49 protein-coding genes and 1 pseudogene (1 of these 50 cut by a window edge) are annotated in these 56347 nt (G+C 72.0%); 18 read left to right on the forward strand and 32 right to left on the reverse strand.

The features are described from left to right. Together WQ56_RS13045 and WQ56_RS13050 are read right to left on the reverse strand one after the other, a co-directional pair. Positions 1-661, reverse strand: a 661-nt coding sequence (locus WQ56_RS13045; RefSeq protein WP_047137568.1) for a hypothetical protein, incomplete at its 3' end; no start/stop codon positions are given. A 90-nt stretch (positions 662-751) separates the two neighbouring features. Then, the gene (locus WQ56_RS13050; protein ID WP_047136131.1) at positions 752-1270 is read right to left on the reverse strand and encodes an MgtC/SapB family protein; all 519 of its coding nucleotides are present in this window, start codon (positions 1268-1270) and stop codon (positions 752-754) included. Between the two features lie 243 nt (positions 1271-1513). Here WQ56_RS13050 and WQ56_RS13055 point away from each other — a divergent pair, with 243 nt between their 5' ends. Further along, complete coding sequence (locus tag WQ56_RS13055; RefSeq protein ID WP_047137569.1) at positions 1514-2629, forward strand: alkene reductase; 1116 nt, start codon at positions 1514-1516, stop codon at positions 2627-2629. 96 nt (positions 2630-2725) lie between these two features. On the opposite strand, the gene WQ56_RS13060 is transcribed toward WQ56_RS13055, so the two are convergent. The 6 genes from WQ56_RS13060 to hutU form a co-directional block, all read right to left on the reverse strand. After that, positions 2726-3094 (reverse strand): hypothetical protein, encoded by a 369-nt coding sequence (locus WQ56_RS13060; protein ID WP_047137570.1) that lies wholly within the window; start codon positions 3092-3094, stop codon positions 2726-2728. 71 nt (positions 3095-3165) lie between these two features. Further along, positions 3166-4539 (reverse strand): MFS transporter, encoded by a 1374-nt coding sequence (locus tag WQ56_RS13065; protein WP_047137571.1) that lies wholly within the window; start codon positions 4537-4539, stop codon positions 3166-3168. Between the two features lie 102 nt (positions 4540-4641). Continuing rightward, the gene (locus WQ56_RS13070; protein ID WP_047137572.1) at positions 4642-5619 is read right to left on the reverse strand and encodes a hypothetical protein; all 978 of its coding nucleotides are present in this window, start codon (positions 5617-5619) and stop codon (positions 4642-4644) included. 160 nt (positions 5620-5779) lie between these two features. Beyond that, complete coding sequence (msrB, locus tag WQ56_RS13075) at positions 5780-6244, reverse strand: peptide-methionine (R)-S-oxide reductase MsrB (protein ID WP_047137573.1); 465 nt, start codon at positions 6242-6244, stop codon at positions 5780-5782. A gap of 111 nt (positions 6245-6355) precedes the next feature. Continuing rightward, positions 6356-8068: a leucine-rich repeat domain-containing protein gene (locus WQ56_RS13080; protein ID WP_197076490.1), complete on the reverse strand. Its 1713-nt coding sequence runs from the start codon at positions 8066-8068 to the stop codon at positions 6356-6358. Positions 8069-8150: 82 nt separating this feature from the next. After that, positions 8151-9824: a urocanate hydratase gene (gene hutU / locus WQ56_RS13085; protein ID WP_047137575.1), complete on the reverse strand. Its 1674-nt coding sequence runs from the start codon at positions 9822-9824 to the stop codon at positions 8151-8153. A gap of 107 nt (positions 9825-9931) precedes the next feature. Between hutU and WQ56_RS13090 the strand changes: the two genes are divergently transcribed. Beyond that, a complete protein-coding gene (locus WQ56_RS13090; RefSeq protein WP_082132406.1) occupies positions 9932-10693 on the forward strand; it encodes a ThuA domain-containing protein in 762 nt (253 codons plus the stop codon). Between the two features lie 61 nt (positions 10694-10754). Here WQ56_RS13090 and WQ56_RS13095 read toward each other — a convergent pair whose 3' ends face one another. Next, entirely contained in the window at positions 10755-11072 is a 318-nt protein-coding gene (locus WQ56_RS13095; RefSeq protein WP_156170540.1) for a hypothetical protein, read from the reverse strand. 208 nt (positions 11073-11280) lie between these two features. Between WQ56_RS13095 and WQ56_RS13100 the strand changes: the two genes are divergently transcribed. The 3 genes from WQ56_RS13100 to WQ56_RS18170 all read left to right on the forward strand — a co-directional run bounded on the left by WQ56_RS13100 (position 11281) and on the right by WQ56_RS18170 (position 14688). Next, on the forward strand, positions 11281-12558 hold the full coding sequence (locus WQ56_RS13100) for an ectonucleotide pyrophosphatase/phosphodiesterase (RefSeq protein ID WP_082132407.1): 1278 nt from the start codon (positions 11281-11283) through the stop codon (positions 12556-12558). Positions 12559-12634: 76 nt separating this feature from the next. Then, complete coding sequence (locus tag WQ56_RS13105) at positions 12635-14155, forward strand: AlkA N-terminal domain-containing protein (RefSeq protein ID WP_047137577.1); 1521 nt, start codon at positions 12635-12637, stop codon at positions 14153-14155. After that, a complete protein-coding gene (locus WQ56_RS18170; protein WP_082132408.1) occupies positions 14152-14688 on the forward strand; it encodes a methylated-DNA--[protein]-cysteine S-methyltransferase in 537 nt (178 codons plus the stop codon). The genes WQ56_RS13105 and WQ56_RS18170 overlap by 4 nt, the downstream gene beginning before the upstream one ends. A gap of 45 nt (positions 14689-14733) precedes the next feature. Here the strand turns inward: WQ56_RS18170 and ubiM are convergent. Both ubiM and WQ56_RS13115 read right to left on the reverse strand, forming a co-directional pair. Then, positions 14734-15909: pseudogene (gene ubiM, locus WQ56_RS13110) on the reverse strand (5-demethoxyubiquinol-8 5-hydroxylase UbiM); the annotation flags it as partial. 98 nt (positions 15910-16007) lie between these two features. Then, positions 16008-17255 (reverse strand): formimidoylglutamate deiminase, encoded by a 1248-nt coding sequence (locus WQ56_RS13115; protein ID WP_047137578.1) that lies wholly within the window; start codon positions 17253-17255, stop codon positions 16008-16010. A 59-nt stretch (positions 17256-17314) separates the two neighbouring features. Here WQ56_RS13115 and WQ56_RS13120 point away from each other — a divergent pair, with 59 nt between their 5' ends. From WQ56_RS13120 to WQ56_RS13130, 3 genes are read left to right on the forward strand one after another with little or no spacing between them, the layout of a single operon-like run. Further along, positions 17315-17545: a hypothetical protein gene (locus tag WQ56_RS13120; protein WP_047137579.1), complete on the forward strand. Its 231-nt coding sequence runs from the start codon at positions 17315-17317 to the stop codon at positions 17543-17545. Continuing rightward, the gene (gene hutI, locus WQ56_RS13125) at positions 17532-18755 is read left to right on the forward strand and encodes an imidazolonepropionase (protein WP_047137580.1); all 1224 of its coding nucleotides are present in this window, start codon (positions 17532-17534) and stop codon (positions 18753-18755) included. The genes WQ56_RS13120 and hutI overlap by 14 nt, the downstream gene beginning before the upstream one ends. Before the next feature lie 23 nt (positions 18756-18778). Next, positions 18779-20002 (forward strand): dipeptidase, encoded by a 1224-nt coding sequence (locus WQ56_RS13130; RefSeq protein WP_047137581.1) that lies wholly within the window; start codon positions 18779-18781, stop codon positions 20000-20002. Between the two features lie 131 nt (positions 20003-20133). On the opposite strand, the gene WQ56_RS13135 is transcribed toward WQ56_RS13130, so the two are convergent. The 6 genes from WQ56_RS13135 to gltX form a co-directional block, all read right to left on the reverse strand. Further along, positions 20134-20316, reverse strand: a complete 183-nt coding sequence (locus WQ56_RS13135; protein ID WP_047137582.1) for a 30S ribosomal protein THX — start codon at positions 20314-20316, stop codon at positions 20134-20136. Positions 20317-20428: 112 nt separating this feature from the next. Continuing rightward, the gene (locus WQ56_RS13140) at positions 20429-20842 is read right to left on the reverse strand and encodes a MerC domain-containing protein (protein ID WP_047137583.1); all 414 of its coding nucleotides are present in this window, start codon (positions 20840-20842) and stop codon (positions 20429-20431) included. Positions 20843-20939: 97 nt separating this feature from the next. Next, the gene (locus tag WQ56_RS13145) at positions 20940-21683 is read right to left on the reverse strand and encodes a hypothetical protein (RefSeq protein ID WP_197076491.1); all 744 of its coding nucleotides are present in this window, start codon (positions 21681-21683) and stop codon (positions 20940-20942) included. Between the two features lie 13 nt (positions 21684-21696). Beyond that, the gene (locus tag WQ56_RS13150; RefSeq protein ID WP_047137585.1) at positions 21697-23817 is read right to left on the reverse strand and encodes a TonB-dependent receptor; all 2121 of its coding nucleotides are present in this window, start codon (positions 23815-23817) and stop codon (positions 21697-21699) included. 173 nt (positions 23818-23990) lie between these two features. After that, positions 23991-24488, reverse strand: coding sequence for a transcriptional repressor (locus WQ56_RS13155; protein WP_047137586.1), 498 nt, complete (start codon positions 24486-24488; stop codon positions 23991-23993). A 165-nt stretch (positions 24489-24653) separates the two neighbouring features. Then, positions 24654-26057, reverse strand: a complete 1404-nt coding sequence (gene gltX / locus WQ56_RS13160) for a glutamate--tRNA ligase (RefSeq protein WP_047137587.1) — start codon at positions 26055-26057, stop codon at positions 24654-24656. 94 nt (positions 26058-26151) lie between these two features. Here gltX and lpxH point away from each other — a divergent pair, with 94 nt between their 5' ends. Continuing rightward, entirely contained in the window at positions 26152-26892 is a 741-nt protein-coding gene (lpxH, locus tag WQ56_RS13165) for a UDP-2,3-diacylglucosamine diphosphatase (RefSeq protein WP_047137588.1), read from the forward strand. A gap of 116 nt (positions 26893-27008) precedes the next feature. Here lpxH and WQ56_RS13170 read toward each other — a convergent pair whose 3' ends face one another. The 6 genes from WQ56_RS13170 to WQ56_RS13195 all read right to left on the reverse strand — a co-directional run bounded on the left by WQ56_RS13170 (position 27009) and on the right by WQ56_RS13195 (position 34678). Further along, positions 27009-27836, reverse strand: a complete 828-nt coding sequence (locus WQ56_RS13170; RefSeq protein WP_156170541.1) for a ferritin-like domain-containing protein — start codon at positions 27834-27836, stop codon at positions 27009-27011. Further along, positions 27833-29299: an amidophosphoribosyltransferase gene (gene purF / locus WQ56_RS13175; RefSeq protein WP_047137589.1), complete on the reverse strand. Its 1467-nt coding sequence runs from the start codon at positions 29297-29299 to the stop codon at positions 27833-27835. Before purF ends, WQ56_RS13170 begins: the two co-directional genes overlap by 4 nt. A 75-nt stretch (positions 29300-29374) precedes the next feature. Next, entirely contained in the window at positions 29375-30352 is a 978-nt protein-coding gene (locus tag WQ56_RS13180; protein WP_047137590.1) for an SPOR domain-containing protein, read from the reverse strand. A gap of 58 nt (positions 30353-30410) precedes the next feature. Further along, on the reverse strand, positions 30411-31679 hold the full coding sequence (gene folC / locus WQ56_RS13185) for a bifunctional tetrahydrofolate synthase/dihydrofolate synthase (protein WP_047137591.1): 1269 nt from the start codon (positions 31677-31679) through the stop codon (positions 30411-30413). A gap of 101 nt (positions 31680-31780) precedes the next feature. Further along, positions 31781-32425 carry a histidine phosphatase family protein gene (locus WQ56_RS13190; protein ID WP_047137592.1) on the reverse strand — a complete coding sequence of 215 codons (645 nt, stop codon included), beginning with the start codon at positions 32423-32425 and terminating at the stop codon, positions 31781-31783. 162 nt (positions 32426-32587) lie between these two features. Continuing rightward, on the reverse strand, positions 32588-34678 hold the full coding sequence (locus tag WQ56_RS13195) for a S46 family peptidase (protein WP_156170543.1): 2091 nt from the start codon (positions 34676-34678) through the stop codon (positions 32588-32590). Between the two features lie 246 nt (positions 34679-34924). On the opposite strand from WQ56_RS13195, the gene tdh reads away from it, so the two are divergent. The 3 genes from tdh to kbl all read left to right on the forward strand — a co-directional run bounded on the left by tdh (position 34925) and on the right by kbl (position 38313). Beyond that, positions 34925-35959 (forward strand): L-threonine 3-dehydrogenase, encoded by a 1035-nt coding sequence (tdh, locus tag WQ56_RS13200; protein WP_197076492.1) that lies wholly within the window; start codon positions 34925-34927, stop codon positions 35957-35959. Positions 35960-36068: 109 nt separating this feature from the next. Further along, the gene (locus WQ56_RS13205) at positions 36069-37085 is read left to right on the forward strand and encodes a hypothetical protein (RefSeq protein ID WP_156170542.1); all 1017 of its coding nucleotides are present in this window, start codon (positions 36069-36071) and stop codon (positions 37083-37085) included. 34 nt (positions 37086-37119) lie between these two features. Beyond that, positions 37120-38313 (forward strand): glycine C-acetyltransferase, encoded by a 1194-nt coding sequence (gene kbl, locus WQ56_RS13210; RefSeq protein ID WP_047137595.1) that lies wholly within the window; start codon positions 37120-37122, stop codon positions 38311-38313. 61 nt (positions 38314-38374) lie between these two features. On the opposite strand, the gene WQ56_RS13215 is transcribed toward kbl, so the two are convergent. The 4 genes from WQ56_RS13215 to WQ56_RS13230 all read right to left on the reverse strand — a co-directional run bounded on the left by WQ56_RS13215 (position 38375) and on the right by WQ56_RS13230 (position 42527). Continuing rightward, the gene (locus WQ56_RS13215) at positions 38375-39133 is read right to left on the reverse strand and encodes a pseudouridine synthase (RefSeq protein WP_047137596.1); all 759 of its coding nucleotides are present in this window, start codon (positions 39131-39133) and stop codon (positions 38375-38377) included. 76 nt (positions 39134-39209) lie between these two features. Beyond that, positions 39210-39695, reverse strand: a complete 486-nt coding sequence (locus WQ56_RS13220) for a hypothetical protein (protein WP_047137597.1) — start codon at positions 39693-39695, stop codon at positions 39210-39212. Positions 39696-40268: 573 nt separating this feature from the next. Then, positions 40269-41342, reverse strand: coding sequence for an OmpA family protein (locus tag WQ56_RS13225; RefSeq protein WP_047137598.1), 1074 nt, complete (start codon positions 41340-41342; stop codon positions 40269-40271). Positions 41343-41591: 249 nt separating this feature from the next. Then, entirely contained in the window at positions 41592-42527 is a 936-nt protein-coding gene (locus WQ56_RS13230) for a LysR family transcriptional regulator (RefSeq protein ID WP_047137599.1), read from the reverse strand. 100 nt (positions 42528-42627) lie between these two features. On the opposite strand from WQ56_RS13230, the gene WQ56_RS13235 reads away from it, so the two are divergent. From WQ56_RS13235 to WQ56_RS13260, 6 genes are all read left to right on the forward strand, one after another. Next, positions 42628-43821, forward strand: coding sequence for an MFS transporter (locus WQ56_RS13235; protein WP_047137600.1), 1194 nt, complete (start codon positions 42628-42630; stop codon positions 43819-43821). Positions 43822-43871: 50 nt separating this feature from the next. Beyond that, positions 43872-44930 (forward strand): aldo/keto reductase, encoded by a 1059-nt coding sequence (locus WQ56_RS13240; RefSeq protein WP_047137601.1) that lies wholly within the window; start codon positions 43872-43874, stop codon positions 44928-44930. After that, entirely contained in the window at positions 44927-45964 is a 1038-nt protein-coding gene (locus WQ56_RS13245; protein WP_047137602.1) for a zinc-binding alcohol dehydrogenase family protein, read from the forward strand. Before WQ56_RS13240 ends, WQ56_RS13245 begins: the two co-directional genes overlap by 4 nt. A 288-nt stretch (positions 45965-46252) precedes the next feature. Beyond that, positions 46253-48298 (forward strand): NADPH-dependent 2,4-dienoyl-CoA reductase, encoded by a 2046-nt coding sequence (locus WQ56_RS13250; RefSeq protein ID WP_047137603.1) that lies wholly within the window; start codon positions 46253-46255, stop codon positions 48296-48298. A gap of 404 nt (positions 48299-48702) precedes the next feature. Beyond that, entirely contained in the window at positions 48703-49188 is a 486-nt protein-coding gene (locus WQ56_RS13255) for a cell wall hydrolase (protein WP_047137604.1), read from the forward strand. Between the two features lie 61 nt (positions 49189-49249). Next, a complete protein-coding gene (locus tag WQ56_RS13260; protein ID WP_047137652.1) occupies positions 49250-49861 on the forward strand; it encodes a glutathione S-transferase N-terminal domain-containing protein in 612 nt (203 codons plus the stop codon). A 42-nt stretch (positions 49862-49903) separates the two neighbouring features. On the opposite strand, the gene prpF is transcribed toward WQ56_RS13260, so the two are convergent. The 5 genes from prpF to prpB form a co-directional block, all read right to left on the reverse strand. Continuing rightward, positions 49904-51103: a 2-methylaconitate cis-trans isomerase PrpF gene (gene prpF / locus WQ56_RS13265; RefSeq protein ID WP_047137653.1), complete on the reverse strand. Its 1200-nt coding sequence runs from the start codon at positions 51101-51103 to the stop codon at positions 49904-49906. Positions 51104-51232: 129 nt separating this feature from the next. Then, positions 51233-51601, reverse strand: coding sequence for an endonuclease domain-containing protein (locus tag WQ56_RS13270; protein WP_047137605.1), 369 nt, complete (start codon positions 51599-51601; stop codon positions 51233-51235). Between the two features lie 39 nt (positions 51602-51640). Next, entirely contained in the window at positions 51641-54265 is a 2625-nt protein-coding gene (gene acnD, locus WQ56_RS13275; RefSeq protein ID WP_047137606.1) for a Fe/S-dependent 2-methylisocitrate dehydratase AcnD, read from the reverse strand. Between the two features lie 106 nt (positions 54266-54371). Beyond that, on the reverse strand, positions 54372-55523 hold the full coding sequence (gene prpC / locus WQ56_RS13280; RefSeq protein WP_047137607.1) for a 2-methylcitrate synthase: 1152 nt from the start codon (positions 55521-55523) through the stop codon (positions 54372-54374). A gap of 179 nt (positions 55524-55702) precedes the next feature. Continuing rightward, a protein-coding gene (prpB, locus tag WQ56_RS13285; protein WP_047137608.1) for a methylisocitrate lyase crosses the window boundary here: on the reverse strand, positions 55703-56347 show its 3' portion. The gene runs 240 nt beyond the window's last position; only the last 645 of its 885 coding nucleotides appear in the window; its start codon lies off the right edge, out of view; it ends in the stop codon at positions 55703-55705.

The raw sequence follows: 56347 nt of genomic DNA on the forward strand, positions 1-56347 counted from the left end.
CCAGTTCGCCGGCGAGCGTGTCGTCCCAGGCCCGGTCGGCGTGGCGCGAGCGGGCGTAGGCGCCGTAGCGGTAGGCCGGCTGATAGTCCTCGTAGGTGTCGTCCGCACTGCGGTACGGCGCGTTCTCGAAGGCCTCGGCATGGTAGGCGTCGCTGCGTCCGTAGAGGTCGTAGGTGCGATCGGTGCGCTCCCACGCGTCGCGGACGGCCGGCTGCGCATCCTCCCATTCCAGCTTGGACTCGGCCTTGGCCGATTCCCAGTCGCGGCGCAGCTGCGCTTCCGACTCGTCCCAGCCGCGGGTCCGGTCGGCCTCGCGCGCCTGCAGGCCGAAGCCATAGGCCGGCGCATAGTCGCGATCGTAGTCGTGCTCGGGCTTGACGTACGGCCGGTCGCGGTGCGCCTCGCGCCAGTACTCGACCTCGCCGGTCGGGTCGATCCGCTCGGCCACGCCCTTGCCGATCGCCGCACCGGCGACCACGCCCACGGCCGCGCCGATCAGCGTGCCCACCGGGCCGAAGATCGTGCCCGCCGCCGCGCCGGCCGCCACGCCGCCCGCAGTGCCGCCCACGCCGACGCCGACCGGGTGTGCGCCCGGAGCCTTGGTGATCGGGTCGCGGTTGAGGTCGCGGCCGCCGTCGCGGATCTCGTCTTGCTTGGTCATCTGCCTGCTCCGTTGGTGGAAGGTGCCGCCACCGTGCGGGGACCGGCATGAAGCCGCCGTGGGGGAATCGGGAATGCGCGGTCGCGGCGTTCAGGTGTCGCCGCCGGACAGGTCCCTGGCCTGCCCGGCCGCCGGGCGCGGGCGCGGGCGCTGCAGCTTCGGCAGTGCACCGACGACCAGCAGCGCGACGATCGTGGTGACGAGCGCCACCATCTCCTGTCCCATGCCGGCCGCCATGCCGATCGCGGCGGTCATCCACACGCCGGCCGCGGTGGTGAGCCCTTCGATGCGCTCGTCCTTGTCCAGCTTGAGGATCGCGCCGGCCCCCAGGAAACCGATGCCCGAAACGATGCCCTGCATCACGCGGGTCACGTCGGCGCCCTCGATCTCGGCCAGCAGCGGCGCGAGCACGAACAGCGCCGACCCGATCGACACCAGGATGTGGGTCTTCAGACCCGCGGCGCGGCCCTTGTGCTCGCGCTCCCAGCCGACCATGCCGCCCAGCAGCGCCGCGACCAGCACACGGACCACGATCGTGGTCAGCGTGTCGGGATCGGGCAGCGCCAGTTCGCGCGCGACCGCATCGGCGATCTGGTCGAACGCGCTCATCGCGCTCCCCCGGCGTCTGCGGACGGGCTGACGTGGACGGGCGGGATCGGCATCGGGCAACTCCATGGTTGGACGTGCGCAGGACGCTAGCGCGCCGCGGGTCTGGCCTCGGTGACGGCGCGCGGCGAGGCCTGCGCATGGACCGGGCGGAACGATGCGTCCCGGCCGGCGGCGCGGCGCGCGCCTTGAAAGCCCGCGTCGCGCGCGTCAGATCGGGACCTCGTTCCCGTCCGGAGATCCGCGATGCCCACCCTGTTCGATCCGCTGACCGTCGGCGCCCTCGCCCTGCCCAACCGGGTCGTGATGGCACCGCTGACCCGTAACCGCGCCCCCCGGGCGATCCCGCAGCCGCGCACCGCGCTGTACTACGCGCAGCGCGCGAGCGCCGGCCTGCTGATCTCCGAGGCCACCGCGATCAGCCACCAGGGCCAGGGCTACGCCGACGTGCCGGGGCTGTATGCGCCCGAGCAGCTCGAGGGCTGGCGCCGGGTCACCGAGGCCGTGCATGCGGCCGGCGGCCGGATCGTCGTGCAGCTGTGGCACGTGGGCCGGATCTCGCATACCGACCTGCAGCCCGACGGCCAGGCGCCGGTGGCACCGTCGGCGATCCGCGCCGCGAGCAAGACCTACCTCGTCGACGCGTCCGGCGAGGGCCGCTTCGTCGAGACCTCCGAGCCGCGCGCGCTCGATGCCGCTGAACTGCCGGGCATCGTCGACGACTACCGGCGCGCCGCACGCGCGGCGATCGACGCCGGGTTCGACGGCGTCGAGGTGCACGCCGCCAACGGCTACCTGATCGACCAGTTCCTGCGCAGCGGCAGCAACCACCGCGACGACGCGTACGGCGGCGCCATCGCGCACCGCGCCCGCTTCCTCGAGGAAGTGATGGCGGCCGTCGTCGAGGAGATCGGCGGCGACCGCACCGGCATCCGCATCTCGCCGGTCACCCCGGCCAACGATGCGCACGATCCCGAGCCCCAGCCGCTGTTCGAGCACGTCGCCCGCCGCCTCGGACCGATGGGCCTGGCGTTCGTGCACGTCGTCGAGGGCGCCACCGGCGGCGACCGCGACCACCGCCAGGGCGAGGCGGCGTTCGACTACGCGGCGCTGCGACAGGCCTACGCCGAGGCCGGCGGCCGTGGCGCGTGGATCGTCAACAACGGCTACGACCGCGCGATGGCGCAGGCCGCGATCAAGAGCGGCCGCGCCGACGCGGTCGCGTTCGGCCGCGCCTTCATCGCCAACCCCGACCTGGTGCGGCGCCTGCGCGAAGACGCCCCGCTCAATCCGCCCGACCAGGCCACGTTCTACGGCGGCGGCGACCACGGCTATACCGACTATCCCGCGCTCGCCGGCTGACCGCCGCGCGCGGTCACGATCCCCATGATGCAGGACGGGGACGGCCATCGCCGTCCCCGTCGTCGTTTGCCGCGTGGCCGGATCGGCCGACCCGGCTCAGTCCACGCAGATCGTCGATGCCACGCCGTCGCGCACCCGCTGCTGGCAGCCGAACGGGTTGGTGTCGACGCTGCACTGGCCGCCGACCTGCGCACCGTCGACCGTGCCTTCCGGCGCCAGGCACTGGCCTTGGCACTGCTGGCTGTCGGTACAGGCCTTGCCGGCATCGGCGGTCTGCAGCAGGCATTGCGGGACCGGCGTCCGGCCCAGCTGCGTCCACTGCCCGCCGCGCTGCAGGCATTCGGCCTCGTTGGTCACCGAGGCCACGCCCGGGCCCGCCTTGGGCTGGACGGTCTCGCGCTCGGCCGGGGCGCTGCAGGCGGCCAGCAGGGCGATGAGCAGGACGGGAGCGATACGCTTGAACATGGGCGGACTCTCGCGAAGCGAAGGGACTGCGAGTCTAGGACCGGCGATGTGAATCCGGCTGCAGGGCGTCTTCAGCGCGGGCGCTGCCCGCGGTTGCGCATGGCCTCGGCGTCGTCGAGCCAGTTCTCGCCGCGGTTCTTGAGGAAGAACACATAGACCACCAGCGACACCGCGGTCACCGAAGTCGCGTAGATCACGAACGTGGCGACCTGGTCGGCCTTGAGCGCGGCCTGGTAGAGCACCGGCGCGGTGCCGCCGAAGGCCGAGTTGGCCAGCGCGTAGCCCAGGCCCACGCCCAGCGCGCGCACGTGCGTGGGGAACAGCTCGGCCTTCACCACCGCGTTGATCGACGTGTAGCCGGTCAGGATCACGAAGCCGATGCCCAGGATCACGAACGCCGACAGCGCGTCGGTCTGCTGCGGCAGCGCGGTCACCAGGTACCAGGTGTAGAGCACGCCGCCGATGCCGAAGAACACCAGCAGGGTCTTGCGGCCGATGATGTCCGACAGCCAGCCGCCGACCGGCTGCAGCAGCATCAGGAACGTCAGCAGCGCCAAGTTGATCCAGGTCCCGGTGATCGCGTCGCCGCCGGCGAATGCGGTCTGGATCATCTTCGGCCCGTTGACCGAGTAGGTGTAGAACGCGATCGTGCCGCCCGCGGTCACCAGGAAGCACAGCAGCAGCGGGCGCCACTGGTTGACGAACAGCTCGCGCAGCGAGCCCGACGCGCGCGCGCCGCCGGTCTTCGCCGCCTCGATCGACTCGGTCTCCAGCGATTCGTCCATCGTGCGCCGCAGCCAGAACACCACGATCGCCGCGACGCCGCCCAGGCCGAACGCCAGGCGCCAGCCCCACTCGGAGATCTGCGCGGTGTCGAGCGTGAGCAGCATCGCCAGCAGCGTCGCCTGCGCCAGCACGTGGCCGCCGACCAGCGTCACGTAGTGGAACGACGACAGGAAGCCGCGGCGGCCGGGAATCGCGGCCTCGGACATGTAGGTCGCGCTGGCGCCGTACTCGCCGCCGGTCGCGAAGCCCTGCACCAGGCGGGCGAGCAGCAGGATGATCGGCGCGGCGATGCCGATGGTCGCCACGGTCGGGGTCACCGCGATGACGAACGAGCAGCCGGCCATCATCGACACCGAGACCGTCAGCGCCAGGCGCCGGCCGTAGCGGTCGGCGAAGCGACCGAAGTACCAGGCGCCGATCGGGCGCATCAGGAAGGTCATCGCGAAGATGCCCCACACGTACAACGTGGCGTTCTTGTCCTCGGGCGAGAAGAACTGCGACTCGAAGTACGCGGCGAACACCGAGTAGACGTAGACGTCGAACCATTCGACGAGGTTGCCGGCCGATCCCTTCAGGGTGTTCGACACCGACCGGCGCAGGCTGGCGGGACGGGTCGCACTGGGTCCGACGGGGGAAGCGGCGTGGCTCGAAGCACTCATACAGGCGGCCTGCGGGGGCGGGGGTTCGCGAGTATAGGTCCCGGGCCCCCGGTCGGCGTCGTCAATAGCGAAGACGTGTTAGTCGGCGGCGACCGCAGGCGCTCAGGCGAGCGGCAGGGGCGCGTGGGCCCGCGCGAGCGCATCGTGCAGGTCCATCACCCGGCCGGCCTTCGGATCGATCGCGGCATCGCCGAGCGTGCGCAGGTAGCGGCAGGCGGCGAAGCCCTGCGACCGGCGTGCGTAGGCGTCGATCCACGCCAGCCGCTCGGGCAACCGCGCGTGCTCGCGCGACCAGGCCGCGCTGCGCGGCCGGATGTGCTCGACGATGCCGATGCGCCACGGCTTGGGACTGACGCGCGCGCGGAAGCAGTGCTGCAGCCGGCACAGCGACGAGTACAGCCGGTCGGCCTGCAGCGCCTGGAACAGCAGGGCGACGTCGGGCTCGCACGGCGAGAACGTCCGGTGCAGCACCAGCACGCGCAGGCCGGCCGGGGTCCGGTAGACGCGCAGGTGCCAGTCGGGATGCGCCTGGGCGAACGCCTCGATGCGGGCCAGCGCGCCGCCCTCCGGGCCGCCGCCACGCGCGAATGCGCGTCGCCTGACCGCCAGCGAGACCGCATTCGCCAGAAACAGCGCAACGAACGCCGCGAGCGCGGCCGGCAGCGGGTCGACGAACGCGATGCCGACCACGAACGCCGCGCCCCAGACCGCCGCGCCGGCGACCAGCGACAGCGCGCAGCCCGACGGCCGCGGCTCGAAGTCGACGTCGGCGAACAGCACGTCCGGCGTGTTGAGGCACAGTGCGCCGTAGCTGTTGCGGGTGATCACCGCATCGCCGACGCGCTCGACGATCTCCTCGCGGATCGGCACGCCATTGAAGCCGTAGTTGGTCAGGCGTTCGCGCAGTGGCCGCGACTCGCCGGCGAGTACGGCGTCGAACGCCTCCTGCACGCGCGCCTCGGCATGTGCCTGCGCCTGTGCCTGGCCCTCGTCCGACCAGCCGAAGCGGCGGACGGTGACGCGGTGTCCTGCATGCCGGCCGTGCCGGCGGGCCTCCGCCCAGTACTCGGGAACGATCACCGAGGCGCCCCTTGTCCTCCCCTGACGAGCGCCGATTGTGACGCACGTCGCAGCGGCCGGCCACGGGTCCGCCGAACGCGGCGACGAACGGTCGCGCGCCCCCAGGAACGACCGCATTCAGCCTGCGCGTGGCGTCCGCCCCGGTCCGGGGCGTCCGGCCTCAGGCCGGTGCGGCCTCCGCACCACCGCGCGCCAGCGGGTCGGGCAGCGGCTGGCCGGCGTCGACGAACGCCAGCGACACCGAATTGAGGCAGTGCCGCTCGTACGTCGGCGGCGGCCCGTCCGGGAACACGTGGCCCAGATGGCTGCCGCAGCGCGCGCAGACCTCCTCGACGCGGATCATGCCGTGGCTGGTGTCGCGGATACGGCCGATGTGCGATTCGTCGAACGGCGCGAAGAAGCTCGGCCAGCCGGTGCCCGAATCGAACTTGGCGCTGGAGCGGAACAACGGCAGGCCGCACAGCCGGCAGCAGTACGTGCCCTCGCGCTTGTTGTCGAGGAACACGCCGCAGAACGGGGCCTCTGTGCCGTGCTGCAGCAGCACGCGGCGCTCGTCGGCGGACAGGCCGGCCTCCAGCGCGGCACGCGCCTCGGGACTGGGCGGGCGAAGATCGAACGAGGACACGGCATGCTCCGGGGGGCGACCGACAACAAGCTGGCGATGCCCGGACCGCATTGCAAGGCCCGACGGTCTGCCGCGTGCGTCCCGCGCGTGAACGCGCCGCGGCTGCGCTGGCTACCTGGTGCGCAGGTCGAGCCCGCCGTCCACCAGCGCCGACAGCACCTCCACGTTCTCGACCGGCGACTTCGCCAGCCGCAACGTCCGCAGGCCATGCATCCCGCGCAGCGGCGCCACGTCGCGCACGCGCGTCTCCTCCATCGTCAACCAGCGCAGCCGCGGCAGCCCCGCGAGAACGGAGACGTCGTCGACGGGGGTGCGCGACAGGTCGAGCGTCTCCAGCCTGCGCAACGGGGCGAGCGTGGCCATGTCGTCGAACGCGGTGCTGGTCAGGTCCAGCGTCTCGAGCGCCGTCAGTTCCGCGATGACCGAGAAATCGGTCGCCGACGTTCCACGCAGGCCCAGGTCGAACAGCCGGGCGTGACCGGCCAGCGCCGAGAGATCGGCGACCGGCGCGTTGGTCAGCGACAGCCGCTCGAGCCTGCGCAGGCCGGCCACCGGCGCGAGCGCGGCGACCCGGGTGTCGTGCAGGTGCAGCACGCGCAGGGCCGGCATCCGCGCAACCGCGTCGATGCGCTCCACCCGGGTCGACCCGAGCCCCAGTTCCTCGAGCCGCCGCATGCCCGCCAGCGGCGCCAGGTCGACGATCGTGCTGCCGCCGAGCCTGAGCTCGGTCAGGCCGGTCAGCCCGGCCAAGGGCCGATAGTCCGCGGCCTGGCTGCTGGTCAGCACCAGGGACCGGAGCGTCGTTAGCCCGGCCAGCGGCGCGATGTCGGTGAACGGATTGCCGTTGAGGACGAGGCTTTCGAGCGCGGGCAGCCCTGCGATCGGCGACAGGTCGTCGATCGCGTTGTTGCCCAGATCCAGCGTCGCGAGCGCGGGCTTGTCGCGCAGGAAGCCGAGGTCGCGCACGCCCGCGCTGGCGAAGTGGAGCAGGCGCAGCTCACGAAGCGTCGCCAGCGGCGACAGATCGCCGATCTCGGTCTCCGACAGCGTCAGCACGCGCAGGTCCGGCAACGTGGCGAGCACCGCGATGTCGCGCACGCGGCTGCCCGACAGGTACAGCGTCCGCAGGCGCGGCAGCCCCGACAGCGCGTCGATGCCGGCGACCCGCGTGCGGTGCAGGTTGAGCGTCTCCAGCGCCCGCAGCGTCGAGAGCGGGCCGATGTCCTGCACCGCCGTCTCGTACAGGCTGAGCGTGCGAAGCGCCCGCAGCGCCGCCAGCGGCGCGACGTCCACCACGCCCGAGCCGGTGAGATCGATCGACGCGAGCCCGTCCCAGGCCGCCAGCGCCGACACGTCGCGCAACTGCGGCAGGTGCATGAGGTCGAGCGTACTGCCATCGAACGCGCCGTTGAGCGCGACGATGTCGGCAGCGGCCAGCTCCGGATTGTCGGCGGCCAGGCCCGCGGCCAGTCGCGCCAGCGTCGCGTCGGGCGCCGACGGCAGGCCGCACCGCGGCTGCACGGTCTGCTCGTGGACGTAGCCGCTGCGCAGCGTGCGGCCGCTTCCGGCGATCACGCTCACGCTGTAATAGCCGTGGCCCTCCGGGGTATGGAAGACGTCCTCGACCCGCAGGCGAGTTCCGTTGGGCATCCGCGCCGTCGACGGATACCGGCTCGCGCTCGGCCCGTTGCGCAGGTGGGTGTACGGGCTGGCGGCATTGCAGACCTGGGCCGACGTGCCGCGCTCGAGCGGCGCCGCCATGGCCGCCGGCACGAGCCCCAACAGTGATGCCGCGCAGGCGGCCAGGCGATGGATTCGTTGCATTGCGATGTCTCCCCTGCCCTGTCCCCGTTTCCCCGGATCGCCGCACATTGCGTCGGCGCCACGCCTTCCCTGCGCCCCGGCGCTAGGCCAGCATCGGCAGGTCGAGCCCCTGCGCCTTCGCGCACCCCACAGCGATGTCGTAACCGGCATCCGCATGCCGCATCACGCCGGTCGCGGGGTCGTTCCACAGGACGCGCTCGATGCGCCGGTCGGCGGCCTCGCTGCCGTCGCAGACGATCACCACGCCCGAGTGCTGCGAGTAGCCCATGCCGACGCCGCCGCCGTGGTGCAGCGACACCCAGGTCGCCCCGCCGGCGACGTTGAGCATCGCGTTGAGCAGCGGCCAGTCGCTGACCGCGTCGCTGCCGTCGGCCATTGCCTCGGTCTCGCGGTTCGGGGAGGCGACCGAGCCCGAGTCGAGGTGGTCGCGACCGATCACGATCGGCGCCTTCAGCTCGCCGGTGCGCACCATCTCGTTGAACGCCAGGCCCAGCTTGTGGCGCAGGCCCAGCCCGACCCAGCAGATCCGCGCCGGCAGGCCCTGGAAGGCGATGCGCTCGGCGGCCATGTCGAGCCAGCGATGCAGGTGCGGGTCGTCCGGAATCAGCGCCTTGACCTTGGCGTCGGTCCGGGCGATGTCCTCCGGGTCGCCGCTCAGCGCGACCCAGCGGAACGGGCCGATGCCGCGGCAGAACAGCGGCCGCACGTAGGCGGGCACGAAACCGGGAAAATCGAAGGCGTTCCCCAGCCCCTCGTCCTTCGCCATCTGGCGGATGTTGTTGCCGTAGTCGACGGTCGGGATGCCCTGCGCATGGAACGCCAGCATCGCTTCGACGTGCACGCGCATCGAGGCCTTGGCGGCGTCGCGCACCGCACCGGGATTGGCGGCCTGCTCGGCCAGCCAGCGTTCGACCGTCCAGCCAATCGGCAGGTAGCCGTGCACGGGATCGTGCGCACTCGTCTGGTCGGTCACGCAGTCCGGGCGCACGCCGCGCCGCGCCAGTTCGGGCAGCACCTGCGCCGCGTTGCCGAGCAGCGCGATCGATTTCGCCTCCCCGGCGCGCGTGTACCGTTCGATGCGCGCCAGGGCGTCGTCGAGGTCGTCCGCCTGCTCGTCGACATAGCGTGTCTTGAGGCGGAAATCGATGCGGCTCTGCTGGCACTCGATGGTGAGCGAACACGCACCGGCCAGCGATGCCGCCAGCGGCTGCGCCCCGCCCATGCCGCCCAGGCCCGCAGTCAGGATCCATCGGCCCGTCAGGTCGCCGCCGTAGTGCTGGCGGCCCATCTCGACGAAGGTCTCGTATGTGCCCTGCACGATGCCCTGGCTGCCGATGTAGATCCACGAACCGGCGGTCATCTGGCCGTACATCGCCAGACCCTTGCGATCGAGCTCGTGGAAGTGCTCCCACGTCGCCCAGTGCGGGACGAGGTTGGAATTGGCGATCAGCACGCGCGGCGCATCGGCATGCGTGCGGAACACGCCGACCGGCTTGCCCGACTGCACCAGCAGGGTTTCGTCATCGCCCAGCGTCTTCAGCGATTCGAGAATCGCGTCGTAGCACGCCCAGTCGCGGGCGGCGCGGCCGATGCCGCCGTAGACGACCAGATCCTCCGGCCGCTCGGCGACGTCGGGATCGAGGTTGTTCTGCAGCATCCGGAACGGCGCCTCGGTGAGCCACGACCGGCAGGTCAGTTCGCTGCCGCGGGGCGCGCGGATCGTGCGGGACGGGTCGTGGCGCGAGGCGTCGGTCATGGGCGGCGTCCGGTCGGGGCGATGCGCCGATTATTGCACCGGCGCGCGGGCCGGCCTGATGCGCTGCGGCGTGAGCGCGGCGGGCGCGGGCGGCTATGCTCGCGCGCATGCGCCCCGCCCTGCTCGCCATCGCCGCCCTGCTCGCCGCGTCCGCATCCACGTCCGTGGATGCATCGCCGTCGCCCACCGCATCCGCCGTCGACGCGGCCGCGCCGCGCGTGCTGGTGTTCACCCGCACCGCGGGCTTCCGCCACGACGCGATCCCGACGACGATCGAAACGCTGCGCGCGCTCGGTGTGCAGGCCGGGGTCGCGATCGAGGCGAGCGAGGACCCGGCGCGCTTCGACGACGCGACGCTGGCCGGCTACCGCGCAGTCGTGTTCGCGCACACCACGCGCGAGGTGCTCGATGCCGCGCAGCAGGCCGCCTTCGAGCGTTACGTCGGCGCGGGCGGCGGCTACCTGGGCATCCACGCCGCCGCCGACAGCGGCTACACCTGGCCGTGGTACGGCGAGCTCGTCGGCGCCTGGTTCGCGCGCCACCCCGAAGGCCTGCAGGCGGTGCGCGTGGTGTTCGAACAGGACCATGCACCGCTCGGCCGGCGCGACTGGCAGGCCGTCGACGAGATCTACGACTACCGCCGCAATCCGCGCGCCGGCGTGCGCGTGCTCGCGTCGGTCGACCCCGCCTCGCACCCGGCCGGCCGGATGGGCGACGACCACCCGATCGCGTGGTGCCATACGCGCGCCGGCGGCCGCGCCTGGTACACCGGGCTCGGCCACGATCCTGCGCTGTACGCCGATCCGGTGTTCCGCGCGCACCTGCTGCAGGGCCTGCGCTGGACGACCGGGCAGACCGACGACTGCTGAGCCTGGATAGGGAAACGCCCGGGCATGCCGGGCGTTCCAGGGGCGTGCAGGACGGTCGCGCTCAGAACACCGACGGGTCCAGACGGCGCAGCGCGTCCTTGACGTCGACCGAGCCGGTGCTCTCGATGTCGCTGCGGGTGTAGACCCGGCCACCGCCATTGACGCATTCCTGCTCCGCGCGCTTGGAGCGCGCATTGCGCGCCGCGGTCACGCGCGAGCCGGTCTCGCGGATGCAGAAGCGGTCCGACGGGCTCGCGCGCTGGCCGCGCTCGCGGATCGCCTCTTCTTCTTCCTCCTGCTGCTGGGCCTGGGCGGGATGCGACACCGCGCCGAGCGCCAGGCCGGCGAGCATCGCCGCCATCCACCATCTGCTGTTCATCGCGCACCTCCCGGGTGCCGGTCGTCGAGTGCCGCACGATACGCCGACCGTGGTGCGCCGTGGTCTGCGCGGGCTGAACGTTCAGGTTCACGGGGCCGAGGGAAACGGGGCTGGCGTCGCGTCGCGCGCGGGTGGGCGGCCCGGCCCCGGGCGTGGTAACGCGTGCCGCTGTCGCCGATGCGTCATCCGCGCTCGCTATCCTATGCGGATGTCCGATGCCCTTCGTGTGCGCCCGACGGCGCCGTTCGCCCGCGTCCATCTCCTCGTCTGCACCCTGCTCCTGCTCGCCGGCTGCGCCACCGGCGCCGCGCCGCCCGCCGCCGGCGAGCCACCGCCCACGTTGCTGCTGATCTCGCTCGACGGCGCCCGCCCGGACTACCTGGGCCGGGGCGAGACGCCGCATCTCGACGCGCTCGCGCGCGAGGGCGTGCACGGCTGGATGCGCCCCGCGTACCCGTCGCTGACGTTTCCCAACCACTACACGCTGGTCACCGGCCTGCGGCCCGACCGCCATGGCATCGTGCACAACACGATGCACGACGCCGCGCTCGGCGACTTCAAGCTGTCCGACCGCGCGGCGGTCGAGAACGCGGCGTGGTGGAACGACGGCGAGCCGTTGTGGGTGACGGCCGAGAACGCCGGCCTGCCGACCGCGACGCTGTCGTGGCCCGGCAGCGAGGCGCCGGTGCGCGGCGTGCGCCCGACGCGCTGGCTGCCGTTCGATGCGACCCGTCCGCTCGACGCGCGCGTGGACACCGTGCTCGGCTGGCTCTCCGAGCCCGATGCCACCCGCCCGCGGCTGGCGACGCTGTACTTCGAGCACATCGATTCGGCCGGCCACGCCCATGGCCCCAATGCGCCGCAGGTGCATCGCGCGCTGCGCGACATCGACGCGGCGATCGGGCGCCTGGTCGCCGGCCTGCGCGCGCGCGGGCTGCTCGAGCGCACGAACATCGTCGTCGTCTCCGACCACGGCATGGCCGAGGTCGCGCCCGGGCACGCGGTCGCGGTCGAGGACATGGTCTCGATGGAGGAGGCGCGCGTGGTCTCGATCGGCCAGGTCGTGGGCATCGCGCCCAATCCCGGCCACGAGGACGCGGTCGCCGCCCGCCTGCTCGGCGCGCACGCACAGTACGACTGCTGGCGCAAGGAGGCGCTGCCGGCGCGCTGGGCCTACGGTCGCCATCCGCGCGTGCCGCCGATCGTGTGCCAGATGCACGAGGGCTGGGACGCGCTGCCGCGCGAGGTCGTGGCCACGCGCGAGGCGCGTCCGCGCGGCTCGCACGGCTTCGATCCCGCGCTGGAGTCGATGCGTGCGCTGTTCGTCGCGCGCGGCCCGGCGTTCCGCAGCGGCGTCGCGCTCGACGGCTTCGACAACGTCGACGTGTACCCGCTGCTGGCGCGGCTGCTCGGCGTGGCGCCGGCCGAGCACGACGGCGACGCGGCGACGCTGTTGCCCGCGCTGCGGACCGACGATCCCCGCTGACCGGCCGCGGCGCGCGCGCCGCATTGGTGTCCGAAAACGGCCAGTCCGGCACCGGACGCGGTGCTAGCCTGCGGGCATGACCTCGGCTGCCGCCCTGCCCGATCCCACCGTCTGCGAACAGGCGCGCCTGAGCCGCGACGCGCGCTTCGACGGGCTGTTCTTCACCGCGGTGCGCACCACCGGCATCTACTGCCGCCCGGTCTGCCCGGCGCCGCCGCCACGGCCCGGCAACGTGACCTACTACCCCACGGCCGCCGCGGCGCAGGCCGACGGCTTCCGGCCGTGCCTGCGCTGCCGGCCCGAGCTCTCGCCCGGCGACGGGCGCTGGCACCGCGGCGACGACGTCGTGGCGCGCGCGCTGGCGCTGATCGACCGCGGCGCGCTCGACGACGCGCCGCTGGCGTCGCTGGCCGCGCAACTGCACGTGGGCGAACGCCAGCTGCGGCGGCTGTTCGTCGAGCGGCTGGGCGCGGCACCGATCGGCGTGCGCGGCACGCGCCGCCTGCTGTTCGCCAAGCAGTTGCTGACCGAGACCGCGCTGCCGGTCACCCAGGTCGCCATGGCCGCGGGCTTCGCCAGCCTGCGCCGGTTCAACGCAGCGTTCCTCGAGGCCTACCGCATGGCGCCGCGCGACCTGCGCCGCCAGCCGTCCCCGCCGGTCGCCGGCGATGCGCTGGTGCTGCGGCTCGGCTACCGGCCGCCGTACGACTTCGCCGCGATGCTGGACTTCCTGCGCGGTCGCGCGCTGCCCGGCATCGAACGCATCGACGAGACCGGCTACACCCGCGTGGTCGGCGACGCGTCCGCGGCGGGCCGGCTGCGCGTCTCGCATTGGCCGGCGACGGCGGCCGGTCCGGCGCACGCGTTGCGGCTGGAACTGCACGGCATCGCGCCCGCGCGACTGCAGGGCACGGTGCGGCGCGTGCGGCGGATGTTCGATCTCGACGCCGAGCCGACCGCGATCGCCGCGCACCTGGCGCAGGATCCGCGGCTGGCGCCGCTGCTGCGCGCCCGGCCGGGCCTGCGCCTGCCCAGCGGCTGGGACGGTTTCGAGATCGCGGTCCGTGCGGTGATCGGCCAGCAGGTCAGCGTGGCCGCCGCGCGCACGCTGACCGCGCGGCTGTCGCAGCGCTTCGGCAGCCCGTTGCCCGAGGCGCTGGCCGCGCAGGGCTTCGACCGGCTGTTCCCCACGCCCGAGGCGCTGGTCGACGGCGACTTCGACGGCCTCGGCCTGATTGGCAGCCGCATCGCGACGATCCGCGCGATCGCCGCCGCCCTGCTCGAAGGCCGTGTGGATTTCGACCCGGCGCGCACGCTCGACGAGACGGTCGCCCGCTGGACCGCACTGCCCGGCATCGGGCCGTGGACCGCGCAGTACATCGCGCTGCGCGCGCTCGGCCATCCCGACGCGTTCCCCGCGCAGGACCTCGTATTGCAGAAAGCCGTGACCGCCGACGGCAGCCGCCTCGACGCCCAGGCACTGCAGGCGCGCGCGCAAGCCTGGCGGCCGTGGCGCGGCTACGCGGTCTTCCACCTGTGGCGCGACGCCGCGCTGGCCACGCCGCCCGCCGCCTGCCGATCCCGGAGCCCTCGATGACCGCCCCGCCCGTCTTCACCGCCGCGCTCGACACCCCGATCGGCCCGCTGCGGCTCGCCGCATCCGATGCCGGCCTGCACGCGATCGACTTCCCGCAGGCCCGGCCGCCCGCCCGGGGACGCGAGCGCTGGCAGGCCGGCGATCATGCGCTGCTGCGCGAGGCCGCGGCGCAGCTGCGCGCCTATTTCGACCGCCGCCTGCGGGCCTTCGACCTGCCGCTGGCCGCCGACGGCACCGCGTTCCAGCGCGAGGTCTGGCAGGCGCTCGCGCGCATTCCCTACGGCACCACGGTCAGCTACGTCGCACTGGCGCGCGGCCTGGGCCGACCGACCGCCAGCCGCGCGGTCGGGGCCGCGAACGGGCGCAACCCGATCCCGATCGTCGTGCCCTGCCATCGCGTGATCGGCGCCAGCGGCGCGCTGACCGGCTTCGCCGGCGGCGTGCCGACGAAGCGGTTCCTGCTCGATCTGGAAGGCGCGCTGCCGGCGGCCGGCGGCCTGTTCGCCCCGCCCATGGCCGCACCGCCCGCGTAGCCGGGCGCGCGCGGGAGCCGCCGGTCCCGCGACCGCCCAGCGCAGCGCGGGCCGCTCCTGCGTGAGGTGCGCGGCGATCAGCCGCCGGAACGGCGTGAGCCGCTGGGCGATGCGCAGCGTCGCACTGCGCACCAGCCGCGCGGGCGCGCGGTCGTCGGTGTAGAGGCTGGCGACGATGCCGGTCGCGGCGAACAGCGGCCAGGTCGCGGCGCGATGCTGGCGCTGGAAGCGCGCGAGCACCGGCCCGCCCGCGAAATCTCGGCCCGCGTCCTGCGCGCGTCGGATGCCGTCGGCCAGGCGTTCGGCGCCCTGCAGGCCGAGGTTGAAGCCGTGCGCGGTGACCGGATGCATGCCCACGGCCGCATCGCCGATCAGCGCCGCGCGCCCGGCGACGAAGCGGTCGGCATAGACGCCGACCAGCGGGTAGACGTGGCGGGTGCCGACCGTGGTCATCGCGCCGAGCCGGTCGCGGAAACGGCGCTGCATGTCGGCCGCGAACGCCGCGTCGTCCATCGCCTCGACCTCGGCCATCGCCTGCGGCGGCAGCGTCAGCACCACCGAGGCGCGGCCTTCGTCGAGCGGCAGCAGCGCCATCGTCTGGCCATGGTCGAACCACTCCCAGGCGACGTGGTCGTGCGGGCGCTCGTGCGCGACGCGGCACACCAGCATGCGCTTGCCGAAGTCGCGCATGCGCGCGCCGATCCCGAGCATGCGGCGCACGTCCGAGAACCGGCTGTCGGCGGCGACCAGCAACCGCGCCGACACCGTCGCGCCGCCGTCGAGCGCGACCTCGACGCCGTCGCCGCGATGCGCGACGCCACGTACGGACGCGTCGCAGACCAGTTCGACGCCGTCGAGCCCCGCCACGGCGTCGAACGCCGCCTGGCGGATCAGGTGGTTGGGCACCAGCCAGCCGAGCTGGCGGCCGCGGCCGTCGTCGGCGGTGATCGTCAGCCCGGTCTCGGCGCCGCCGTTGAGGATGCGGGCATCGCGCAGGTCGAAGACCTGCGCCGGGTCGATCCGCGACCACAGGCCCAGCGCCTCCATGATCCGCCGCGACGCATGGGTCAGCGCGATCTCGCGGCCGTCGAACGCCGGCGCGGCGATCGCCTCGCGCGACTGGCGCTCGATCAGCGCGATCTTCAGCCCGGTGCCGGCCAGCGCGCGGGCGAAGCACAGCCCGACCGGCCCGGCCCCGACGATGGCGATGTCGACCTGCATGCGCACGACTCCAGCAACGAAAGGAGGCCCGCAGGATACCGAGCCCCGCCCGTGCCGGGCGTTGACCTGAATCAAGCGGCGGCGACGCCGCCCGGCCTTCACTGCGCGAGCAGCCGGCGCATCGCCCCGGCATGGCCATGCGCGGCCTGCGCGTGCAGCCGATGCCGGCCGTCGACGACCAGTCGCTCGCCGCCGACCTCGACCTCGCGCACCAGCGGCCGGTTGCCGGCGAACAGCCAGCGGTCGGCGACGTCGGCGGGCGTGGCGCCGGCAAGCAGCGGCGCGTCGGCGTCGAGCACGATCGCGTCGTCGGCCTCGGCGAAGCCGGTCGATGCCGCGGCGCTGGCCCACACGCCGGCGAGCAGCGTCGCGCCGACGCTCGGCGACGCAGGGCCGACCGCGACGTTGCGCCGATGCCCGACCAGCCGCTGGCCGTACTCCAGCCAGCGCAGTTCCTCGACCGGCGATACCGAGGCGTGCGAATCCGAGCCGATGCCCCAGGCGCCGCCGGCATCGAGGTAGGCGCGCAGCGGGAACAGGCCGTCGCCGAGATTGGCCTCGGTCGTCGGGCACAGCGCGACGGTCGCGCCGCTCGCCGCGATGCCGGCGATCTCGCCCGCGTCGAGGTGGGTCGCGTGCACCAGCGTCCAGCGCGCGTCGACCGGCGCGTGGTCGAGCAGCCACGCCACGGGCCGCGCGCCGCGCACCGCGACGCAGCCGTCGACCTCGGCGACCTGTTCGGCGATGTGGATGTGCACGCGCGCATCGCGCGGCAGCGCGGCGAGCACGGCGTCCATCGCGTCGGCCGGCACCGCGCGCAGGCTGTGCAGCGCGCAGCCCACCCGCAGGCCTGCGCCCTGGCGCGCGTGCAGGTCGGAGAACAGCCGCAGATAGCCGTCGACGTCGTGGCCGAAGCGCCGTTGCCGCGCGTCCAGGGCCCGCCCGTCGAAGCCGCCGGCCATGTACAGCACCGGCAGCAGCGTCAGCCGGATGCCGGTCGCCTCGGCCGCCTCGATCAGCGCGTCGGCCATCGCAGACGCGGGCGCATAGGGCCGGCCGTCGGGCGCGTGGTGCAGGTAGTGGAACTCGCAGACCGTGGTGTAGCCGGCCTCGAGCATCTCGACGTAGAGCTGCGTGGCGACCGCGCGCAGCGCGTCCGGATCGAAGCGCGCAGCCATCCGGTACATCGTCTCGCGCCAGGTCCAGAACGAGTCGGCCGGATCGGTCTGCATCTCGGCCAGGCCCGCCATCGCCCGCTGGAACGCGTGCGAATGCAGGTTCGCGATGCCCGGCAGGCGCCAGCCCGCGGAGGTGCGCTGGATCGGGACCGTCGGGGCGTCTGGCATCGTGGGACTCCGGAAAACGAGTACGGTAGGCTAGCCTGTCCGCCGGGGTGGGACACCGCATGCACGATTTCTGGATCGGCCAATTGGCTTCTTTCCTCACCGTGGGCCTTGCCGGTATCGCGTTGCTGGCCGGGCTGTGCATCTGGCTGCACAGCCACCTGGCGCGGAAGCGCGCCCCCTCGACCGACGGCGGAACGGGAACCGAGGGCGCGGTCCTGCCCGGCCATGCCGGCAGCGACGCCTGCGTGGGAGGCGGCGGCGACTGCGGAGGCGGCGATGGCGGCGACTGACCGCTGGGACGGGCTGATCGTCGGCCCGACGCTGGTCACGCTGGCTGGCGACGCCGGCTACGGCCTGGTCGAGGACGGCGCGCTGGGCTGGCGCGACGGCACGATCGTGCACGTGGGCACGCGCGCCGCGCTGCCCGCGCAGGCCGAGCGGCTCGCCGATCGCGTGATCGAGACCCGCAGCCTGGTCACGCCCGGCCTCGTCGACTGCCACACCCACCTGGTGTTCGGCGGCGACCGAGCCGCCGAATTCGAGCAGCGGCTGCAAGGCGCCAGCTACGAGGCGATCGCACGCAGCGGCGGCGGCATCGTCTCGACCGTGCGCGCGACCCGCGACGCCGACGAGGACGCACTGCTCGCGCAGTCGCTGCCACGCGCCCGCGCGCTGCTGGCCGACGGCGCCACGACGCTGGAGATCAAGTCCGGCTACGGTCTCGATTTCGCGCACGAACGCAAGATGCTGCGCGTCGCCCGGCGCATCGGACAGACGCTGGGCGTCACCGTGCGCACGACGTTCCTCGGCGCGCATGCGCTGCCGCCCGAGTACGCCGGGCGCGGCGACGCCTACATCGATGCGGTCTGCGGCTGGCTGCCGCGCCTGCACGAGGAAGGCCTGGTGGATGCCGTGGACGCGTTCGCCGAGCGCATCGCGTTCGATGCCGCGCAGACGCGCCGGGTGTTCGAGGTCGCGCGCGCGCTCGGCCTGCCGGTCAAGCTGCACGCCGACCAGCTCAGCGACGGCGACGGCGCCGCGCTGGTCGCCGCGTTCGGCGGCCTGTCGGCCGACCACGTCGAGCACACGTCCGAGGCCGGCGTGGCCGCGATGGCGGCCGCCGGCACGGTCGCGGTGCTGCTGCCCGGCGCATTCCACGTGCTGCGCGAGACCCGGCTGCCGCCGCTCGACGCGTTCCGCGCGGCCGGCGTGCCGATGGCGGTCGCGACCGACTGCAATCCCGGCACGTCGCCGCTGCTGTCGCTGCGCCAGGCGATGCAGCTGGCGGTCACCCATTTCCGGCTCACGCCCGAGGAGGCGCTGCGCGGCGCCACCGTGCATGCGGCCCGTGCGCTGGGACTGGCCGACCGCGGGCGGCTCGCGCCGGGCCAGCGCGCCGACTTCGCATGCTGGCGCCTCGCGCAGCCGGCCGAACTGGTCTACTGGCTCGGCGGCCCGTTGCTCGACATGGCGTTCGCCGGCGGCCACCGCCTGCCCTGACACCCGACAAGGACCCCGATCGCATGCGCCTGCTTCCGCTCGCCCTCGCCCCGCTGCTGGCCGTCGCGGCCGCCCAGACCCACGCCCAGACCGACGAGGCCGACGAGGCCGCGCACGCCCTCGCGCAGGACGCCGTCATCGTCGACACCCACATCGACGCGCCCGGCGTGCTGCTCGAACGCTGGGCGGACCTGGGCGACGCCGCGACCGACCGCGAGTTCGACTACCCGCGCGCACGGGCCGGCGGGCTGGACGTCGCCTTCATGTCGATCTACACCTCGGCCGCGCAGGACGCCGCCGGCACCGCACGCGAGATCGCGCACCGGCAGATCGACGCGATCGAGGCGCTGACCGCCCGCCATCCCGGGCGCTTCGCGCTCCTGCGTTCGCCGCGCGACGTCGACCGCCTGCGCATCGCGCCGGACGGCACCGCGCGCGTGCTGCTGCCGCTGGGCATGGAGAATGCCGCGCCGATCGGCGACGACCTGTCGCAGCTGTCGGCGTTCTTCGATCGCGGCGTGCGCTACGTCACGCTCGCGCACAGCGCGGCCAACCGCGTCGCCGATTCGTCCTACGGCAGCAAACGCCGCTGGAACGGTCTGAGCCCGTTCGGGCGGCAAGTCGTTGCCGAGATGAACCGGCTGGGGATCATGGTCGACGTCTCGCACGTCTCCGACGCCGCGGCCGAGCAGGCGATCGCGCTGAGCACGGTCCCGGTGATCGCCAGCCACTCCGCGTTCCGCCACTTCACCCCCGGTTTCGAGCGCAACATCAGCGACGCGCTCGCCCGCGCGATCGCCGCCAGGGGCGGCGTGGTCCAGATCCCGTTCGGCACCGCGTTCGTCGATCCGCAGGCCGCCGCCGACACCCAGGCCTGGTTCCGCGCGGTCGATGCCTTCGACGCGCGCAACGCCGAGCGCGTCGCCGCCGGGCAGCCACCGCTCGATGCCGCCGCGTTCGAGCGCGACTGGGCCGCGGCGCATCCCGCGCGCGAGACGCCGATCGAATCGGTGCTGCAGCAGATCGACCACGGCGTGCGCCTGCTCGGCGTCGACCACGTGGGCATCGGTTCGGACTTCGACGGCGTCGACGGCGCACTGGCGCAGGGCCTGCGCGACGTGTCCGCCTTCCCCAACCTCGTCGCCGGGCTGCAGGCGCGCGGCTACGCCGACGCCGACATCCGCAAGATCCTCGGCGGCAACCTGTTGCGGGTCTGGGCCGAAGTCGAGGCCGGTGCCGGACGCTGAGCCGGGCGCGCGCGGCCCGTGAAACGCGAAGACCCCGCCGGGGCGGGGTCTTCGGAAAGAACCGGCGTCGCCGCCGGTCGCCTGATGGTCGGCCCGGTCCCGGCGCAGCGCGCCGGACCGTCGGCCGGCGGTCAGGAGGCCTTCTTGGCGACGGCCTTCTTGGCCGGGGCCTTGGCCACGGTCTTGGTGCCGGTCTTCTTCGCGACCGGAGCGGTCGCGGTGCCTGCGGCCTTGACGACGCCCTTCGAACGGGAATTGCCGTAGCTCGCGTTGTAGCGCTTGCCCTTGAGGGTCCTGCGGTCGCCCTTGCCCATGAATCTGCTCCTGATGTGCTGCGTGTATTGGTTGCGGTAGACGCGAATGCGCGCCCGGCGGGCGCACAAGACCGCGGATTCTAGCATGCGGCCCCGTGGGCCGCGGCGCGCGTCAGTGCCCGGCGTGCTGGTGCGTGAGCCGCAGGTTCAGCAGGTGCGCGCCGGCCAGCAGCAGACCGCCGATCGTCATCACCACCGCATGGGTGAAGGTGTGGTCGTGCAGGTGCGTGAACGCACCGGCCCACACCATCGCCAGGCCGGGCAGCAGCAGGAACCAGGCGCGGAACCCGCGATGCCGGCGATAGCCGATCGTCAGCGTCGTGAGCCCCAGCAGCGTCGCGAACACGACGAAGGCTTGGTCGATGTCCACCCAGCCGCCCAGATTCAGGCCCAGCGCGGGCAGCAACGCGAGCGCAAGCGGCAGCAGCGCGCAATGCACGGCGCACAGGAACGACGCCGCGAAACCGAGGCGGTCGGCGTGGCGCAGGGTGCGGCGCGATGTGGGGGTGACAGTCCGCTGCTGCACGAGGGGTCTCCTTCCTAGATCTGTAATTCTATAACAGCAAGCCCGTATCGCGCGTGTCGTCGCCCCCGCCGTTCATCGGCCGGCGTGCGGCGCGGTCCTACGCCGGCTCGGCAACCACGATGTAGTCGTGGCCATGACGCAGCGCGCCCTCCCGGGCGAGATGCGCCAGCGCCCGGGTGCGCAGGTCGGCCACGTGCGCGAGCAGCGGGGCCGCCAGCGAGCGGTCCCGCAGTTTGTCCACCGACCGCAGGCAGAGGTCGAGCTGGCTGTGCACGAAGCGTTCGCGGTAGCCGATCGGCACGGTCTGGGCGTCGACGACGCGGAAGCCGGCCTGCTCGAGATGACGCAACGACCAGTCCAGGGGGTACTCGCGGTACGGCTGCTCGCCGGCCAGCAGCAGGCAGGCGTCGCGCAGCCGACCGATCTCGTTGACCAGCCGACCCGCCGGATCCTCGGGCACGCCGTGCACGTAGGGCTCCAGACCGATCATGTAGAGCCGCCTGCCGACCAATGGGCGCAGGCGCGAGAACAGCCGGTCCTGCCAATAGGGCGCGAAGCCCTCGATCGCGCCGAGCAGGTAGTCGGCGAGCACGACGTCGTGACGCTCGCCGGCCAGCAGGCCGGGATCGGCCCAGTTGCCGACGACCAGTCGGTCCTGCTCGCGCATCCGCGTGCCGATCTCGGCACGCGTCTGGGCCGCCATCGATTCGGCGCCGGTGACCGCGGTCCAGCGCGCGGTCTCCAGCCCCAGCAGCCAGCGCATCGACGCGCGGCCGGTCCCGGCATCGAGCACCGCGCCCCACGGCCGGTGGCCATGGAGCGCGGTGATCCGGTCGTACAACGACACTCCGGCCTCAGAACGCGAGGCTGACGCCGAACGTCAGGTTGCGGCCAGGCAGCGGGACGGTATCGGCGAGGAACGAGGTGTGGTTCCAGATCTGCTCGTCGAGCAGGTTCGAACCGCGCAGGAACAGGCGCGTATTGCCGTCGGGCAGCCGGTAGTTCACCGAGAGGTTGAGCATGTCGTAGGCCGGCGACTCGGTCTCGAAGTCGGCGATGTCGCGCTGGGCGCTGGCATGGAAGTACTCGAGCTCGCCGCCGAACGCACCGATGTCGGCATTGAGGCGCGCGCCCAGGCGCGACGGCGGAATCCGCGGTACGTAGCCGCTGCCGTCGGCGAACTTCGCGGTGACCCGGTCGCCGAAGACGCCGACCGAGAACATGTCGTTGATCCGGTAATCGGCCTCGGCCTCGAATCCGCGGAACTCGGCATCGCTCTGCGTGTACTTGATCAGCCGGAAGTCCTCGAACCGGTCGAGCGTGCGCGCGTAGATGTAGCCGTCGAAATCATTGGCAAAGGCACCGACACTGAACGTCAGATCGCCCGCCGTCTTGCGCAACGTGAGCTCGTAGTTCTTCGACGATTCGTTGCCGTAATCGGCATTGTTCTCAAGTCCGCCGCACGTCAACGGATGCCCGACCAGGCCGCACTCGTAGGTGTTGGTGGCGAGGTGGACGCCGCGGGCATAGAGCTCCTGCGCGTGGGGCGCGCGCTCCGAGCGCGAGGCCGAGAACGTCAGCGACAGGTCGGGGCGGAAGCTCCAGATCGCCGCGCCCGAGAACGACGTGGCGGTGTCGCTGTACGACGGACGGCCGCGCGCATCGTCGATCGGATCGTGGTCAACCCACTCGTGGCGCGCGCCGAGCTCGAAATGCCACTGCTCGTTGAGATCGAGATGCTCGATGACGAACAAACCCGTCGTGCGCGTGTCGACGTCGGGCATGAAGGCCTCGACCCCGTCCGCACCGAATTCGGTGTCGGCGTGCTGCAGGCCGAACACGCCGGTCCACAGGCCGATCGGCGCATGCTCGAACTCCACGCGCGAATCGTGCCCCTTGTTGGTGAACGTGGTGGCGACCTCGCCCTCGTCGAGCTCGTCGTGCTTGTAATCGGTGTAGCTGGAGCGGAAACGCACGCGCGAAATGCCCGCGAACGGATCGCGGTACTCGCCGCGCAGGTCGAAGCGCTTGCTCTCCAGATCGACGATGGCCACATGTTCGTGCCCGTGATCGTGGTCATGATCGTGGTCGTGGCCGTCGTCGTGGCCATGATCGTGCGAACCGCAATGCAGCGCGCTGCCGTGCGGGTGGCAGCCTTCGTACTCGTGGCTGTGACCGGGCAGACCGTAATCCTCCTCGCGGTACGAGTAGGCCAGACCCACATAGCCCTTGTCGCCCACCCACGACAGCCCGACGCTGCTGTTGCGCGAATCGCTGAAGGTGCCGTCCACGCGTGCCTCGTCGAGGCCCGGCGCGCGGTAGTCCTCGGTATCGCGGCGGGAGGTTTCGACGTGCAGCACGAGGTTGGAACCCAGCTGCGCCGACACGCCCGCGCCGAACGCGCGCTCGTCGGCGACGGAATTGCCGCGCAGCACGAAGCGGCCGGACAACCCGCCCTCGGGAAGCTCGGTCGGCACCTTGTTGTCGAGCACGTTGACCACACCGCCGATCGCGCCACCGCCGTAGAGCAGCGTCGCCGGGCCGCGCAGCACCTCGATGCGCTCGCCCAGCAGCGGATCTACCGTCACCGCGTGGTCGGGCGAGATGTCGGACGCGTCGAGCACGGCCGAACTGTCGGACAGCACCTTGACGCGCGGTCCGACCTGACCGCGGATCACCGGCCGGCTGGCGCCGGCGCCGAAGGTGTCGGCGTGCACGCCGGGCTGGCCCGACAGCGCCTCGCCCAGCGTGGCCGCGCCACTGGCGACGACGTCGTCTCCGGAGATCACGCTGACCGGCGATGCGATCCGATTCGGATCCTCTGCGATGCCGATCACCTGGATCGGCCGCAGGTCGGTGACCTTGTCGTCGCCGTCGGTGGCGACGTCCAGAGCCATGGCGGGAGCGGCGCTCAGCGAGGCGCCGAGCAGGATGCAGCGGATCGCGGCACCCAGGGGATGAAGGGTCTTGGTCATGCGGAGTCCGTAATCGTTGGCTGGAGCGGTGGCCGCAAGGCCACGATCTGGTAATGATATACCATTACAAATCACGGACAACGATTTTTTAGCACTCTCCCGCCGCATGACTGGGTCGTCGCGGCTGCCTCCAGCGGATCAGGTCCGGTCGCGCGCACCGGCTCCCGCGGCGGTCACGCGCGCTGGGCCACGCTGCACGCTTCGCACAGGCCGTGCACCTCCAGGGTCTGCGCCTGCGGCACGAAGCCCAGCGCGCGCGCGCGCGCATCGAGCGAGGCGACGACCGCCTCGTCCTCCAGTTCGACCGCGCTGTGGCAGCGATCGCAGATCAGGAACGGCACCGAGTGCTGCGCGGTGCTGGGATGGTGGCAGGCGACGAATGCGTTGACCGACTGCAGCTTGTGGATGAAGCCGTTGGCGAGCAGGAAATCCAGCGCGCGGTAGACGGTCGGCGGCGCCGCCGCACCGGGCCCGTCGCCCTCGCGGACCTGGTCGAGCAGGTCGTAGGCCTTCAGCGGCTTGCCGGCCTTGGCGATCAGCCCGAGCACGTGGGCGCGGATCGGCGTCAGCCGCAGTCCGCGCTCACTGCAAGCGCGCTCGACGGCTCGAACGAAGCCGGCCGCGTCGTCGACGTGGTGGTGCGGATCGGTGCAGGCGTTGGCGTGTCCCATCCCATGATGATGGCGGTCGCGGGACGGGGACTCAAGCGGCCCCGGCGTCCGGGGCGCGCCGGGCGTGGCCGCGCCCGCAGGCGGCCCGACCTTGCGTCGACCCACTGCGCCCCGCGTACGGCGCCGGAGCGCGCACGCACGCCTGCCCGGACGCCGATCGCGCGTTCAGGCGTCGGGCGTCATCGCGATCGCGGCGTCGATCCGGCGCAGGGCTTCGTCCCGCCCGGCCAGGTACACGGTGTGGCCGATGTCGGGGCTGACCTGGGTGCCGGTGATCGCGACGCGCATCGGCTGGGCGACCTTGCCCATGCCCAGCCCGAGCGCCTCTGCGGTCTCGCCCAGGGCCGTACCGATCGCCTCGGCCGACCAGGCCGGCAGTGCGGCGATGCGCGCGCGCGCATCGGCCAGCGGGGCCCGCGCCTCGGCCTTGAGGTGCTTGGCGACGGCCTTGTCGTCGTAGCCCGCCAGCGGGCGGTACCAGACCGCCGCGCGCTCGGACATCTCCGTGAGCGTCTGCACGCGGTCGCGCAGCGCGACGACGACGTCGGCCGGCGCCGGGCCGTTCGACAGGTCGTAGCCGTCGTGGCGCAGGTGCCATTCCAGATGCGCGGCGACCGCGGCCGGATCGTCGGACTTCAGGTACTGCTGGTTCAGCCAGCCCAGCTTGGCCGGGTCCAGACGCGAGGCCTTGGCGTTGACGTCCTTCAGATCGAACAGCGACCGCATCTCGTCGATCGAGAAGATCTCCTGGTCGCCATGCGACCAGCCCAGCCGCACCAGGTAGTTGAGCAGCGCGTGCGGCAGGTAGCCGGCGTCGCGGTACTGCATGACGTCGGCCGCACCGGTGCGCTTGGACAGCTTGGCGCCGTGTTCGTCGAGGATCATCGGCAGGTGCGAGAACGCCGGCGGCTCGGCGCCGAGCGCGCGGTAGATGTTGATCTGCCGCGGCGTGTTGTTGACGTGGTCGTCGCCGCGCACGACGTCGGTGATGCCCATGTCCAGGTCGTCGACGACGACCGCGAAGTTGTAGGTCGCGTAGCCGTCGGGGCGGAAGAGCACCAGGTCGTCGAGCTCGCTGTTGGCGATCTCGATCCGGCCCTTGACCTTGTCGTCCCACGCGACCGTGCCCTCGAGCGGGTTCTTCAGGCGGGTGACGCGGTTCGGGTCCTCGCGGCGCGGTTCGCCGCGATCGCGGTAGGCGCCGTCGTAGCGCGGCTTGTCGCCGCGGGCCATCGCCGCCTCGCGCATCGCGTCGAGCTCGGCCTTGGACTCGTAGGCGTAGTAGGCCTTGCCATCGGCGACGAGTTGCTCGGCGACCTCGCGATAGCGGTCGAGCCGGTGGGTCTGGTAGATCGGGCCCTCGTCGTAGTCCAGGCCGAGCCAGTCCATCGCTTCCAGGATCGCGTCGATCGCGGCCTGCGTGCTGCGTTCGCGGTCGGTGTCCTCGATGCGCAGCACGAACTGCCCGCCGCGGCGGCGCGCCTCCAGCCAGCAGTACAGCGCGGTGCGCGCGCCGCCGATGTGCAGGTAGCCGGTGGGACTGGGCGCGAAGCGGGTACGGCAGGTCATGCGGACGCTCGGAACGGGGAAACCGCGCATTCTACCCGGCGCGCCCCGGCCACCGGGACGCGCCCCGGACCGGGCAGGCTTCTACAATGGCGCGATGACGACCTACTTCCTGTCCGACCTGCACCTCGACCCGGCGCGGCCGGCGATCACCGAGCTGTTCGCCGCGTTCCTCGACGGCGAAGCGCGGCAGGCCGAGGCGCTGTACGTGCTCGGCGACCTGTTCGAGTCGTGGGTCGGCGACGACGATCCGTCCGAGGCCGGCGCGCTCGTCGCCGGGCGCCTGCGCGCCCTGGCCGACGCCGGCGTGCCCGTGGCGTTCATGCACGGCAACCGGGACTTCCTCGTCGGCGACGCCTGGGCGCGCCGGGCGGGCCTGCGGATCCTGCCCGATCCGGCGGTGATCCTGCTCCACGGCCGTCCGGTGCTGCTGACCCACGGCGATCTGCTGTGCACCGACGACGTCGAGTACCAGGCGATCCGCGCCCAGACCCGCGACCCGCGCTGGCAGGCGCAGATGCTCGCCCAGCCGCTGGCCGCACGGCTGGCGTTCGCGCAGCAGGCACGCGCGGCCAGCCAGGCGCGCGCCGGCGCGCTGCGCGAGGCCGGCACGATGGAGACCGTCACCGATGTCGCGCCCGCGACGGTCGCCGAGTGGTTCGTCCGCTACGGCGTCGACACGATGATCCACGGCCACACCCACCGCCCCGCGATCCACGACCTGCAGGTCGCCGGCCGCGCCTGCCGCCGCATCGTGCTCGGCGACTGGTTCGAGCAGGGCTCGCTGCTGCGCGCGTTCCCCGACGGCCGCTTGGACCTGTCGGCGCTGGCCACTTGAGCGATGACACGCCGTAGGAGCGGCGCTTGTGCTTGCATCCCCTTTTCGGGGGCGCGCGATGAGGCACTGCCGGGGAAGCCCATCGCGCGCAAGCGCGCTCCTACGGACGATGTCCTCTAGCCGTTGGCGACGGCCTGCAATGCGGCCAGTTCCTCGGCGCTGAAGCCTGCGGCGGCGCGGGCGTCGAGGTTGAACGGGCCGTGCAGCGCCGCGCGCGCGTAGTCGGCCAGCAGTTCGCGGAACCTGGGTTCGGGATCGATGCCGTCGCGCGCGCAGTACCAGCGGAACCAGCGGCTGCCGGCGGCGACGTGCGCGACCTCCTCGCGCAGGATGATCTCGAGGATGTCGGCGGTCGCGTGGTCGCCGAGCGCGCGCAGCTTGACGATCATGCCGGGGGTCACGTCCAGGCCGCGGGCCTCGAGCACGCGCGGCACCAGCGCCATGCGCGCCAGGCCGTCGTGCGCGGTCTTCTCGCACATCTCCCACAGCCCGTTGTGCGCGTCGAAGTCGCCGTAGTCGTGGCCGAGTTCGCGCAGGCGGTCGCGCAGCAGCACGAAGTGCCGCGCCTCGTCGTCGGCGATCGCGACCCAGTCGGCGTAGAACGCGTCGGGCAGGTCGCGGAAGCGATAGACCGCGTCCCAGGCCAGGTCGATCGCGTTGAGCTCGATGTGCGCGATCGCATGCACGAACGCCGCGCGTCCCTCGTCGCTGCCCAGGCCGCGTCGCGGCAGTTCGCGCGGATGCACCAGCCGCGGGCGCGGCGGCCGGCCGGGCATCCGGATCGGCTCGGGCGGTGGCGGGTCGACCGGCAGCGGCAGCGCGCCGGCACGCTGCCGTGCGGCATGGTGGCGGGTCAGCGCGACCTTGGCATCGGGATCGCACGCGTCCAGGCACTGGCGCGCCGCGGCCAGCAGGTCGGGCGCGTCGGGCACCGCCGCGCTCACGCGCGGCGCTTGTTCTTGGCCTCGTCCGACCGCAGCTGCTGGAGCCGTTCGAAATAGCCCGGCTCGATGCCGGTCACGTACTCGCCGCTGAAGCACGAGCTGTCGAAGCGCAGGTCGGGGCACTTGGGCCCCGCCACCGCCGATTCCAGATCGGCCAGGTCCTGGTAGATCAGCCAGTCGCAGCCCAGGAACGCCTCGATCTCGGCCTCGGTGCGGTTGTGCGCGACCAGTTCGTCCACCGACGGCATGTCGATGCCGTAGATGTTGGGGTGGCGCACCGGCGGCGCGGCGGACGCGAGGTAGACCTTCTTGGCGCCGGCGTCGCGCGCCATCTGCACGATCTGCTTGGACGTGGTGCCGCGCACGATCGAATCGTCGACCAGCAGCACGACACGGTTGCGGAACTCCAGCGGGATCGGATTGAGCTTGCGCTTGACCGACTTCGCGCGCTCGCCCTGCCCCGGCATGATGAAGGTGCGGCCGACGTAGCGGTTCTTGATGAAGCCCTCGCGGTACTTCACGCCGAGCACGTTGGCGATCTCCAGCGCGGAGTCGCGCGAGGTGTCCGGGATCGGGATCACGGTGTCGATGTCGTGGTCCGGGCGCAGCCGCAGGATCTTCTCGCCGAGCGTCACGCCCATGCGCATGCGCGCCTTGTGCACCGAGATGTTCTCGATCATCGAGTCGGGCCGCGCGAAGTACACGTACTCGAAGATGCACGGCGCGTGCGCCTGCCGCGGCGCGCACTGGCGGTGGTGCAGCTCGCCGCGCGCGGTGACGACGATGCCCTCGCCGGGCTCGACGTCGCGCAGCCGCTCGAAGCCGAGGATGTCGAGCGCGACCGACTCCGACGCGACCGCGTACTCGGTGCCTTCCGCGCTCTCGCGCCGGCCCAGCACCAGCGGCCGGATGCCGTGCGGATCGCGGAACGCGACCAGGCCCAGGCCCAGCACGGTCGCCACGACGGCGTAGCCGCCGCGCGCGCGGCGGTTGACGCCCTCGACGGCCCGGAACGCGGCCTCGGGCGTGAGCGCCTTCTCGCGGTCGAGCTCGTGCGCGAAGACGTTGAGCAGCACCTCCGAGTCCGACTCGGTGTTAACGTTGCGGCGGTCGGTCTCGAACACCTGCTGGCGCAGCTGGTCGGTGTTGACGAGGTTGCCGTTGTGCGCGAGCGCGATGCCGAACGGCGAATTGACGTAGAACGGCTGCGCCTCGTCGCTGCCCTCGCTGCCGGCGGTGGGATAGCGGCAGTGCGCGATGCCGACGCGGCCGCGCAGCAGCGCCATCGCCTTGGCGTCGAACACGTCGCGCACCAGGCCGTTGCCCTTGTGCACGCGCAGCGCGGTGCCGTTGGCGGTGGCGATGCCGGCCGCATCCTGCCCGCGGTGCTGCAGCACCGTCAGGCCGTCATACAGCGCGCCCGCGACTTCCGAGGTTCCGACGATCCCGACGATCCCGCACATGGCGATTCCAGTCCTGCTGGGCGCGCGACGCGCGCCGTTGAAAGAGAGTGTGGCGGTGCGCGCCGCCCCGCGGCATCAGGGATGCGGACGCACCAGGCCGTCGATACCGACCTTCGCGCGCACCTGCGCCTTGAGCTGGTCGGCCTCGCCGCGGCTGGCGACGGGCCCGGCCTTGACCCGGGTCAGGCGTCCCTTGTCTGTGGTGACGCCCTCGGTGAACGCGGTGACGCCAGCCGCGCGCAGCCGGTCGCGCAGGCGCTCGGCGTCCGCGGCGTTGCTGAAGGCGCCGAGCTGCACGACGAAGCCGACGCCCGCCGTGGGTGCCGGGGCAGGCGCCGCGGCGGGCGGCGACGGCGGCGCCGCTGGCTTTGGCGCGGGGGACGGCGGCGTCTGCGCCGACCGCGCGGGCTCGGCAGCCGGCGTCGCGGCCGGGGCACGCGGCGCGGGCGCGGACGAAGTCGACGCGGCGGGGGCGGCCGCGGCATCGAGCGCGACCACGCGCGGGCTGACGTCGTCGCGCACCTGCGCGGCACGCAGACGCACGATCTCGGCCTCGGCGCGGCTGGCGTAGGGGCCCAGCCGCACGCGCTGCGCCGGCCGCCCGTTGAGCGTGAACGCTTCGCGGTAACCGGTCAGCGACGACTGGCCGAGCTGGCGCAGGATCGCCTCGGCATCGGCCTCGGTGGCGAACGCGCCGTAATGGACCGCGTAGCCGCCGCCGGCGGTCGTCGGCGGCAGCGGTTCGTCCTGTGCGCCGGTCTCGACCGTCGGCAGCGCCTCGCCGCCGGCCGGGGCCGTCGTCGTGGCGGGGGCGGCCGCACCGCCGCGCGATGCGCCTTCGGCGAGCACGCCGCCCGCGGGCGCCGGGGCCGGGGCGACCAGCGGCAGGTCCACGGTCTTGTACTGCCCGTCCGGCGCATCCGGCAGCTCGAGCGGCATGTCGGGCAGCCCGCTGGCGGGCGCCGGCCCCTTGACCAGCATCGGCAGGAAGATCACGGCCAGCGCGATCAACACGGCGGCACCGATCAGGCGCTGTTTCAGTCCAGGCGTCATGCAGGAAGGCGCAGGCGGGGGGATCGGCGCGATTATACGCGCCGCGACCGCCGGCTTCTTAACCCCGGCCCTGCAAGCGGGCCAGCGCCGCGGCGGCGGTGTGGAACGAACCGAACACCAGCACCCGGTCCCCTGGACGCGCCTGCGCGAGCGCCTGCACGAGCGCGCCCGCCACGTCGGCCTCGCACCGCGCGCGCGCGGCGGCGGTGCCGGCCAGGCGTGCGCGCAGCGCCTCGGCCGGCTGGCTGCGCGCGCCCGCATCGTCGAGCCCGGCCAGCCACCAGTCGTCGACCGCGGGCGCGAGCGCCGCGACCACGCCGCCCGCGTCCTTGTCGGCGAGCGCGGCATAGACCGCGAGCGTCCGGCCCCGGGCCGGCGCGGCGCGCAGCCACTGTGCCAGCGCGTCCGCGGCCTGCGGGTTGTGCGCGACGTCGACGACGAGCTCGACGCCGTCGCGCTCGAAGCGCTGCAGACGCGCGGCGACGCGGGCGCCGGCAATGCCCGCCGCGAGCGCGGCGTCGGGCACGTCGGCGTCGAGCGCGCGCAGCGCCGCCACCGCGACCGCGGCATTGCGCAACTGGACCGGCGCGGCCAGCGCGGGCATCGGCAGCTCGACCTCGTAGCCGACCTCGCGCCAGGTCCAGCGCCCCGCGTCGGCCGGTGCGAACAGGAAGTCGCTGCCGGCGCGGATCGCGACCGCGCCGATGCGGTAGGCATGCTGCAACACGCTCGCCGGCGGATCGTCGTCGCCGATCACCAGCGGCCGCCACGGCCGCGCGATGCCGGCCTTCTCCAGGCCGATCGCCTCGCGGTCGCTGCCCAGCCAGTCCTGGTGGTCGATGTCGACAGTGGTCACGACCGCGACGTCGGGATCGACGATGTTGACCGCGTCCAGCCGGCCGCCGAGGCCGACCTCCAGGATCGCCAGGTCCAGCCCGGCGCGCGCGAACAGCCACAGCGCCGCCAGCGTGCCGGTCTCGAAGTAGGTCAGCGGCGTGTCGCCGCGTGCGGCCTCGACCGCCTCGAAGGCTGCGACCAGCGCGGCGTCGTCGACGTCGGCACCGTCGATGCGCACGCGTTCGTTGTAGGCCAGCAGGTGCGGCGAGGTGTAGGCGCCGACGCGCCAGCCGGCCGCGCGCGCGATCGCCTCGATCAGCGCGACGGTCGAGCCCTTGCCGTTGGTGCCGGCGACGGTCACGACCCGGGTGGCCGGGCGGCCGCAGCCCAGCCGCGCGTTGACCGCGGCGACGCGCGCCAGGCCCAGTTCGATTTCGGTCGGGTGGCGCGCCTCGATGCGCGCGAGCCAGTCGGCGAGAGTGTTCGGCATGGCGCGATTGTAGGCGCGCAGCCGCCCTCGCCTGTAGGCGCGCGCTCGCGCGCGACGGGCTTTCCCGGACATGCCCTTCGCGCGCGAGCGCTCCTACGGCATCACAGCGCGCGGTGGACCGCCTCGCCGAAGAACGCGGTGTGGTGCGCGCAATCGTTCAGGCGGACCACGTCGAGACGGTCGACATCCGGGCCCTCGAGCAGGTTGAGCGTGGTCGGCGCCTGCCGGAAGGTCCACAGCTTCGCCAGCGGGATGCCGAGCACGCGGCACAGGATCACGCGGTTGACCGCATCGTGCGCGACGATCAGCGCGGTGTCGTCCGCGCCCAGGCCCGCGACCGCGCGCGCGAATGCCGGCCAGGCGCGGTCGAGCACCTGCTGCAGCGACTCGCCGCCCGGCATCTGCACGGTGTCGGGTGCGTCGCGCCACGCGGCCAGCCGCTCGGGATCGCGTTCGCCGATCTCGGTCGCGAGCAGGCCTTCCCAGGTCCCGTGCGCGATCTCGGCCAGGCCGGCATCGGTCGTCAACAGGGATTCACGCTCGGCGCCCAGCGCCAGGCGCGCGGTACGGTTCGCGCGCGACAGCGGCGAACTGACCGCCCGGTCGATGCGCACGTCGGCCAGCCGCGCGCCGAGCAGCGTCGCCTGGCGCTCGCCGACCGGCGAGAGCGGGATGTCCTCCTGCCCCTGGTAGCGGCCTTCGGCGTTCCACGGCGTTTCGCCGTGGCGGGCAAGCAGGATTCTCATGCGCGGCTCCTCGGATGCGGGCGCGCCAGTCTACGGGAGCGTCCCGCCGTTGTAGGAGCGCGCTTGGGCGCGATGGGCGCTCCCAGGGCCCGGTCGCGCGCGAGGAACTCTCCGGGGAAAGCCCATTCGCGCGCGAGCACGCTCCTACGGGGAGTGCGTGGATCAGCGCGCCGGCGCGGCGCCCATCTCCTGCAGCAGGCGCGGCGCGGGGTCGACCTCCTGCATCACCCAGCGGATGTAGCGCTGGTCGACCGAGATCGTCCGGGTCATCGCCGGGTCGAACACCCAGTTCGAGACCACCGCGTCCCAGGTCATGTCGAACAGCAGCCCGGTCAGGCGGCCGTCGGCGTCGAGCACCGGCGAGCCGGAATTGCCGCCGGTGACGTCGAGGTCGGCCAGGAAGTTCACCGGCACCGTGCGCAGCCGACGGTCGGCCAGGCCGCCGTGGCGGCCGGCGGCGATCGCGTCGAGCTGCGCTCTGGGCGCGTCGAACGGCTCGGCCCCGGTCGCCTTGGCGGGAATCTCCTCGAGCCGGGTGAACGGGGTCTGCGCGCGGCCGGCCTGGTCGGTGTAGCCGACGACGTTGCCGAAGGTGATGCGCAGCGACGAATTGGCGTCGGGGTAGACCGCCTCGCCGCGGCTGGCACGGTAGTCGGCGACCGCCTGCAGCGCGGTCGGCTGGAGCACCAGCAGGTCGCCGGCCCGGGCCTTGGCCTCCTGCTCGATCCGCAGCAGCTCGGGCACGACCGCCGCGGCGTACTGCAGCGCCGGGTCGCGGCTGCGCAGGAACGCATGGCGGTCGGCCGCGAACCACTTCAGGCGCTCGTCGCTGTCGCCCAGCCGGCTGCGCTCGAGCCGGTCGAGCGCCCGCTCGATCGCCGCCGCGTCGTGGCCGCCGAGGAACTGGTCGATCGCCGCGACCCGCTGGCCGGCCGGCAGCTGCACGTACTGCTGCAGCGCGTAGCGGGTCAGCGCGCGGTCCATCGCCGGCACGTAGCGCCGGTCCATCTGCCGCAGGCTGCCCTCGATCACCGGCAGGTCGCGCTGCTGGTAGCCCTGCTCGCGCATCGCGTCGGGCCGCTCCTTCTCGATCGCCAGCCGGTACAGGCGCACCGCGGTCGACAGCACGCCGCTGTTGTCGAGCAGCGAGAGCACCAGGTCGCGCTCGCGCGTGGCCTGCGCCTGGGCCTCGAGCGCGGCGATGCGCGCCTGGGCCTCGAGCGCCGGCCGCCCCGCCTCGCCGCGGCCCTGCAGCCACGTCTGCACCGCGGCCGCCTCGCCCTGCTTGCGGGCCAGCGCGCCGATGCGTTCGAAGCCCTGCAGCTGGCCCTCGTAGTTCTTCAGCGTGTTCTGCCAGCCGCGCACGACGCTGGCGTAGCGCACCTCGATCTCGGGATCGTTCTTGCCCTGCGCCTCGACCAGGTCGATCAGCGCCCGGTAGTGGCGACTGACCTGCGGATAGCGCCAGGCCACGGTCTCGGAGAACTCGCTGGCCGAGGCGTAGCGGCTGGTGCGGCCGGGGTAGCCGGCGACCATCACGAACTCGCCTTCGCGCAGCGGCCTGTCGGCCAGGCGCAGGAAGCGCCGCGGCGTGTAGGGCACGTTGTCGGCGGCGTACTCGGCCGGGCGGCCGTCGCGGCCGACGTAGGCACGGTAGAACGCGAAGTCGCCGGTGTGGCGCGGCCACATCCAGTTGTCGACGTCGCCGCCGAAGCTGCCGATGCCGCCGGCGGGCGCATAGACCAGCCGCACGTCGCGGATCTCGAGGTTGCGGAACAGCCGGTAGCTGTTGCCGCCCAGGAAGCTGTAGAGCCGGCAGCGATAGCCCGGTTCGGCCTCGCAGCGCGCGACCAGCGACTTCTCGACCGCGTCCAGCGCCGCGGTCCGACCCAGGCCGTCGGCCGCCGCGTCGATCGCCGCCCGGACCTCGGCGGTGACGTCCTGGATGCTGTCGAGCGCATAGATGCGGGCGTTGGGCCCGGCCGAGATCTCCTCGCCCGGCGTCGCGGCATTGAAGCCGTCGCGCATCAGGTTCTTCTCGGGCGTGGAATTGAGCTGGATCGCGCCGTAGGCGCAGTGGTGATTGGTGATCGCCAGCCCCTGCGGCGAGACGAAACTGGCGGTGCAGCCGCCCAGCGACACCACCGCGCCCAGCGGATCGCCGGTCAGGTCGGCCAGGCGGTTGGCGTCGAGCCGCAGGCCGGCCTTGCGCAGCGCCGGCGAAATCTCCGGCAGCTGCTGCGGGACCCACATGCCCTCCCCGGCGACGGACGGTTGACTGCAGCTGAGGAAGACGCCCAGCAGCGTCGCGGCCAGTAGCGGATGGCGCATGGTGGTCCTGTCGGTCGTGGCGGGGCGCCAAGTCTAGAACGTGCCGCCGGTGGCCGGCCAACCCGGACCGGGCCGGGCGCCCCGCGGCGACGGTGCGGTGCAGCAGGGCCGCCGTCGCGCGGCCCGTATAATCGCCGCTCTTTTTCCGCCCCCGCAGGCAAGACGACGATGACCCGGACGATGAAGGCGCTGGTCAAGCGCGAGGCCACCAAAGGCATCTGGATGGAAGAGGTGCCGGTGCCGGCGCCGGGTCCGAACGACGTGCTGATCAAGCTCGAGAAGACCGCGATCTGCGGCACCGACCTGCACATCTACCTGTGGGACGAGTGGAGCCAGCGCACGATCCGCCCCGGCCTGGTCATCGGCCACGAGTTCGTCGGCCGCATCGTCGAGCTCGGCTCGGCGGTCACCGGCTACACGGTCGGCCAGCGCGTGTCCGCCGAGGGCCACCTGGTCTGCGGCCACTGCCGCAACTGCCGCGCCGGCAAGCCGCACCTGTGCCCGAACACGGTGGGCATCGGCGTGACCCGCGACGGCGCATTCGCCGAGTACATCGCGATGCCGGCGACCAATCTGTGGCCGATCCCCGACCAGATCCCGTCCGAGCTGGCGGCGTTCTTCGACCCCTACGGCAACGCCGCGCACTGCGCGCTGGAGTTCGACGTCGTCGGCGAGGACGTGCTGATCACCGGCGCCGGCCCGATCGGCGTGATGGCCGCGGGCATCTGCAAGCACATCGGCGCGCGCAACGTCGTGGTGACCGACGTCAACGACTACCGCCTCAAGCTGGCCGCCGACATGGGCGCCACGCGCGTGGTCAACGTCAGCAACACCTCGCTCAAGGAGGTCATGGCCGACCTGCACATGGAGGGTTTCGACGTCGGCCTGGAGATGAGCGGCAACCCACACGCGTTCAACGACATGCTCGACTGCATGTACCACGGCGGCAAGGTCGCCCTGCTCGGCCTGCTGCCCAAGGGCGCGGGCATCGACTGGGACCGGATCATCTTCAAGGGCCTGACCGTCCAGGGCATCTACGGGCGGAAGATGTACGAGACTTGGTACAAGATGACCCAGCTCGTGCTGTCGGGCTTCCCGCTGGGCAAGGTGCTCAGCCATCAGCTGCCGGTCGACGACTTCCAGAAGGGCTTCGACCTGATGGAATCGGGCAAGTCGGGCAAGGTCGTCCTCAACTGGACCTGAGCTGCGCCCGAGGCGCGCGTGTGCAAGTCCGCCGCATGACGTCCGGCACGTTCGGCGATCGTCAATCCGTTGCAGGCTCGCTGGAATCGACAACCACAGGAGGTGGGGCATGCGGCATGGACACACGTGCGCTCGACTTTTCGCAGCGACCGCACTGGCACTGATCGCGCCTGCCGCCTTCGCTGCCGAAACGCCGACCTGCCCTGAGGTTGCCGCGCCGCCGGCGCCGGTATGCCTGGCCACGATGCAGGGACTCGCGTACGCCGACACCGAGGCTGACGCGCAGATGGCGGCGGAGGCGATCCAGAGCGCTGCAACGCAGTTCAGCAGCGCATTCGGGCGCGCGTTGGCGCCCGGCATGCTGGTGTTGAGCGCCACGTTCGACGACGAGCAGGCCCAACGCTTCGCCCGTGATCACAACCTCGGGTTCTGGCAGGTCTGGCTGTCACCTGCCGACAAGCGGGCCCAGGTCGAGACGGTGATGCGCCGCGCCAATCCAAATCCCGATGCCGACCGCGTTGCGCAGGTCCTTGGCCACTTGCAAGCGCAGCATTTGAACACCCTGCGCCACGAGCTCGGCCATGCGCAGTACCGCGCCGCCTACTGGCCCGATGCCGAGTCCGTCGACGGCCAGTATGGGACGCCCGCTCCGGACTGGCTGGAGGAAGCCGCAGCGGTGCGCATGGAAGGAGATGCGGCCCGTGCGCAATACGAGCGCAACTTCTTCGCCGCCCTTCGGACAGAATCACCGGCCGTCCTTCCACTCGCGCAGTTTCTGGCCCACACGCACCCGGTCGTTGCGCAGCGGCAGGCGTTGATGCAATCAAGCGGCGTCCAGACCCCTTCCGGCATCCAGGTGATGACGATGTCCGGCGACGGCGCGCGGGCGGCCAGCCTGTTCTACTCGCAATCGATGCTGTTTGCCGACTTCCTCGACCAGACAAGCATCCAGCCGCACATCCTCGGCGCCATCAGCGACGCGATCGCGGCGGGCGCGGATTTCGAGTCCTGGCTTGCCGACACAGGCGCTGTCTACGGCCTGCCGGGCGATATCGCCGCCTTGCAGACGGCCTGGGACGCGTGGTGCACGGCACGCGCGGGCGGCGCACACGAGGCTGCCGGGTAAACTGCGCGCATCGCCTCTTCTTCCGGATCGCCCGATGTCCCTGACCGACCGCTACGCCGACACCCTCGACGAGATCCGCGACGCCGGCCTGTTCAAGTCCGAGCGCGTGATCACCGGCCCGCAGTCCGCGCAGATCACGCTGGCCGACGGGCGCACGGTGCTGAACTTCTGCGCCAACAACTACCTGGGCCTGGCCGACCACCCTGACATCATCGCCGCGGCCAAGGAGGCGCTCGACACGCATGGCTTCGGCATGGCCTCGGTGCGCTTCATCTGCGGTACGCAGGACCTGCACAAGCAGCTCGAGAAGACCATCGCCGACTTCTTCGGCAAGCAGGACACGATCCTGTACGCGGCTTGCTTCGACGCCAACGGCGGGCTGTTCGAGCCGCTGCTCGGCGAGGACGACGCGATCATCAGCGACGCGCTCAACCACGCCTCGATCATCGACGGCGTGCGGCTGTGCAAGGCCAAGCGCTACCGCTACGCCAATTGCGACATGGCCGACCTGGAGGCGCAGCTCGAGCAGGCGCGCGCCGACGGCGCGAAGACCATCCTGATCACGACCGATGGCGTGTTCTCGATGGACGGCTTCATCGCGCCGCTCGACGAGATCACCGCACTGGCGCACAAGTACGACGCGCTGGTGCACATCGACGAATGCCATGCGACCGGCTTCCTCGGCGCCACCGGGCGTGGGTCGGCCGAGGTCAAGGGCGTGCTGGAGAAGATCGACATCATCACCGGCACGCTCGGCAAGGCGATGGGCGGCGCGCTGGGCGGCTTCACGACCGCGAAGGCCGAGGTCATCGAGCTGCTGCGCCAGCGCTCGCGCCCGTACCTGTTCTCCAACTCGCTGCCGCCGCACGTGGTCGCCGCCGGCATCAAGGCCTTCGAGATGCTGGACGCGGCCGGCGAGCTGCGTGAGCGGCTGGTCGAGAACACCCGCTATTTCCGCGAGCAGATGACCGCGGCCGGGTTCGACGTGCGCCCCGGCACCCACCCGATCAGCCCGGTGATGCTCTACGACGCCAAGCTGGCGCAGCGCTTCGCCGAACGTCTGCTCGAAGAAGGCATCTACGCGATCGGCTTCTTCTTTCCGGTCGTGCCCAAGGACCAGGCCCGCATCCGCACCCAGATCAGCGCGGCGCACACGCGTGCGCAGCTGGACCGCGCGATCGATGCGTTCACCCGCATCGGCCGCGAACTGGGCGTGCTCGCCGCCTGAGACGCGCCGCGCGGGGGACCACGCGCGGCGGCGGCATCGGCGCGCGCCCGCCCGGCCGGCACTAGGCGCGCTCGCGTGCCGCGGGTGCCGAGTGCGGCGCCAGGCGCTCGACCTCGTCGGGCGCGAGTTCGCGCCAGGCGCCCTTGGCCAGTTCGCCGAGCGCCACGCGCCCGATCGCCACGCGCACCAGCCGCAGCACGCCGACGTCGTGCGCGGCCAGGAGCCGGCGGATCTGCCGGTTGCGTCCCTCGTCGAGGACGATCTCCAGCCACGCGTTGCGTCCGCCCTGCCGCAATACGCGGGCCGAGGCCGCGCGCAGGTGTTGCCCGGCGTCCTCGACGCCGGCATGCAGGCCCGCCAGCAGCGCGGCGTCGGGCAACACGTCGACCTGCACGTGGTAGGTCTTGGACGGGCCCTGCTCGGGATCGGCGATCGACGCGGCCCACACCGGGTCGCTGGTGAACAGCAGCAGGCCCTCGCTGGCCTTGTCGAGGCGGCCGACCGGCGCGATCCACTCGAGACCCGCGCCGTCGAAGCAGCGGTAGACGGTGTCGCGGCCGCGCTCGTCGCGGGCGGTGGTCACCAGCCCGCGCGGCTTGTTGAGCATCAGGTAGCGGTGCGCCGTGCCGGTCGCCGCCAGACCGTCGACGACGATGCGCGCCTCGTCGAGCGCGACCGGGTGCTCGGGGTCGCGGACCAGTCGGCCGGCGACACGCACGCGTCCCTCGCGCACCCAGCGCTCGGCCTCGCTGCGCGAGCACAGCCCGCGCTTGGACAGCACCCGCGCCACCCCGTAGCGCGGCGTCCTGCCGCCGTTCATGCGCGCGGCGCGACCAGACAGACGAACGGCCCGCTCGCGCGGGCCGTCGATGTCGACGCGTCGAGGACGCGGATACTCATTCCGACGGCATCGCCGGTGCCGCGGCCGGGGCGGCCTCGGCCGGCGCGTTCGGATCGACGCGGCGACCGACGCTGTAGCCGTTCGCCTTGAGCCAGGCGTCGAAATCGTCGGCGGTCATGCGCTTGCCGCTCTGGGTCATGTTGAACCGGTACGGCGTGTTGTCGAACTCGGTCTGCTTGACGTACGCGGCCGGATCGCCAGGCTGGACCACGCCGGCGGCGGGCGTGGCCATCGCGACGTTCTGGCAGCGCTCGATCTCCAGCCGCAGCAGTACCTGGTCGACCGACTGCGCGTCGTCGTAGGCGCGCGACAGCACGGCGGTCGTGCCGAGGCGATAGTTGGGCGCGGCCAGTTCCGGCGACAGCGGCACCAGCGCGGTCGGCTGCAGCGGACGGGCGGCACGCGTGTCCAGGTCGGCGCAATCGGCTGCCTGGCCGGCAAGCGGAAGGGCGAGCAGAGTCGTCAACACGATGGCGCGCATAACTGGTCCCTGGAGTCGAATTGGCCTGAAGTGTATGCGCCAAGTCACCGCCCGACAAGGGAAATTCTGCTTTCACGCATTCACTTAGCGAGGACGCGGGCACGCTCCTTCCGCGGCGATGGCGGAAAAAGACGCAAAAAATCTCTTCTCCCAAATGCTCGAATGCGCATTCCACTTCTGATGGGCAGCGGCCTGCCAGCCGGAAGCCGCTCTCCCCTCGGTCAAGGCCGCTTCGCGGTCCGGCCACGCGAAGCACGCGTGGCCTTCGCATGGATGCGCGGCAATGCCGCCCACGCCATCCATTCTCACCCTGCCTTGACTCGGGCGCGCGCCATCGGTGGCGCGCTTGACGCGGCCACCGCCCGTCAGTCCGCTCCCGTAGACGTTTGCAACTTCACTTCGGATGGACTCGGAATCGCCCGCGGGGAGCAGCCGCCGGCCGGCGAGACGCGCGGTCCGGAGAAGAGCCCTTGATCAAGCGAGCAGAAGTTGGATTCCCTGACTTAGGCCAAGAACCAAAAAAGAAGCCCGGCGTGAGCCGGGCTTCTTCGTGTTGCTTCGCTGGCGCCAGAATCAGTTCTGGACGTTCAGCTCGGTGCGGCGGTTGCGCGCACGACCTTCCGGATTGTCCGAACCATCCGCGTTGGTGTTCGGCGCGATCGGACGGCTCTCGCCGTAACCGGTCGGGCCCACCAGGCGGTCGGCGGTGATGCCGTTGCTGGTCAGGTGGTCGTACACGGCCTTCGCACGGCGCTCCGACAGGCGCTGGTTGTAGGCGTCCGTACCGACGGAGTCGGTGTGGCCTGCAACCTCGACGCGCAGTTCGGGGTAGCGACGCAGGATCTCGACGGCCTCGTTCAGGATCGCCACCGCGTCGGGACGCAGCGTCGAACGGTCGAAGTCGAAGTTCACGCCGTTCAGGTCGATCGTGATCGGAGCCGGCGGCGGCGGAGCCGGGGCGGGAGCCGGCGGCGGCGGCGGCGGAGCCGGGGGAGCCGGCGGTGCCGGCGGCGGGCCGAGCGGGACCACGACGCCGACCGAGGCCAGCACGTCGCCGAAGTAGCTCTCGTTCGAGTTGTGCGGGTAGCCGGCCCAGTCACGCGAACCGTTGGCGGCGACGCTGCTGTCGTCGAAATCGGCGCGGTAGGCGACTTCCGCACGCACGGCGACGCGCTTGTCGAACGTGGTCTGCAGACCGGCGCCGACCTTGGCGGCGAAGTTGCCGTCCTTGCGCTCGCCCGGCGAGTTCGGGCTCGGGAACGCGCTGAACTCTTCTTCCGAGCGCTGGTAGCCGACACCTGCGAGCAGGTAGGGGTTCCAGCCACGGCCTTCGGAGATGAAGTGGTAGCGGAAGTCGATCGAGGCGCCGTACTGGCTCCAGTTCAGATCGGGGTTCGCGCCTTCGACGCTGCTGTCGAAACCGGGGTTCTGATAGTTCAGCTCACCGTCGATCGACCAGTTCGGGCTGATGAAACGACCAAAACCGATGGTGCCGAACGGGGTGTCGTCGGTGCGGCGGTCTTCGGCCTGGAAGTTGTAGCCGACGGAGCCGGTCAGGTACCAGCGGTCGTCGAACTCCTGGGCATTGGCGGCCTGCACCAAGCCGAGGCCGCCGAGCAGAGCGGCGCAGAGGAGTTTCTTATTCATGTTGTATCAGCTCCTGTTGAAGGGGGAATGCGTCATGGCATCGGTTTGAGGCGTCAAACGCACACGCCTTGGGGACATAGCCTAAAGTCAGCTGTGTGAAGGCGTCGTTAACGCTAACGTAACGGTTGAAAGATTCCAACGGAACGACACCTTACCGTTCATCCAGGCTTTGGTTAAGCCGGGAACTCCCAACGGCGCCGCATTGTCGTGATTCGATGTGCGCGTGGCGTCAAGAAACGACGGTCCCCGTCACCTGCCCCGGGTGCCGTCCGCCACCTGCACCCACGGCGGCGATCCGCCCAGTTCAGCCAGCAGGAACTCGACGAACGCCCGTGTGCGCGGCGGCACGAGCCGGCGCGCGGGCATGACCGCGTGGATGCCGCTCTGGGGCGGGGCGTGGCGGCGCAGCACGCGCACCAGCCTGCCGGCGCGCAGGTCGTCGGCGACGTGCCACACCGAGTGCATGGCGATGCCCTCCCCGGCCAGCGCCGCGTCGCGCAGGGTCTCGCCCAGCGTGCTCTCCATGCGGCCGGACACCACCACCTCGCTCCGCCCACCGCGCGCGTCGAGCAGCGTCCAGCGGTCCTGGCGGCCCTGGCTGCCGACCAGCAGCAGGCAGTCGTGGCGCACCAGGTCGGCCGGTACCCGCGGGTGGCCGCGCCGGCGCAGGTAGTCGGGCGAGGCGACCAGCACGCGGTCGTTGTCGGCGATGCGGCGCGCGACGAGCCGCGAGTCGTCGAGCGCGCCGATCCGGATCGCCAGGTCGAACCCCTCCCGGACCAGGTCCACCAGTTGGTCGCTCATGTGCACGCTCAGCCGCAGGGCGGGATGCAGGGCGAGGAACCGCGGCAGCAGCGGCGAGACGTGCTGACGGCCGAACGAGGCCGACATCGTCACCCGCAGCGTGCCCGCGATGCCGCGCCCGCCGCTCTCGCGCAGGCTCGCGGCGAGGCTGTCGAGGTCCTCGACCAGCGCGCGCCCGCGGGTGGCCAGTGCCGTGCCCTCAGCAGTGGGATGCAGCCGCCGCGTCGTCCGGTGCAGCAGGCGCACGCCGAGCGCGGCCTCCAGCCGCTTCAACCGCTGGCTGGCGACGGCGGGCGAGAGGTCGAGCGCCCGCGCGGCGGCACTGATCGAACCCAGGTCGACCACGCGCAGGAACAGGGCGATGTCGTCGAGGCGCTCCATCGATCTTCAATCTTTCGTTGAAAGTGATTGTCGATCCTAACCCTGTCTGTCCGGATCGCCGCTTTCGAGAATGGCCGCCTCTTTCCTCGCGCCGTTCCCCATGTCCCGTTCCGCATCCTCGCCCCGCATGCCGGTCGCGCTGTACGCGCTGACTGCCGGCGCCTTCGGCATCGGCACCACCGAGTTCGTGATCATGGGCCTGCTGACCCAGGTCGCGACCGACCTGCAGGTGAGCCTGCCGGCCGCCGGCCTGCTGATCTCGGGCTACGCGCTGGGCGTGTTCGCCGGCGCGCCGCTGCTCACGCTCGCGACCGGCCGGCTGCCGCGCAAGGCGGTGCTGATCGGGCTGATGGCGGTGTTCACCGTCGGCAACCTGGCCTGTGCGCTGGCGCCCGACTACGGCTGGCTGATGGCCGCGCGGGTGGTCACCTCGCTCGCGCACGGCACCTTCTTCGGCGTCGGCGCGGTGGTCGCCGCGGGTCTGGTGCCGGAGACGCGCCGCGCGAGCGCGATCTCGGTGATGTTCACAGGCCTGACGGTCGCCACCCTGCTCGGCGTGCCGGCCGGTGCGTGGCTGGGCCTGCATGCCGGCTGGCGCGCGACGTTCTGGGCGGTCGCGGCGATCGGCGTGCTGGCGACGTTCGTGATCGCGACACTGGTGCCGTCCGAACGCGAGGCCGCCTCGTCCGGCGGCGTGCGCCGCGCGCTCGCGGCGGTGTCGCGGCCGCCGGTCGCGCTCGGCCTGCTGACGACGACGCTCGGCTACGCAGGCGTGTTCACCGTGTACACCTTCGTCCAGCCGGTGCTGCTGGAGGTCACCGGCCTGCCCGAGACCGCGGTCTCGCCGGTGCTGCTGGTGTTCGGCATCGGCATGATCGCCGGCAACCTGCTCGGCGGCCGCGTCGCCGACCGTGCGCCGGTCGCCGCGATCCCGGCCACGCTGCTCGCGCTCGCCGCGGTGCTCGCGCTGCTCGGCCCGGCGATGCGCCACGCCACGGCGATGGTCCTGGCCATCGGTCTGCTCGGCGTCGCCGCATTCGCCACCGTCGCGCCGCTGCAGGCCTGGGTGCTGCAGCGGGCCGGGCAGGACGGCCGCGACCTGGCGTCGAGCCTCAACATCGGCGCGTTCAACCTCGGCAACGCGGCCGGCGCCTGGCTCGGCGGCCTCGTGGTGGCCCACGCCGGCGGCCTGGGCCGGCTTGGCACCGCCGGCGCGCTGGTCACGCTGGCGGGGGTCGCGGTCTGCGCGCTGGCGATCCGCCGCGTGCACCCGGCCGCCACCCAGCCCTGCTGACGTCGCCATCGCGGCGTCGCCCGTCTCCCCTCCCCTCCAAGGATTCCTGCATGGACACCCGCTTCCTCGGCCGCTCCGGCCTCCGTGTTCCCGTCCTCGGCTTCGGCGTCGGCACGTTCGGCGGCCGCGGCCCGCTGTTCGGTGCCTGGGGCGACACCGACGCCGCTCAGGCACGCCGGCTGATCGACATGTGCCTGGACGCCGGCGCCCACTTCTTCGACACCGCCGACGCGTACTCGGACGGCGCGTCGGAAACGATCCTGGGCGCGGCGATCCGCGGCCGGCGCGACCGGGTGCTGCTGTCGACGAAGGTCGGTCTGCGCGTGGGCGAGGATGCCAATGCGGTCGGCGCGTCGCGCACGCACCTGCTCGATGCCGTCGACGCCGCGCTGCGCAGGCTCGGGACCGACCACATCGACCTGCTGCAGCTGCATGCGTTCGACGCGATGACGCCACTCGAGGAGACGCTGTCCACGCTCGACGGCCTGGTGCGTGCCGGCAAGGTGCGCTACCTCGGCGCGTCCAACCATGCCGGCTGGCAACTGATGAAGGCGCTGGCGATCGCCGACCGCCACGGGTTCGCCCGCTACGTCGCGCACCAGGCCTACTACTCGCTGGCCGGCCGCGACTACGAGTGGGAGCTGATGCCGCTGGGGCTCGACCAGGGCGTGGGCGCGGTGGTATGGAGCCCGCTGGCGTGGGGCCGGCTGACGGGCCGGATCCGTCGTGGCCAGCCGCTGCCGGCCGGCAGCCGACTGCACGCGACCGCCGCATTCGCGCCGCCGGTCGACGACGCGCGGCTGTACCGGATCGTCGACGCGCTCGACGCGGTCGCCGCCGACACCGGGCGCAGCGTGCCGCAGATCGCGTTGAACTGGCTGCTGCAGCGTCCCGGCGTCTCCACGGTGCTCGTGGGCGCGCGCGACGAGACGCAGCTGCGCGAGAACCTGGGCGCGGCCGGCTGGTCGCTGGACCCGGCGCACGTCGCGCGCCTGGATGCCGCGAGCGCGGTGCAGGCGCCCTATCCCTACTACCCTTACTGGAACGGGCAGTTCGCCGAGCGCAGCCCGGCGCCCGTCCCCACCCCCGCTCCGGAGACCTCCGCATGAAAGCCATCGCCACGACCCGCCCGCTGCCGATCGACGACCCGCAGGCGCTGGTCGAGCTCGACCTCGACACGCCCGCGCCCGGTCCGCTGGACCTGCGCGTCCGGGTCGAGGCGGTCTCGGTCAACCCGGTCGACACCAAGCTGCGCCGCGCACCGCTGGCCGACGGCGCGACGCATCGCGTGCTCGGCTACGACGCGGCCGGCGTCGTCGATGCGGTCGGCGACCAGGTCACCGGGTTCTCGGTCGGCGACGCGGTCTACTACGCGGGCGACGTCACCCGGCCGGGCAGCAACGCGCAGTTCCAGCTGGTCGACGCGCGGCTGGTCGCGCGCAAGCCCGGCACGCTGGACTTCGCCCAGGCGGCCGCGCTGCCGTTGACCGCGATCACCGCCTGGGAGCTGCTCTTCGAGCGCATGCCGTTCGCGTTCGACGGCGGCGGCGCGGGCAGGACGCTGCTGGTGATCGCCGGCGCCGGCGGCGTGGGCTCGATCGCGATCCAGCTCGCCAGGCTCGCCGGCTTCTCGGTGATCGCGACCGCCTCGCGCGACGAGAGCATCGCCTGGTGCCGGGCCCTCGGCGCCGACCACGTGATCGACCACCGCCAGCCGCTGGCGCCGCAACTGCAGGCGCTCGGCTACGACAGCGTCGACGTGGCGCTCAACCTCGCCGACACCGACGGTTACTGGGTCGAACTGGGCGAACTGCTCGCGCCACAGGGTCACGTGGGCCTGATCGTCGAGCCGGCCGGGGCGCTGAAGATCGGCGACCCGTACAAGGCCAAGTGCATCGGCATCCACTGGGAATTCATGTTCGCGCGCCCGCGCTTCCGCACCGCGGACATGGACGCGCACGGACGCATCCTCGCGCGCGTCGCCGAGCTGGTCGACGCCGGGCGGCTGCGGGGCACGTTGACCGAGACGCTGTCGCCGATCGATCCGGCCAACCTGCGCGAGGCGCACCGCCGGCTCGAGAGCGGCCGCACGATCGGCAAGCTGGCCGTCGCCGGCTGGTCGTCCGCGCACGGCGGCGCCTGACGGGCGCACGATACCGACGCAGGCGCGCGAGCGCGCGATGGGTGGCCTCGGGGCGGCCCATCGCGCGCGAGCGCACTCCTACAGGTCGGACTCTGACAGCCGCTTGTAGGAGCGCCCTCGGGCGCGAGGGGACGTGCCGGGCCCATCGCGCGCAAGCGCGCTCCTACGGACTCGCGATGCGACGACGCCGCTCCGGCACGTCCGGCACCGGGCACGCGCACGCGCCGCTTGCGCCAGCGGATGGATTCGCGGCACGCTGCGCACTCCATACGCCAGCGTATCCATGCCATGTCGCCAGCCACGGGCCAGCCCGACGCCACGCCCTACCCGCACCTGCTCGCGCCGCTCGACCTCGGGTTCACGACGCTGCGCAACCGGGTGCTGATGGGCTCGATGCACACCGGACTGGAAGACCGCGCGGCCGATTTCCCGAAGCTGGCGCGCTATTTCGCCGAGCGCGCCGAGGGCGGCGTGGCGCTGATCGTCACCGGCGGCTTCTCGCCCGACATCGCCGGCTGGCTCAAGCCGTTCGGCGGCAAGCTGTCGTGGCGATGGGAGACGCGGCGGCACCGGCCCGTCACCGACGCGGTGCACGCCCACGACGCCAAGATCTGCCTGCAGCTGCTGCATGCCGGCCGCTATGCCTACCACCCTCTGCAGGTGGCGCCGAGCCGGATCAAGGCGCCGATCAATCCGTTCACGCCACGGGCGCTGCGCGCACGCGGGGTCGAGCGCACGATCGACGCCTACGCCCGCGCCGCCGCGCTGGCGCGCGAGGCCGGCTACGACGGCGTCGAGATCATGGGCAGCGAGGGCTACCTGATCAACCAGTTCCTGAGCGCGCGCACCAACCGGCGCTCCGACCGCTGGGGCGGCGACGTGCTGCAGCGCATGCGCTTCGCCACCGAGATCGTGCGCCGCGTGCGCGAGGCGGCCGGACACGACTTCATCCTGATCTACCGGCTGTCGATGCTGGAACTGGTGCCCGACGGCTCGGGCTGGGACGAGATCGTGCAGCAGGCGCGCGCGATCGAGGCCGCCGGGGCGACGCTGCTCAACACCGGCATCGGCTGGCACGAGGCGCGGGTGCCGACGATCGCGACCTCGGTGCCGCGCGCGGCCTTCGCCGGCGTGACCGCCAAGCTGCGAGCGCACGTGACACTGCCGCTGGTCGCGACCAACCGCATCAACATGCCCGACGTCGCCGAGCGCGTGCTCGCGGCCGGCGGCGCCGACATGGTGTCGATGGCGCGACCGCTGCTGGCCGACCCGCAGTGGGTCGCCAAGGCACGCGCCGGCACGCCCGCGCGCATCAACACCTGCATCGCCTGCAACCAGGCCTGCCTGGACCACGTGTTCGCGAACCGCACCGCGAGCTGCCTGGTCAACCCGCGGGCGTGCGCGGAGACCGAGCTCAACTACGTCCCGGCCGCGACGCCGCTGCGCATCGCCGTGGTCGGCGCGGGGCCCGCCGGGCTGGCCTGCGCGACGGTGGCCGCGCAGCGCGGCCATCACGTCGCGCTGTTCGACGCCGCCGACGCGATCGGCGGCCAGTTCAACCTGGCGCGGCGCATTCCCGGCAAGGAGGAGTTCGACGAGACGCTGCGCTACTTCGGCCAGCGCATCACCGAGACCGGGGTCGAACTCCGACTCTCGACCGCGGTCGGGGCCGACGACCTGGCCGGCTTCGACGTCGTCGTGCTCGCGACCGGCGTGCGCCCGCGCGCGATCGACATGCCCGGCCACGACCATCCCAAGGTCGTCGGCTACGTCGATGTGCTCGAGGGCCGCGTCGTGCCCGGGGCGCGCGTGGCGATCATCGGTGCCGGCGGCATCGGCTTCGACGTCGGCGAGTTCCTGGTCGAGGGCGACGGCCCGCCGCCCAGTCTCGATCCGGCCGCCTGGATGCGCGAATGGGGCGTCGACCCGAGCTTCGAGCGCCCAGGCGGCCTCGTCCCGGCCGCGCCGTCGCCGCCGGCACGCGAGGTCTGGCTGTTGCAGCGCAGCCCCGGCCGACCGGGCGCACGGCTGGGCAAGACGACCGGCTGGATCCACCGCAGCACGCTGAAGGCCAAGGGCGTGCACATGCTCGGCGGCGTCACGTACCTGGGCGTCGACGATGACGGCCTGCGCATCGGCGTGGATGGCGCCGAGCAGGTGCTGCCGGTCGACCACGTGGTCGTCTGCGCGGGCCAGGAGCCGCGGCGCGACCTGCTGGCGGACCTGCAGGCCGCCGGGCGCGTCGTACATCTGGTCGGCGGCGCGGACGTGGCCGCCGAGCTCGACGCCAAGCGTGCGATCGCCCAGGCGAGTGCACTGGCTGCCCGGCTGTAGCGGCGCGCTCTCCGCCTGGCCCACTGCCCGGGCGCCGCACGAGGCAGTGACGACACGGCTGAAACTGAACATCGGTTCAGCCGAGTACGCATGCGGTGACGCCGCTTCCACAGGCGTTCGAAGCTGAATACGGGAACATTCCGGCCGATTCCAGCCACAGATCCACGCGACGCGCCAGTGCCGCGCATTCACGTTCGATTCGAAAAACCGCCGATACCTTGCCGCCACTTCGTTCCGCCCGCCTTGGCGGAACACCGGCCCGGCCGCGACGTTCGCGGTTTCGGTGCCCGGGCGAAAGCGCCATAGAGTCGCCGCCCTCCCCAATACGCCATGTCGATGTCGCATCCGTCCTGCCCGCCCGGGCTGGACGACGCGACGCGGCGCAACGGAGCAAGGAGCCAACGATGAAACTGGAATGGGTGATGTGGCTGGCCTCCGTGCTGCCGCCCCCGGCCGCCGATTCGCTCTGCCTGAGCACGACGGTCTATCTCGAGGCCCGCGACCAATCGGTCCGTGGGCAGGAAGCGGTCGCCGAGGTCGCGCTGCGCCGCCAGGAAAGCGGCCTGTGGGGCGAGTCGATGTGCGAGGTCGTGACCGCGCGCAAGCAGTTCGCGCCGACGATCCTCTCGCCGAACACCCGGCTTGCCAACACCAATGCGTGGACGCGCGCGGTGAGCGTGGCGCTGGCCTCGGAGCGCAACTGGTCGCTGCCGCGCGAGCAGCGGCGCGAGATCGTGCCCGGCGCCAGCCACTTCATGGCGCACGGCATCGCGGCGCCGACATGGCGCCACGCCCAGCCCGTGGCGACGATCGGCGACCACACCTTCCTGCGCGTGCAGGCGCTGCGTCCGCAGCCCTCGGCGCCGGCGCCGGCCACCGCGCGCGGCTGAGGTTCCCGCCGGCGCGCCGGCGGCGCATGATGGCGTCCCGCCCCGGCCTGGACCGTGCATGCTGACCCTCTACACCAAACCCGGCGCCTGCTCGCTGGCCGACCATATCGCGCTGCGCTGGATCGGCGCGCCGTTCGAGCTGCGCGTCGTCGACGCGACGACGATGAAGGCGCCACCGTTCCTGGCGCTCAATCCCGCCGGCGCGGTGCCGGTGCTGGTCGACGACGACTGGGTGCTGACGCAGAACGCGGCGATCCTCAACTACCGCGCCGACCGCTTTCCCGACGCCGCACTCGGCGGCGACGGCACGCCGGAGGGCCGGGCCGAGGTCAACCGCTGGCTCGGGCTGCTCAACGCCGACCTGCACCCCGCGTTCCATCCGCTGTTCGGCGCGACCAAGTACCTCGAGGATCCCGAGGCCGTCGACCGCACGCGCAAGCATGCGATGCAGAAGATCCGCGGCCTGTACGAGCGCCTGGACGCGCAGCTCGACGGCCGCGACTATCTCGCGGGCAGGCGCTCGGTCGCCGATGCCTACCTGTTCGTCACGCTGCAGTGGGCCAAGCGCCTGAAGCTCGACCTGGGCGGCCTGGACCGCCTGCACGTGTTCGACGCACGCCTGCTGGCCGACCCGGCCGTGCGCGCGGCGATGGACGCCGAGGGCATCCTCTGACGCCTCGGGCGCGGTGCGGGGCCCGCCCGGCGCTGCCGGCGCTCAGCCGGGCAGCGCGTCGGCGGGCACGCGGACCGCGCCCTCCATCAGCACACGCGCCGAGCGCGACATGATCGCCCGGGCGACGGTCCAGCGGCCGTCGTCCTGGACCGCCTCGGCGCCGACCCGCAGCGTGCCCGACGGATGCCCGAACCGCACCGACGTGCGCGCCCCGCCGCCGGCCGCGTCGCTGACCAGCGTGCCGGGAATCGCGGCAGCGGTGGCGATGGCAACGGCGGCCGTGCCCATCATCGCGTGGTGCAGCTTGCCCATGGACAGCGCGCGCACCAGCAGGTCGACGTCGGACGCGGCCACGGCCTTGCCGCTCGACACCACGTGGTCGCGCGGCGGCGCGACGAAGGCGACCTTCGGCGTGTGCTGGCGCTTGGATGCCTCGGCGAGATCGCCGATCAGCCCCATGCGCACCGCGCCGTGCGCGCGGATCGTCTCGAACATCGCCAGCGCCTGCGCATCGCCGTTGATCGCGTCCTGCAGCTCGGCGCCGGTGTAGCCGAGCGCGGCCGCGTCGACGAAGATCGTCGGGATGCCGGCGTCGATCATCGTCGCGCGCAGCGTCCCGATACCCGGCACCTCGAGATCGTCGACAAGATGGCCGGTCGGGAACATCGCACCGCCGCCGTCGCCTTCACCCTCGTCGGCCGGATCGACGAACTCCAGCACGATCTCCGCCGCCGGGAACGTGACCCCGTCGAGTTCGAAATCCCCGATCTCCTGCACCTGCCCGGCTTTGATCGGCACGTGGACGATGATCGTCTTGCCGATGTTCGCCTGCCATACGCGCACCGCGACCGTCCCGTCGCCGGGGATGCGCGCGGGATCGATGAAGCCGTTGGCGATCGCGAACGGCCCGACCGCGGTGCTGAGGTTGCCGCAGTTGCCGCTCCAGTCGACGAACGCGCTGTCGATGGCCACCTGGCCGTAGAGATAGTCGACGTCGTGATCGGGCACCGACGCGGGCGCGACGATCACGCACTTGCTGGTGCTCGAGGTCGCGCCGCCCATGCCGTCGGTGTGCTTGGCGTAGGGATCGGGCGACCCGATCACGCGCAGCAACAGCGCATCGCGCGCGGGCCCGGGCACCTGCGCGGCGGCCGGCAGGTCCGCCAGGCGGAAGAACACGCCCTTCGACGTGCCGCCGCGCATGTAGGTGGCGGGAATGCGGAGTTGCGGGGCGTAGGTCATGGTGTTCACTCGCTCTGTTTTTGCTTGCCTCTCCCGCTCGCGGGAAAGGAGTCGGATTGCGCTTGTTTTGCCTCTCTTCCTGCGGGGAAAAGATCGGACTCTGCTTGTCTCCCCTCTCCCCTTGTGGGACTACGTGCCCGCCGGGGTAGAGGGGTCGGGGGAGAGGGGTGCTTCCCGCAACGCATTCCAGATCGCTTCGAGCACCGATTCGGTGTGCTGCAGGATGTCGTGATTCCAGAAGCGCAGCACCTGGAAGCCCTGCGCCTTCAACCATGCGTCACGAACTGCGTCCCTGGACGATTCGGCATGCTGGCCGCCATCTGCCTCGACGATCAAGCGCGCACCGAAGTGCACGAAGTCGGCGATATAGGGACCGATCGGCTGCTGACGGCGGAACTTCTGTCCATCGAAGCGGTGGGCACGAAGGTGACACCAGAGCAGGCGCTCGGCCTCGGTCATGTTTCGACGCAGCGTTTTGGCGAATGCGCGTTGATCCATCGGCGGGCACGTAGTCCCGCAAGGGGAGAGGGGCTTTGGTCATGCGGCCCTGCTGGACTCGAGGAAATCCTGCGCGAAGCGCTGCAGCACGCCGCCGGCCTCGTAGATCGACACTTCCTCGGCGGTGTCGAGCCGGCAGGTCACCGGCACCGCCAGCTGCGTGCCGTCGGTGCGGTGGATCGCCAGCGTCAGCACCGCGCGCGGCGCGCGCGCGCCGATCACGTCGAAGGTCTCGGTGCCGTCGATCCCGAGGGTCAGGCGCGTGGTGCCGGGCTGGAACTCCAGCGGCAGCACGCCCATGCCGATCAGGTTGGTGCGGTGGATGCGCTCGAAGCCTTCGGCGACGATCGCCTCCACGCCGGCCAGCCGCACGCCCTTGGCCGCCCAGTCGCGCGAGCTGCCCTGGCCGTAGTCGGCACCGGCGACGATGATCAGCGGCTGGCGGCGGTCCATGTAGGTCTCGATCGCCTCCCACATGCGCACGACCCGGCCGTCGGGCTCGATGCGCGCCAGCGACCCCTGCCGCACGGCGCCGTCGACGACCGCCATCTCGTTGACGAGCTTGGGATTGGCGAAGGTCGCGCGTTGCGCGGTCAGATGATCGCCGCGGTGCGTGGCGTAGGAATTGAAGTCCTCCTCGGGCACGCCCATCTTCGCCAGGTACTCGCCGGCCGCGCTGCTGGCCAGGATCGCATTCGACGGCGAGAGGTGGTCGGTGGTGATGTTGTCGCCCAGCACCGCCAGCGGCCGCATGCCGGTCAGCGTGCGTTCGCCGGCCAGCGCGCCCTCCCAGTACGGCGGGCGACGGATGTAGGTGCTCGCCGGCCGCCAGTCGTACAGCGGCGCGACGCGCTCGCCGGTATCGACGTGCAGCTTGAACATCGGCCCGTAGACGCTGCGGAACTGTTCGGGCTTGACGCTGGCCTTCACGACCGCGTCGATCTCCTCGTCGCTGGGCCACAGGTCCTTGAGCGTGACCGGACGGCCGTCGGCGTCGACCCCGAGCGCGTCCTTCTCGATGTCGAAGCGCACGGTGCCGGCGATCGCGTAGGCGATCACCAGCGGCGGCGAGGCCAGGAACGCCTGCTTCGCGTAGGGATGGATGCGGCCGTCGAAGTTGCGGTTGCCGCTGAGCACGGCGGTCGCGTACAGGTCGCGCTCGACGATCTCCTGCTGGATCGCCGGATCGAGCGCGCCGCTCATGCCGTTGCAGGTCGTGCAGGCGAACGCGACGATGCCGAAGCCCAGCCGCTCGAGCTCGGGCAGCAGGCCGCTGTCCTGCAGGTACAGTTCGACCGCCTTGGAGCCTGGCGCCAACGACGTCTTGACCCAGGGCTTGCGCACCAGGCCGCGCGCATTCGCGTTGCGCGCCAGCAGGCCGGCGGCGATGACGTTGCGCGGATTGGAGGTGTTCGTGCAGCTGGTGATCGCGGCGATGATCACCGCGCCGTCGGGCAGCAGCCCCTGGGCCTCCTGCGTGCGGGCCAGCGTCAGGTCGCCGGCGATGCCGCGCTCGACCAGCGCCGAGGTCGGCAGCCGCCGGTGCGGGTTCGACGGGCCGGCCATGTTGCGCTCCACGCTTGACAGGTCGAAATGCAGCGTGCGTTCGTACTGCGCGCCGGCCAGCGCGTCGGCCCACAGGCCCGCGGCCCGGGCGTAGGTCTCCACCAGCGCGACCTGCGCGTCCTCGCGCCCGGTCAGGCGCAGATAGTCGAGCGTGTTGTCGTCGATGAAGAACATCGCCGCGGTCGCGCCGTACTCGGGCGCCATGTTGGAGATCGTCGCGCGGTCGCCGACCGACAGCGCGGCCGCGCCCGGCCCGCGGAACTCGAGGTACGCGCCGACGACCTTGGCCTGGCGCAGGAACTCGGTCAGCGCCAGCACGACGTCGGTCGCGGTGATGCCGGGCCCGGGACGGCCGGCGAGCTCGACGCCGACGATCTCGGGCGTGCGCATCCACGACGCGCGGCCGAGCATCACGTTCTCCGCCTCCAGCCCGCCGACGCCGACCGCGATCACGCCCAGCGCATCGACGTGCGGGGTGTGGCTGTCGGTGCCGACGCAGGTGTCGGGGAACGCGACGCCCCGCCCGTCCGTGCCTCGCTGCACGTAGACCACCGGCGACATCTTCTCCAGGTTGATCTGGTGCATGATCCCGTTGCCCGGCGGGATCACCTCGACGTTGCGGAACGCCTGCTTCGTCCAGTCGATGAAGTCGAAGCGGTCGGCGTTGCGGCGGTCCTCGATCGCGCGGTTCTTCTCGAACGCCTGCGGGTCGTGGCCGCCGCACTCCACCGCCAGCGAGTGGTCGACGATCAGCTGCACCGGCACGACCGGATTGACCTTGGCCGGATCCCCGCCCTGCTCGGCGATCGCGTCGCGCAGGCCTGCCAGGTCCACCAGCGCGGTCTGGCCGAGGATGTCGTGGCAGACCACGCGCGCCGGATACCACGGGAAGTCGATGTCGCGGCGCAGCTCGATCAGCTGGCGCAGCGCGTCGTCGAGCAGCGCCGGCTCGCAGCGCCGCACGAGGTTCTCGGCGTGCACGCGCGCGGTGTAGGACATGCGATCAAACGCGCCGGGCTGCAGGGCGTCGACAGCGGCGCGCGCGTCGAACCAGTCGAGGTCGGTACCGGGAAGGGGCTTGCGATGCTGGCTGTTCATGGCGGGCAGTGAGACCGGGATTGGGGAATGGGGATTCGGGCGTCGGGAAAGCGGGGACCGGGCGAACCGAATCCCCAATCCCGATTCCCGGATCCCGGCCGAGCGCTCAGCGCTCGGCGATCGGCACGAACGTCTGGTCCTCCGGACCGGTGTAGTTCGCGCTGGGGCGGATGATCTTGCCGTCGATGCGCTGCTCGATGACGTGCGCGCTCCAGCCGGCGGTGCGGGCGATGACGAACAGCGGCGTGAACATCGCCGTCGGCACGCCCATCATGTGGTAGCTCACCGCACTGAACCAGTCGAGGTTCGGGAACATCTTCTTGATGTCCCACATCACCGTTTCCAGGCGCTCGGCGATGTCGTACATCTTGCGGCTGCCCATTTCGTCGGAGAGTTCGCGCGCCACGGTCTTGATGACCTCGTTGCGCGGGTCGCCGACGGTGTAGACCGGATGGCCGAAGCCGATGATCACTTCCTTCCGCTCCACGCGCGCGCGGATGTCGGCCTCGGCCTCGTCGGGCGTGTCGTAGCGCTTCTGCACTTCGAATGCGACTTCGTTCGCGCCGCCATGCTTGGGTCCGCGCAGCGCGCCGATGCCGGCGGTGATGCACGAATGCATGTCGCTGCCGGTGCCGGCGACGACGCGGCTGGCGAAGGTCGAGGCGTTGAATTCGTGCTCGGCGTACAGGATCAGCGAGGTGTGCATCGCCTTCACCCAGGATTCGCGCGGCTCGAAGCCGTGCAGCAGGTGCAGGAAGTGGCCGCCGATCGAGTCGTCGTCGGTCTCCACGTCGATCGCCCGGCCGTTGTGGCTCCAGTGGTACCAGTACAGCAGCATCGAACCGAGGCAGGCCATCAGCTTGTCGGCGATGTCGCGCGCGCCCGGATGATTGTGGTCGTCCTTCTCCGGCTGCACGCAGCCGAGCACCGAGACGCCGGTGCGCATGACGTCCATCGGGTGCGCCGACGGCGGCAGCTCCTCGAGCGCAGCCTTGACCGCCGCGGGAATGCCGCGCAGCGAGCGCAGCTTGGCCTTGTAGCCGCGCAGTTCGGCGGCGTTGGGCAGTTTGCCGTGCACGAGGAGGTAGGCGATCTCCTCGAACTCGCTGGTGCGCGCCAGATCGAGGATGTCGTAGCCGCGGTAGTGCAGGTCGTTGCCGCTGCGGCCGACCGTGCACAGCGCGGTATTGCCGGCGGCGGTGCCGCTCAGCGCGACGGACTTCTTCGGCTTGAACGCCGGGGCGGTGGTCTCGCTCATGCTCTGTTCTCCGTTCTGGAACGTGTTGGCCGCGGATCTGCGCGGACCGACAGGGATTGGAAGGCTGCTTTCGCCGGAACTGCCGTCATTCCCTCCGGTGCGCAGGAGCGCGCTCGCGCGCGATGTGGCATTCCCCGGCACGCCCTGTCGCACAGGGGGAGGGCGAATCCTTCGTCAAATCACTTCTTCGCCGCAAACAGCGCGTCCAGGCGCTGCTCGAAGGCGTGGTAGCCGATGCGATCGTAGAGTTCCTCGCGGGTCTGCATCGCATCGACGACGTGTTGCTGGTGACCGTCGCGGCGCACCGCGGCATAGACGGCCTCGGCCGCCTTGTTCGCGGCGCGGAACGCCGACAGCGGGAACAGCTGGATCGCGACGCCGGCCGACGCCAGCTCGTCGCGCGTGAACAGCGGCGTCTTGCCGAACTCGGTGATGTTGGCGAGTACCGGCACCTTCACGGCATCGACGAATTTCCGGTACGTATCGAGGTCGTAGGCGGCCTCGGCGAAGATGCCGTCGGCGCCGGCCTCCACGCAGGCGATCGCGCGCTCGATCGCGGCATCGACGCCGTCGACCTGGATGGCGTCGGTGCGCGCGATCAGGAAGAAGTCGGGGTCGGTCTTCGCGTCGGCCGCGGCCTTGATCCGGTCGACCATCTCGCCCTGCGACACGATCTCCTTGCCCGGACGATGGCCGCAGCGCTTGGCACCGACCTGGTCCTCGATGTGGCAGGCGGCCGCGCCGGCCTTGATCAGCGACTTGACCGTGCGCTCGATGTTGAACGCGCTCGCGCCGAAGCCGGTGTCGATGTCGACCAGCAACGG

The sequence above is a fragment of the Luteimonas sp. FCS-9 genome (assembly GCF_001014645.1).
In the GTDB taxonomy this organism is placed as follows: domain Bacteria; phylum Pseudomonadota; class Gammaproteobacteria; order Xanthomonadales; family Xanthomonadaceae; genus Luteimonas.

Excerpts from the sequence above, each read along its gene's own strand:
- WQ56_RS13050 (WP_047136131.1), bottom strand. The coding sequence starts at position 1,270 with ATGAGCGCGTTCGACCAGATCGCCGATGCGGTCGCGCGCGAACTGGCG.
- WQ56_RS13055 (WP_047137569.1), top strand. The coding sequence starts at position 1,514 with ATGCCCACCCTGTTCGATCCGCTGACCGTCGGCGCCCTCGCCCTGCCC.
- WQ56_RS13060 (WP_047137570.1), bottom strand. The coding sequence starts at position 3,094 with ATGTTCAAGCGTATCGCTCCCGTCCTGCTCATCGCCCTGCTGGCCGCC.
- WQ56_RS13065 (WP_047137571.1), bottom strand. The coding sequence starts at position 4,539 with ATGAGTGCTTCGAGCCACGCCGCTTCCCCCGTCGGACCCAGTGCGACC.
- WQ56_RS13080 (WP_197076490.1), bottom strand. The coding sequence starts at position 8,068 with ATGCAACGAATCCATCGCCTGGCCGCCTGCGCGGCATCACTGTTGGGG.
- hutU (WP_047137575.1), bottom strand. The coding sequence starts at position 9,824 with ATGACCGACGCCTCGCGCCACGACCCGTCCCGCACGATCCGCGCGCCC.
- WQ56_RS13090 (WP_082132406.1), top strand. The coding sequence starts at position 9,932 with ATGCGCCCCGCCCTGCTCGCCATCGCCGCCCTGCTCGCCGCGTCCGCA.
- WQ56_RS13095 (WP_156170540.1), bottom strand. The coding sequence starts at position 11,072 with ATGAACAGCAGATGGTGGATGGCGGCGATGCTCGCCGGCCTGGCGCTC.
- WQ56_RS13100 (WP_082132407.1), top strand. The coding sequence starts at position 11,281 with ATGTCCGATGCCCTTCGTGTGCGCCCGACGGCGCCGTTCGCCCGCGTC.
- WQ56_RS13105 (WP_047137577.1), top strand. The coding sequence starts at position 12,635 with ATGACCTCGGCTGCCGCCCTGCCCGATCCCACCGTCTGCGAACAGGCG.
- WQ56_RS18170 (WP_082132408.1), top strand. The coding sequence starts at position 14,152 with ATGACCGCCCCGCCCGTCTTCACCGCCGCGCTCGACACCCCGATCGGC.
- WQ56_RS13115 (WP_047137578.1), bottom strand. The coding sequence starts at position 17,255 with ATGCCAGACGCCCCGACGGTCCCGATCCAGCGCACCTCCGCGGGCTGG.
- WQ56_RS13120 (WP_047137579.1), top strand. The coding sequence starts at position 17,315 with ATGCACGATTTCTGGATCGGCCAATTGGCTTCTTTCCTCACCGTGGGC.
- hutI (WP_047137580.1), top strand. The coding sequence starts at position 17,532 with ATGGCGGCGACTGACCGCTGGGACGGGCTGATCGTCGGCCCGACGCTG.
- WQ56_RS13130 (WP_047137581.1), top strand. The coding sequence starts at position 18,779 with ATGCGCCTGCTTCCGCTCGCCCTCGCCCCGCTGCTGGCCGTCGCGGCC.
- WQ56_RS13135 (WP_047137582.1), bottom strand. The coding sequence starts at position 20,316 with ATGGGCAAGGGCGACCGCAGGACCCTCAAGGGCAAGCGCTACAACGCG.
- WQ56_RS13150 (WP_047137585.1), bottom strand. The coding sequence starts at position 23,817 with ATGACCAAGACCCTTCATCCCCTGGGTGCCGCGATCCGCTGCATCCTG.
- WQ56_RS13155 (WP_047137586.1), bottom strand. The coding sequence starts at position 24,488 with ATGGGACACGCCAACGCCTGCACCGATCCGCACCACCACGTCGACGAC.
- gltX (WP_047137587.1), bottom strand. The coding sequence starts at position 26,057 with ATGACCTGCCGTACCCGCTTCGCGCCCAGTCCCACCGGCTACCTGCAC.
- lpxH (WP_047137588.1), top strand. The coding sequence starts at position 26,152 with ATGACGACCTACTTCCTGTCCGACCTGCACCTCGACCCGGCGCGGCCG.
- purF (WP_047137589.1), bottom strand. The coding sequence starts at position 29,299 with ATGTGCGGGATCGTCGGGATCGTCGGAACCTCGGAAGTCGCGGGCGCG.
- WQ56_RS13180 (WP_047137590.1), bottom strand. The coding sequence starts at position 30,352 with ATGACGCCTGGACTGAAACAGCGCCTGATCGGTGCCGCCGTGTTGATC.
- folC (WP_047137591.1), bottom strand. The coding sequence starts at position 31,679 with ATGCCGAACACTCTCGCCGACTGGCTCGCGCGCATCGAGGCGCGCCAC.
- WQ56_RS13190 (WP_047137592.1), bottom strand. The coding sequence starts at position 32,425 with ATGAGAATCCTGCTTGCCCGCCACGGCGAAACGCCGTGGAACGCCGAA.
- WQ56_RS13195 (WP_156170543.1), bottom strand. The coding sequence starts at position 34,678 with ATGTGGGTCCCGCAGCAGCTGCCGGAGATTTCGCCGGCGCTGCGCAAG.
- tdh (WP_197076492.1), top strand. The coding sequence starts at position 34,925 with ATGACCCGGACGATGAAGGCGCTGGTCAAGCGCGAGGCCACCAAAGGC.
- WQ56_RS13205 (WP_156170542.1), top strand. The coding sequence starts at position 36,069 with ATGCGGCATGGACACACGTGCGCTCGACTTTTCGCAGCGACCGCACTG.
- kbl (WP_047137595.1), top strand. The coding sequence starts at position 37,120 with ATGTCCCTGACCGACCGCTACGCCGACACCCTCGACGAGATCCGCGAC.
- WQ56_RS13215 (WP_047137596.1), bottom strand. The coding sequence starts at position 39,133 with ATGAACGGCGGCAGGACGCCGCGCTACGGGGTGGCGCGGGTGCTGTCC.
- WQ56_RS13220 (WP_047137597.1), bottom strand. The coding sequence starts at position 39,695 with ATGCGCGCCATCGTGTTGACGACTCTGCTCGCCCTTCCGCTTGCCGGC.
- WQ56_RS13225 (WP_047137598.1), bottom strand. The coding sequence starts at position 41,342 with ATGAATAAGAAACTCCTCTGCGCCGCTCTGCTCGGCGGCCTCGGCTTG.
- WQ56_RS13230 (WP_047137599.1), bottom strand. The coding sequence starts at position 42,527 with ATGGAGCGCCTCGACGACATCGCCCTGTTCCTGCGCGTGGTCGACCTG.
- WQ56_RS13235 (WP_047137600.1), top strand. The coding sequence starts at position 42,628 with ATGTCCCGTTCCGCATCCTCGCCCCGCATGCCGGTCGCGCTGTACGCG.
- WQ56_RS13240 (WP_047137601.1), top strand. The coding sequence starts at position 43,872 with ATGGACACCCGCTTCCTCGGCCGCTCCGGCCTCCGTGTTCCCGTCCTC.
- WQ56_RS13245 (WP_047137602.1), top strand. The coding sequence starts at position 44,927 with ATGAAAGCCATCGCCACGACCCGCCCGCTGCCGATCGACGACCCGCAG.
- WQ56_RS13250 (WP_047137603.1), top strand. The coding sequence starts at position 46,253 with ATGTCGCCAGCCACGGGCCAGCCCGACGCCACGCCCTACCCGCACCTG.
- WQ56_RS13255 (WP_047137604.1), top strand. The coding sequence starts at position 48,703 with ATGAAACTGGAATGGGTGATGTGGCTGGCCTCCGTGCTGCCGCCCCCG.
- prpF (WP_047137653.1), bottom strand. The coding sequence starts at position 51,103 with ATGACCTACGCCCCGCAACTCCGCATTCCCGCCACCTACATGCGCGGC.
- WQ56_RS13270 (WP_047137605.1), bottom strand. The coding sequence starts at position 51,601 with ATGGATCAACGCGCATTCGCCAAAACGCTGCGTCGAAACATGACCGAG.
- acnD (WP_047137606.1), bottom strand. The coding sequence starts at position 54,265 with ATGAACAGCCAGCATCGCAAGCCCCTTCCCGGTACCGACCTCGACTGG.
- prpC (WP_047137607.1), bottom strand. The coding sequence starts at position 55,523 with ATGAGCGAGACCACCGCCCCGGCGTTCAAGCCGAAGAAGTCCGTCGCG.